Origin of the sequence: Micromonospora sp. NPDC049801, assembly GCF_040656575.1 — a bacterium.
Taxonomy (GTDB): Bacteria; Actinomycetota; Actinomycetes; order Mycobacteriales; family Micromonosporaceae; genus Micromonospora.
This window is the reverse complement of sequence record NZ_JBFAMS010000006.1, coordinates 353,278-408,797: the sequence shown is the minus strand read 5'-3', so window position 1 is coordinate 408,797 and position 55,520 is coordinate 353,278. Positions and strand designations below refer to the sequence as shown.

38 protein-coding genes (1 of these 38 running past the window's edge) are annotated in these 55,520 nt (G+C 72.7%); 20 read left to right on the top strand and 18 right to left on the bottom strand.

Annotated features, from left to right (window positions below):
* Positions 1-178: 178 nt before the first annotated feature.
* The gene (locus tag AB0I89_RS14505) at positions 179-712 is read right to left on the bottom strand and encodes a pyridoxamine 5'-phosphate oxidase family protein (protein ID WP_357125690.1); all 534 of its coding nucleotides are present in this window, start codon (positions 710-712) and stop codon (positions 179-181) included.
* Positions 713-782: 70 nt separating this feature from the next.
* On the opposite strand from AB0I89_RS14505, the gene AB0I89_RS14500 reads away from it, so the two are divergent.
* Positions 783-2,693 carry an ABC transporter ATP-binding protein gene (locus tag AB0I89_RS14500; RefSeq protein ID WP_357125687.1) on the top strand — a complete coding sequence of 637 codons (1,911 nt, stop codon included), beginning with the start codon at positions 783-785 and terminating at the stop codon, positions 2,691-2,693.
* Between the two features lie 80 nt (positions 2,694-2,773).
* On the opposite strand, the gene AB0I89_RS14495 is transcribed toward AB0I89_RS14500, so the two are convergent.
* Entirely contained in the window at positions 2,774-3,313 is a 540-nt protein-coding gene (locus AB0I89_RS14495; protein ID WP_357125684.1) for a PepSY domain-containing protein, read from the bottom strand.
* Between the two features lie 97 nt (positions 3,314-3,410).
* Positions 3,411-3,890, bottom strand: a complete 480-nt coding sequence (locus AB0I89_RS14490) for a GNAT family N-acetyltransferase (RefSeq protein ID WP_357125681.1) — start codon at positions 3,888-3,890, stop codon at positions 3,411-3,413.
* Between the two features lie 71 nt (positions 3,891-3,961).
* Here AB0I89_RS14490 and AB0I89_RS14485 point away from each other — a divergent pair, with 71 nt between their 5' ends.
* A complete protein-coding gene (locus AB0I89_RS14485; RefSeq protein WP_357125678.1) occupies positions 3,962-4,870 on the top strand; it encodes a LysR substrate-binding domain-containing protein in 909 nt (302 codons plus the stop codon).
* Here the strand turns inward: AB0I89_RS14485 and AB0I89_RS14480 are convergent.
* The 3 genes from AB0I89_RS14480 to AB0I89_RS14470 are packed head-to-tail and all read right to left on the bottom strand — an operon-like array spanning position 4,854 to position 7,415.
* Positions 4,854-5,408 (bottom strand): DUF5872 domain-containing protein, encoded by a 555-nt coding sequence (locus AB0I89_RS14480; RefSeq protein ID WP_357125675.1) that lies wholly within the window; start codon positions 5,406-5,408, stop codon positions 4,854-4,856. The two genes, AB0I89_RS14485 and AB0I89_RS14480, sit on opposite strands and share 17 nt — an antisense overlap.
* Before the next feature lie 28 nt (positions 5,409-5,436).
* The gene (locus tag AB0I89_RS14475) at positions 5,437-6,723 is read right to left on the bottom strand and encodes a HAMP domain-containing sensor histidine kinase (RefSeq protein WP_357125672.1); all 1,287 of its coding nucleotides are present in this window, start codon (positions 6,721-6,723) and stop codon (positions 5,437-5,439) included.
* Complete coding sequence (locus tag AB0I89_RS14470) at positions 6,720-7,415, bottom strand: response regulator transcription factor (RefSeq protein ID WP_357125669.1); 696 nt, start codon at positions 7,413-7,415, stop codon at positions 6,720-6,722. Before AB0I89_RS14470 ends, AB0I89_RS14475 begins: the two co-directional genes overlap by 4 nt.
* 103 nt (positions 7,416-7,518) lie before the next feature.
* On the opposite strand from AB0I89_RS14470, the gene AB0I89_RS14465 reads away from it, so the two are divergent.
* Positions 7,519-7,983, top strand: coding sequence for a septum formation initiator (locus AB0I89_RS14465; RefSeq protein WP_357125666.1), 465 nt, complete (start codon positions 7,519-7,521; stop codon positions 7,981-7,983).
* A gap of 57 nt (positions 7,984-8,040) precedes the next feature.
* On the opposite strand, the gene AB0I89_RS14460 is transcribed toward AB0I89_RS14465, so the two are convergent.
* Together AB0I89_RS14460 and AB0I89_RS14455 are read right to left on the bottom strand one after the other, a co-directional pair.
* Positions 8,041-11,976: a ThuA domain-containing protein gene (locus AB0I89_RS14460; RefSeq protein WP_357125663.1), complete on the bottom strand. Its 3,936-nt coding sequence runs from the start codon at positions 11,974-11,976 to the stop codon at positions 8,041-8,043.
* A 150-nt stretch (positions 11,977-12,126) separates the two neighbouring features.
* Complete coding sequence (locus AB0I89_RS14455; RefSeq protein ID WP_357125660.1) at positions 12,127-12,720, bottom strand: hypothetical protein; 594 nt, start codon at positions 12,718-12,720, stop codon at positions 12,127-12,129.
* A gap of 123 nt (positions 12,721-12,843) precedes the next feature.
* Between AB0I89_RS14455 and AB0I89_RS14450 the strand changes: the two genes are divergently transcribed.
* Positions 12,844-13,452 (top strand): class I SAM-dependent methyltransferase, encoded by a 609-nt coding sequence (locus AB0I89_RS14450; RefSeq protein WP_357125657.1) that lies wholly within the window; start codon positions 12,844-12,846, stop codon positions 13,450-13,452.
* A 113-nt stretch (positions 13,453-13,565) separates the two neighbouring features.
* On the opposite strand, the gene AB0I89_RS14445 is transcribed toward AB0I89_RS14450, so the two are convergent.
* A complete protein-coding gene (locus AB0I89_RS14445; protein WP_357125721.1) occupies positions 13,566-14,177 on the bottom strand; it encodes a TetR family transcriptional regulator in 612 nt (203 codons plus the stop codon).
* 66 nt (positions 14,178-14,243) lie between these two features.
* Between AB0I89_RS14445 and AB0I89_RS14440 the strand changes: the two genes are divergently transcribed.
* The 12 genes from AB0I89_RS14440 (at position 14,244) to AB0I89_RS14385 (ending at position 32,898) form a co-directional block, all read left to right on the top strand.
* On the top strand, positions 14,244-15,185 hold the full coding sequence (locus tag AB0I89_RS14440) for an NmrA family NAD(P)-binding protein (protein ID WP_357125654.1): 942 nt from the start codon (positions 14,244-14,246) through the stop codon (positions 15,183-15,185).
* Between the two features lie 616 nt (positions 15,186-15,801).
* The gene (locus tag AB0I89_RS14435) at positions 15,802-16,617 is read left to right on the top strand and encodes an alpha/beta fold hydrolase (protein ID WP_357125651.1); all 816 of its coding nucleotides are present in this window, start codon (positions 15,802-15,804) and stop codon (positions 16,615-16,617) included.
* Entirely contained in the window at positions 16,614-23,246 is a 6,633-nt protein-coding gene (locus tag AB0I89_RS14430) for a condensation domain-containing protein (RefSeq protein ID WP_357125648.1), read from the top strand. The genes AB0I89_RS14435 and AB0I89_RS14430 overlap by 4 nt, the downstream gene beginning before the upstream one ends.
* A 12-nt stretch (positions 23,247-23,258) precedes the next feature.
* Positions 23,259-24,647, top strand: coding sequence for an MFS transporter (locus AB0I89_RS14425; protein ID WP_357125645.1), 1,389 nt, complete (start codon positions 23,259-23,261; stop codon positions 24,645-24,647).
* Positions 24,644-24,874, top strand: a complete 231-nt coding sequence (locus AB0I89_RS14420) for an acyl carrier protein (protein WP_355048096.1) — start codon at positions 24,644-24,646, stop codon at positions 24,872-24,874. Before AB0I89_RS14425 ends, AB0I89_RS14420 begins: the two co-directional genes overlap by 4 nt.
* On the top strand, positions 24,871-26,574 hold the full coding sequence (locus tag AB0I89_RS14415; protein ID WP_357125641.1) for a hypothetical protein: 1,704 nt from the start codon (positions 24,871-24,873) through the stop codon (positions 26,572-26,574). The genes AB0I89_RS14420 and AB0I89_RS14415 overlap by 4 nt, the downstream gene beginning before the upstream one ends.
* Positions 26,571-27,599: a 3-oxoacyl-[acyl-carrier-protein] synthase III C-terminal domain-containing protein gene (locus AB0I89_RS14410; RefSeq protein ID WP_357125637.1), complete on the top strand. Its 1,029-nt coding sequence runs from the start codon at positions 26,571-26,573 to the stop codon at positions 27,597-27,599. The genes AB0I89_RS14415 and AB0I89_RS14410 overlap by 4 nt, the downstream gene beginning before the upstream one ends.
* A 38-nt stretch (positions 27,600-27,637) precedes the next feature.
* A complete protein-coding gene (locus AB0I89_RS14405) occupies positions 27,638-29,521 on the top strand; it encodes an HAD-IIIC family phosphatase (RefSeq protein WP_357125634.1) in 1,884 nt (627 codons plus the stop codon).
* Positions 29,514-29,762: an acyl carrier protein gene (locus AB0I89_RS14400; protein ID WP_357125631.1), complete on the top strand. Its 249-nt coding sequence runs from the start codon at positions 29,514-29,516 to the stop codon at positions 29,760-29,762. Before AB0I89_RS14405 ends, AB0I89_RS14400 begins: the two co-directional genes overlap by 8 nt.
* The gene (locus AB0I89_RS14395) at positions 29,759-30,697 is read left to right on the top strand and encodes a thiamine pyrophosphate-dependent dehydrogenase E1 component subunit alpha (protein WP_357125628.1); all 939 of its coding nucleotides are present in this window, start codon (positions 29,759-29,761) and stop codon (positions 30,695-30,697) included. The genes AB0I89_RS14400 and AB0I89_RS14395 overlap by 4 nt, the downstream gene beginning before the upstream one ends.
* Positions 30,690-31,703 (top strand): transketolase C-terminal domain-containing protein, encoded by a 1,014-nt coding sequence (locus AB0I89_RS14390; RefSeq protein ID WP_357125625.1) that lies wholly within the window; start codon positions 30,690-30,692, stop codon positions 31,701-31,703. The genes AB0I89_RS14395 and AB0I89_RS14390 overlap by 8 nt, the downstream gene beginning before the upstream one ends.
* Positions 31,696-32,898 carry a 2-oxo acid dehydrogenase subunit E2 gene (locus tag AB0I89_RS14385; RefSeq protein ID WP_357125622.1) on the top strand — a complete coding sequence of 401 codons (1,203 nt, stop codon included), beginning with the start codon at positions 31,696-31,698 and terminating at the stop codon, positions 32,896-32,898. The genes AB0I89_RS14390 and AB0I89_RS14385 overlap by 8 nt, the downstream gene beginning before the upstream one ends.
* Before the next feature lie 8 nt (positions 32,899-32,906).
* On the opposite strand, the gene AB0I89_RS14380 is transcribed toward AB0I89_RS14385, so the two are convergent.
* The 3 genes from AB0I89_RS14380 to AB0I89_RS14370 form a co-directional block, all read right to left on the bottom strand.
* On the bottom strand, positions 32,907-33,377 hold the full coding sequence (locus AB0I89_RS14380) for a hypothetical protein (protein ID WP_357125619.1): 471 nt from the start codon (positions 33,375-33,377) through the stop codon (positions 32,907-32,909).
* A gap of 81 nt (positions 33,378-33,458) precedes the next feature.
* The gene (locus AB0I89_RS14375) at positions 33,459-34,685 is read right to left on the bottom strand and encodes an MFS transporter (RefSeq protein WP_357125616.1); all 1,227 of its coding nucleotides are present in this window, start codon (positions 34,683-34,685) and stop codon (positions 33,459-33,461) included.
* Positions 34,686-34,763: 78 nt separating this feature from the next.
* Positions 34,764-35,243 carry a hypothetical protein gene (locus AB0I89_RS14370; RefSeq protein WP_357125613.1) on the bottom strand — a complete coding sequence of 160 codons (480 nt, stop codon included), beginning with the start codon at positions 35,241-35,243 and terminating at the stop codon, positions 34,764-34,766.
* A gap of 400 nt (positions 35,244-35,643) precedes the next feature.
* Here AB0I89_RS14370 and AB0I89_RS14365 point away from each other — a divergent pair, with 400 nt between their 5' ends.
* Positions 35,644-36,405, top strand: a complete 762-nt coding sequence (locus AB0I89_RS14365; protein WP_357125610.1) for a hypothetical protein — start codon at positions 35,644-35,646, stop codon at positions 36,403-36,405.
* A gap of 339 nt (positions 36,406-36,744) precedes the next feature.
* On the opposite strand, the gene AB0I89_RS14360 is transcribed toward AB0I89_RS14365, so the two are convergent.
* From AB0I89_RS14360 to AB0I89_RS14345, 4 genes are read right to left on the bottom strand one after another with little or no spacing between them, the layout of a single operon-like run.
* On the bottom strand, positions 36,745-36,936 hold the full coding sequence (locus AB0I89_RS14360; protein ID WP_355048249.1) for an MbtH family protein: 192 nt from the start codon (positions 36,934-36,936) through the stop codon (positions 36,745-36,747).
* Positions 36,929-40,018, bottom strand: a complete 3,090-nt coding sequence (locus AB0I89_RS14355) for a type I polyketide synthase (protein ID WP_357125607.1) — start codon at positions 40,016-40,018, stop codon at positions 36,929-36,931. The genes AB0I89_RS14360 and AB0I89_RS14355 overlap by 8 nt, the downstream gene beginning before the upstream one ends.
* Entirely contained in the window at positions 40,015-43,302 is a 3,288-nt protein-coding gene (locus tag AB0I89_RS14350; RefSeq protein WP_357125604.1) for an amino acid adenylation domain-containing protein, read from the bottom strand. The genes AB0I89_RS14355 and AB0I89_RS14350 overlap by 4 nt, the downstream gene beginning before the upstream one ends.
* The gene (locus AB0I89_RS14345) at positions 43,299-45,791 is read right to left on the bottom strand and encodes an amino acid adenylation domain-containing protein (protein ID WP_357125601.1); all 2,493 of its coding nucleotides are present in this window, start codon (positions 45,789-45,791) and stop codon (positions 43,299-43,301) included. Before AB0I89_RS14345 ends, AB0I89_RS14350 begins: the two co-directional genes overlap by 4 nt.
* Positions 45,792-46,089: 298 nt before the next feature.
* Between AB0I89_RS14345 and AB0I89_RS14340 the strand changes: the two genes are divergently transcribed.
* Positions 46,090-48,387, top strand: a complete 2,298-nt coding sequence (locus AB0I89_RS14340; RefSeq protein ID WP_357125598.1) for a BTAD domain-containing putative transcriptional regulator — start codon at positions 46,090-46,092, stop codon at positions 48,385-48,387.
* Between the two features lie 153 nt (positions 48,388-48,540).
* Here the strand turns inward: AB0I89_RS14340 and AB0I89_RS14335 are convergent, their stop codons facing one another.
* Together AB0I89_RS14335 and AB0I89_RS14330 are read right to left on the bottom strand one after the other, a co-directional pair.
* Positions 48,541-49,614, bottom strand: a complete 1,074-nt coding sequence (locus AB0I89_RS14335; RefSeq protein WP_357125595.1) for a glycerophosphodiester phosphodiesterase family protein — start codon at positions 49,612-49,614, stop codon at positions 48,541-48,543.
* Positions 49,615-49,790: 176 nt separating this feature from the next.
* The gene (locus AB0I89_RS14330) at positions 49,791-51,857 is read right to left on the bottom strand and encodes a PQQ-dependent sugar dehydrogenase (RefSeq protein ID WP_357125592.1); all 2,067 of its coding nucleotides are present in this window, start codon (positions 51,855-51,857) and stop codon (positions 49,791-49,793) included.
* A 1,065-nt stretch (positions 51,858-52,922) separates the two neighbouring features.
* On the opposite strand from AB0I89_RS14330, the gene AB0I89_RS14325 reads away from it, so the two are divergent.
* Entirely contained in the window at positions 52,923-53,966 is a 1,044-nt protein-coding gene (locus AB0I89_RS14325) for a polysaccharide deacetylase family protein (RefSeq protein ID WP_357125589.1), read from the top strand.
* 141 nt (positions 53,967-54,107) lie between these two features.
* Positions 54,108-55,520: the 5' portion of a PepSY domain-containing protein gene (locus AB0I89_RS14320; protein ID WP_357125586.1), read on the top strand. It continues 51 nt past the right edge of the window; the window shows 1,413 of its 1,464 coding nt (coding positions 1-1,413); its start codon is at positions 54,108-54,110; the stop codon falls past the right edge of the window.

Here is a 55,520-nt window from a genome sequence, read left to right as displayed (position 1 = left end):
ATCCGGGCGGTCGGCCTGCGGCGGAGTCCGGGCGGCGATCCGGCAAGGCGCGGTTTCGTCCGGATACCGGTGTTGTATCCGGACGCCACCGCAACGCCGCCGGTCGTCGTCCGGGCCCGCCGCAGGCCGGCCAGCTCTTATGAAACAGGCCCTAGTGCGCTGGGCCATTTGTCAGGGCCTAGGTGCACTGCCGCGCGGGTGGCGTGCGGCGCCAGACCTGGCGGGGTGCGAACCCTTCACGTCGCAGCCAGTGCTCGGTATAGACAATCCGCTCGGGCTCAACGACCACAAGGGTGTCTTCGGGCGGCTCGGACACCGAGCGTCCCCGCTCGGCGTGCTCGTTCTCCCATCGGAACGCCTCCCAGTAGTGCGTACGGTCCGGATGCGCCGGATCGAGCACCCGGGCGGTACCGAACACCTGCGCCCCACGGCTGCTGGCCAGCCCGACCAGCGGCGCGAAGATCCCGACGGACACTCGCGGATCGGCGGCGATGTTGCGCATCTTGGGCGAGCGCGGCGAGGCCGTGAACAGCACCGTGAAGCCGAGCGGGTAGTACCGCACCGGGGTGGCCAGCGGGCCGTCCGGACCCGTGGTCGCGAGTACGCACATGTTCTGCGACGACAGCAGGTTGAGAATGCGCTCGTCGAGCCGTTCACGATCGAGCCGCCCAACCGGCGTGGGCCCGGCCAGCCATGGATTGGTCAATGGCACGCGGGAACCTTATCGCGCGGCTTGACCTGAAGCTTGGATGAGGTCCTAGCCTCCGGTATCGGAGGTACGCATGAGCATGGAAGTTACCGCGTGGACGTCTCTGCGCCACGCGATGAACGCGCGGGACGAGCGACCGCTGTCCCGCGCCACCCTGAAGCGGATCGCGCGGTTCGCCCGGCCGCACCGCGCACTGATCGTCAGATTCCTGCTGTTGAGTGTGGTGACGGCAGTCCTCACGGTGGCGTCGCCGATTCTCGCCGGTCGGGTGGTCGAGGCGATCGTCGACGGCGCCGACGGCGGCGTCGTGGTCCGGTTGGCCGTACTGATCGCGGTGATCGCCCTCGCCGAGGCCGGCCTCGGGCTGGTGACCCGATTCCTCTCCGCCAGCATCGGTGAGGGGCTGATCGTTCAACTGCGGACGGCTGTCTTCGACCACGTCCAACAGATGCCGGTGGCGTTCTTCACGCGGACCCGCACAGGTGCGCTGGTCAGCCGCCTGAACAACGACGTGATCGGCGCGCAGCGCGCGTTCAGCGACACTCTGTCCAGTGTGGTCGGCAACGCGGTCACGCTGATGCTGACGTTGGCCGTGATGCTCAGCTTCTCGTGGCAGATCACGCTGTTGGCGCTCGTCCTGCTGCCGATCTTCGTGCTACCGGCCCGCCGCATGGGCTCACGGCTCGCCCGCTTGCAGCGTGAGGCCGCCGAGCACAACGCGGCCATGAGCACCCGCATGACGGAACGGTTCTCCGCGCCCGGCGCCACCCTGGTCAAGCTGTACGGGCGACCGGCCGAGGAGTCCGCCGAGTTCGCCGCCCGGGCACGGCGGGTACGGGACATCGGCGTCCGTACGGCGATGCTGCAGTGGGTCTTCATCACCGCGCTCACCGTGGTCGGCTCGCTGGCGCTGGCCCTGGTCTACGGGCTGGGCGGCCTGTACGCCCTGCGCGGCAGCCTCGACGCCGGGACCGTGGTCGCCCTCGCGCTGCTGCTGTCACGCCTCTACGCGCCGCTGACGTCGCTGGCCAGCGCCCGGGTCGAGGTGATGAGCGCGCTGGTGAGCTTCGAGCGGGTCTTCGAGGTCCTCGACCTCAGGCCGCTGATCCTCGACAAGCCCGACGCCCGCCCCCTCCCCGACGGACCGGTCGCGGTCGAGTTCGACGGGGTACGGTTCGGCTATCCGTCCGCGGACCGGGTGTCCCTCGCCTCCCTCGAGGACGTGGTGAAGCTCGACACGCGCGGCGGCGAGGACGTGCTGCACGAGGTGTCGTTCCGCGCCGAGGCGGGTCAGATGGTCGCGCTGGTGGGCTCCTCCGGGGCGGGTAAGTCGACGATCGCGCAGTTGGTGCCCCGCCTGTACGACGTCGATGACGGGACCGTGAAGCTCGGCGACGTCGACGTACGCGACCTGTCCGCCGAGTCGATCCGGACGGCGCTGGGCGTGGTCACCCAGGACGGGCACCTCTTCCACGAGAGCATCCGCGCCAACCTGGCGTTCGCCCGGCCCGACGCCAGCGAGGACGAGATGTGGGACGTGCTGCGGCGGGCCCGACTCGACGACCTGATCCGTACGCTTCCCGACGGTCTCGACACCATCGTCGGCGAACGCGGATACCGCCTGTCCGGCGGCGAGCGGCAACGGTTGACCATCGCGCGACTGTTGCTGGCCCGGCCGCGCGTGGTCATCCTCGACGAGGCCACCGCGCACCTCGACTCCACGTCGGAGGCCGCGGTCCAGGACGCCCTCGCCGAGGCCCTGACCGGTCGCACGAGCGTTGTCATCGCGCACCGACTGTCCACCATCCGGGCGGCCGACCAGATCCTCGTCGTGGAGGCCGGCCGGATCGTCGAACGCGGACGACACGGCGACCTGCTCGCGGCGGGCGGTCGCTACCACGAGCTGTACCGCACCCAGTTCGCCCAGGAGCAACCGACGGCCCAGGAGCAACCGACGGTCCAGGAACAACGCGTGCCGATCTAGACCACCGCGCCGGGGCAACTGCTCCACGACGTCGCCGCCCGCCTCGGGTCGACCCCGGGGCGGGCGGCGAGATTCGACGATCAGTCGTCGTCGCCGTCGCCGCTGTCGTCGCCGTCGTCGTCCGCGTCGTCGTTCTTGTCATCGGCGTCGTCATCGACATCGACCGGCTCCTGCTCGGCCTTGACCACCGAACCGTCCGCACGGTCAACGTCCACCTCGTGCTCGGTGTCGCCGACGACGACCTCGACGCTCCAGACCGCACGGCCGTGCTCCTGCTCGGCCTCGATCTCGACGATCTGACCGCCGCCAGCCTTGGCGAGCGCGATCTCCCCGGCCCGCTTCTCGTCGACGGCGGCGCCGGCCGGCGCCCCGCCCGCAGACGGGGCTCCACTGGACGACGGGGCACCGCTCGTCGGCGTACCCGACGGTGTGCCGGTCGACGACGGACCGCCGGTCGCCGGCGCGGCGGTCGTGCTCTCGGCCGTCGGCGCGACGGTCGCGGCGGCGAGCGTCGTGTCGGTGCGCGAGTCCTTCGCGGCGGTGACGCCGAACGCGGCCCCGGCCACCGCCAGCACCGCCACCCCGCCGGCCGACGCCAGGAGCAGATTGGTCCGCTTCATCGTGGTGTCCACCTTTCCTCGGTTGTCGACTACGAGGATCGGCGGAACCGGGATAGCAGCGCGCTGTCCCAACGCTAAGGCCGGGTTAAGCCGGCGGTCAGAGCGCCATCCGCATGAAGACGTCGGCACGGTCGTACGGCGCCAACGGGATCTGTTCCGCGTCGACGTGCTGGAAGCCGGCCGTTTCGTAGAGGTGTACGGCGTTCGGGAGCTTGGTGCTGCTGCCGAGGAACAGGGTGGCCGCGCCGAGCTCGCGGGCGCGCCCGATCGCCGCCTCGATGAGTTGCCGGCCCAGGCCCCTGCCGCGCAGCGCCGGGGTCACCGCCATCTTCGACAACTCGAAGACGTCCGCCGAGCTGCGTACCAGGGCGACACAACCGACGATCTCCCCGCCGTCGCGCAGGACGAGCACGTCGCCGCCCGGCGCGACGATGGCAGCGAACGGGTCACCGAGCGTCTTACGGTCCGACTCCTCGATGGTGAAGCGGTGGGAGATCCACTCTTCGTTCAGCGTCCGGAAGGCATCGGCCTCCTCGGGGGTCGTCATGGACGTGACGGTCAGCGTGCTCGGATTCATGACCCCGATTCTCCGGCCGCCCTCATTCGAACGTCCAATATCTTGTTTGGACTGATTCGTATCCTCGACGTATGGATCCCGAGTTGCGCCACCTGCGGTACTTCGTCGCGGTCGCCGAGGAGCTGCACTTCGGTCGGGCCGCGGTGCGACTGCGGATGGCCCAGCCGCCGCTGTCGCAGCAGATCCGACAGCTCGAGGCGATGATCGGTACGCCGCTGTTCGTCCGCACCTCCCGGTCGGTGGCGCTGACGCCCGCCGGTGAGGCGTATCTCGTCCGGTGCCGGCGGGTGCTGGCCGCCGTGTCCGACGACGTGCACGAGGCGAGCCGCATCGGGCGCGGGGAGCAGGGACGCTTCGACATCGGCTTCGTCAGTTCGGCCATCCAGCTCGGGCTGGCCGGGCCGATCCGTCGTTTCCGTGAGCGCCATCCGGCCGTCCACCTACGCCTGCACGAGGCGTACACGGCGCAGATCGTCGACCGGCTGTTGAGCGGCGAGGTCGATCTCGGCGTGGTTCGGGACGCGGACGACCACGACGACCTGGTCGGCGTCACCTTCGCCACCGAGTCCTTCGTCGCCGTCCTGCCGGCCGACCACCCGCACGCCCGAAGCCGCGCGATCAACGCGGCGGTGCTGCGGGACGACCCGTTCGTCTTCATCCCGCGAATGGCCGGCGAGCGGGCCTACCAGCGCAATCTCCGGCCGTGCCTGGAAGCCGGCTACACGCCGAGCATCGTCCAGGACGCCGGCAATTGGACCACGGTGGTGCACCTGGTCGCGGCCGGCCTCGGGGTGACGATCGCACCGGCGAGCATCACCGCCGTGACGCCTCCTCCGGTGGCGGTGCTGCCGTTGACCGGCACCGGGGCCACCACCGAGGTGCGGATCCTGCGTCGCCGGGATGACGAGCGGGTCACCGCGACCGGCTTCGGGACCGCAGGGCGATCTCCGGGCCTGCTGGCGGCTAGCCACGCCGGTTGAGTTCCGCCTCCAGCCGCTGGACGAGGGTCTTGCGGTCCTTGCCGGCGTGCTCGTTGCGCAGGGCGGTCCGGAGCTGTCGCGTGTCGAGGCCACGGACGAGTTTGCTGGCCTCGGCCACCGACATCTCCGACATCCGGCCGGAGGTGGTGGCGTCGCGTCGTGCCTTCTTGGCCGGGCCGGTGTTGGCGACGTACTGCCGGCCGGTCCGGGACGCCTCCCGCTTCTTGGTGTCGGTCGCGCGTTTCTGGCTCTCGGACATCTCGTCCCAGGCCTTCTTGGGCAGGTAACGGCTCGTCGTGCCGTCCTTGCGGGCCCGGGCGTCGCCCTCCTTCGTCTGCCACTTCTCGTTGCCCCAGCGCTGCAACGCCTTCTGCCGATCGTCCTTTTCGCCCAGGAACGCACCGCCGCGCCGCTTGTACTCCTGCGTCACCAGCTGTGACTTGCGCGCCGACCACTGACCGGGCTTTCCGCCCTTGTCGGACGCCTTGATCTCTTCCTTGATCTGCTCTCTGAGCTCGGGTTTCGTATACCGCGCCATGGGTGGCAGCTACCCGGCAGCGCAGCGGCTATGCCTGGCGCCGCGGTGGCGGGCCGAGCCGCAGCAGCACCTGCGCCCCACCATGCGGGCCGGAGTGCAACTCCAGCCGGCCGCCGCCGGCCTGGGCGGCCCGCCGGGCGATGTCCAGGCCGAGCCCGGTCGAGCCGGCCGCGCTGGCCCCTCGCTTCACGGCGCCCGGCGGCATTCCGGGGCCCTCGTCGGCGACGGTGAGCAGCACCTCGCCGGCGTCGGACACGAGGCGGACCGTGAACGGCGTGCCGTCGGGGGTGTGCGCGAAGACATTGCCGAGCAGGGCGTCCACGGCGGCCGTCAGGTCGTCGGCGGCCACCCCGACGGTCAGCGGGCCGGGGGCCAGGTCGAGGTGGACGGCCCGGCCGGTGTCCTCGGCGAGCACCGACCAGAACGCGACCCGGTCGGCGACGATCGCCGCGGCATCGGAGGCGACCGCGCCCGGCACCGGAGCGCGACGCCAGCGGGCCTGCTCGATCAGCCCGGTGACCGCCCGTTCGAGCCCGTCGGCGGCGGCCGCGATCCGGACCGCGTCGTCCGGGTCGCGCAGTGACTCCGCCTCCAACCGCAGCGCCGTCAGGGGTGTCCGCAGCCGGTGGGACAGGTCCGCGACCTGCTCGCGCTCCTGGAGCAGGAGGACCTGGATCCGGCTGGCCAGGTGGTTGAGCGCCCCGGCGACCTCCCGCAGCTCGGCCGGGCCGGCGGGTACGACCCGGGCGTCCAGCTCGGCGTTCGCCAGGCGGTGCGACACGGCGGACAGGTCGCTGATCGGCCGGACCAGCGTGCGCGCCAGCCGGTCGGCGACCGCCAACCCGATCAGCACCAGCACCACACCGAGCAGCGCCAGCACCAGCCAGGCCCGGGTCACCCCGGCGGTCAACTCCTGGCGGGGCACCACGATCCGGATGACGCCCGTGCCGTCCGCCCGGCCCTGCACGGCGATGACCACCTCCCGTCCGGCCGCCGACTCGCCGGTGAGGCTCTGCCCTCGTGCGGCCAGGGCCACCGCGGGCGTACGGGGCGCCTGGGCGCCGAGCACCGTGCCGTCGGGCAGAAACACACTCACCGGACGGCCGGACTCCGCCGCCAACTGCTCGACGGTGAGCCGGATGGTGGGCGCGTCGGCGGTACCGACCACCGGCACGAGGCTCTGCGCGTCGGCGGTGGCCCGTACGGTCGCCCGGTCCTGCGCGACGGTGCGCACCAGCAACGCCAGCGGCACCAGGAACGCGACGAGCGTGAGGACGCTGACCGCGGCTACCAGCAGCGCCAGACGCGCCCTCACGGGCGGGCCGAGGGCGCTTCGAGACGTACGCCGACGCCGCGCACGGTGTGCAGGTAGCGGGGTTGCTGGGCGGTCTCCCCCAGCTTGCGGCGCAACCAGGACAGGTGCACGTCGACGGTCTTGTCGGCCCCGCCGTACGGGATCTGCCAGACCTCGGTGAGCAGCTCGCGTTTGGTGACCACCTGACCGGGTCGCCCGGCCAGGTGGTGCAGCAGGTCGAACTCGCGCGGCGTCAGCTCCACCGGCGTGTCGTCCAGGGTGACCTGCCGGGACCGGGGATCGACCCGCAGACCGCCGACGACGAGGGCCGGGTCCGGCGCGTCGACACCGGCGGGGCCCCGCCGCAGCACCGCGCGGGCGCGGGCGTCGAGCTGCGCGGCGGTGAACGGCTTGACCACGTAGTCGTCGGCGCCCGCGTCGAGGACCCGGACGATCTCGGTCTCGTCGTCACGCGCCGTGGCCACGATGACCGGCACCGAGCTGACCGCGCGCAGCATCCGCAGCAGCTCACGTCCGTCCAGGTCGGGCAGGCCCAGGTCGAGCACCACCAGGTCGGGCCGGTCGTCGAGGGCGTCGCGCAGGCCCGCCATCGCGGTCGAGGCCGCGGCGACCGCGTGGCCGCGTTCCCGCAGGGCACGGATCAGCGGGGTACGGATCGTCAGGTCGTCCTCGATGAGCAGCAGGCGGGCCACAGCAGGCAGGCTAGCCGCTGTCACTGCCGGCGGGGCCCACGTTAACCGTGCCTTAGCCTCCGGATGTGCCGGCGACAACCGTGGATCGGGGATAGTCGGTGGCATGAGCCGTCGTTCGGTCCTCGTCGCCGCCGGGTGGGTGGCCACCGTCGCCGTGGCGACCCTGATCGGGTTGGGCGCGATCCGGCTGGTGGGTGAGAGCATCACCGGCACACCGGGCGGGGTGCGCAGCGAGGCGGAGATCGAGCGGGCGCTCGCCGCGCCGGAGCCGGGCCCGAGTGGCACCGTGGGCGCCGCGCCGGGCGGGCCGTCCACGGCGAGCGCCGCACCGAGCGCCAGCGCCGGGGTCCGCCGGAGTTTCGCCACCGGCGGCGGCACGGCCGTGGCCGAGTGCGGCCCCGACGGGGTACGCCTGGTGTCGTGGGCGCCCGCGCAGGGTTACCGGGTGCACGAGGTGGACCGGGGCCCGGACGACGACGTCGAGGTCACGTTCGAGGGTTCGGCCGGACGGCACGAGTTGAAGGTCCGCTGCATCGGCACCGAACCGGTGGCCGTCGCCGACGACTGACGGAGCCAGCGGCGTGGCCGGCACGGAGAACCGTGCCGGCCACGTCGTGGTGGTGGTTCAGCTCGTGTACGCCTCCACCTCCCAGAGGGAATGGCCGTAGCCGGTCCCCCGGGCCGTGCCGTAGATGCGCAGGTAGCGGCCGTTCGCGCCGAGGCCGCTGTGCTCGTCCACGCCACCGTCGGCGCCGGTCACCGTCTTCACGGTGGTCCAGGTGGTGCCGTCGTTGGAGGTCTGGATCTGGTACGCGCTGCTGTAGGCCGCCTCCCAGGCCAGCTTGACCCGTCCGATCGCGGTCGGGCTGCCCAGGTCGACGCGGATCCACTGCGGGTCGGAGAACGCGCTCGACCAGCGGGTGGCGAGGTTGCCGTCGACGGCCTGCGCGCCGGTCACGTCGGCCCCCTCGCTGCTGGACGTCGTCGTCGGCTTGTTCAGCAGCAGGTTGCCGCCGGTCGGGGTGCCGGTGCCGCCGTACACCTCGAACTCGTAGAGCGAGTAGCCCCACGCCGTGCCGCGGCCGGTGCCGAGGAGCCGGACGTACCGGCCGGAGCCGGTGAGCCCGGTCAGGTCGTCCACCCCGCCGTCGCCGCCGGTCACCGTGCGGATCGTGGTGAAGGTGACGCCGTCGGTCGAGGTCTGGATCTGGTACGCGCTGCCGTACGCGGCCTCCCAGGTCAGCTTGACCCGGCTGAGGGCGTACGTCGCGCCCAGGTCCACGTCGATCCACTGTGGGTCACCGAAGGCGCTGCCCCAGCGGGTGCCGGCCACACCGTCGAACGCGTTGGCCGCGACGAAGGCGCCCTCGAAGCTGGAGGCCCGCGCCGGCTTGCCCCTGGCCAGGTTGGTGCCCGTGCCGGGATCCGGGTCCGGGTCCGGGCCGGGACCGCCGGGGCTGGTGGAGAGGGTGAACTCGTCGATGTCGAACCACGGCCCGGCACCCTTGAAGACCAGGTACAGGGTGCGGGTGCCGGTCGGCGCGGTGACCCCGCCGGTGACCGTGGCGAAGTTGGCGTACCCGCCGGTGGAGGTGACGGTCGCCGAGCCGACCAACTGCCCGGTGGGTGAGTCGACGCGCAGCTCCAGCGTCCCGCCGCCGCCGGCCGGCGCGCCGACCCGGGCGCTGAACGACTGGATGCCGGTCAGGTTGTACGGACGGAACGAGATCCAGTCGTTGTTGTCGATGTAGCCGACGGCGGCACCGCCGTGCCCGGCCGCCCCGGCGACGATCTGGACGCCGGACGAGTCACCGAAGTGCTCGGCCTGGCGGATGCGGGGTTGCAACACCGCCTGGGTGTGCGTGGTCAGCGCCGGCTGGCCGCCTCCGCCCAGGTCGGTGTACTCGGCGTCGATGATGCCGAAGATGTTCGCCGCGGTGTCGTGCTCGCCGTCGGCCGAGGTCTGGATGACCCCGGTGCAACCCTGCGCGCTGGCGAGCTGGTGGCCGTGCGAGTCGTGCCCGAGGACGTAGTTCACCTTCACCCGGGCGCAGTTGATGGTGCCGTCCTGGGCGTCGGTGACCGTGACGGAGAACGGGATCGCGTCTCCGAAGGTGAAGGTCTGCCCGTTCAACGGGGTGTTCACGGTGACCACCGGGGCGCTGTTGCCGACGGTGACGACCACGCTCGCGGTGGCGGTCTTGCCGGTGGTGTCCCGCACGGTCAGCGTCGGGCTGCGGGTGCCGTTGGTGGTGTACGTGAAGCTGGGGTTCGCGGCGGTCGAGTCGGTGGTGCCGTTGTTGTCGAAGTCCCAGGCGTAGGTGAACGGGTCACCGTCCGGGTCGAGGGTGCCGGCCGAGGAGAAGGCCACGGTCAGCGGCGCGGTGCCGCTGGTGGGGGTGGCGGTGACTTTCGGTACGGGCGCGCGGCCGCCGCGGGCGTACTCGATGCGGTAGAGCGCCGAGTTGGCGTCGCCGTTGAACCAGCCGGTGCCGTAGTCGAGCACGTAGAGCGCGCCGTCCGGGCCGAACTCCATGTCCATGACCTGGGTGCCGGTCCACGGGAACGGGTGGATCTTCAGTGGCTGACCGCTGGAGTCGAGCTTGACGTTCTTGATCCAGCGGCGGCCGAACTCGCCCGCGAAGAAGGTGCCGTCGTAGTACTGGGGGAACGCCACGGGCGAGGTGTTGTTCGGGTCGTACCGGTAGACCGGGCCAGCCATCGGCGACAGGCCACCGCCGGTGAACTCGGGCGGCGAGCCGGAACCGCCGTACGGCAGCCAGGCCGGGATCGCCGGCGGGAGCTGGGTGATGCCGGTGTTGTTGGGCGAGTTGTTGACGGGCCCGCCGGCGCAGTTGAACTTCGCCCCGGACGGCCCGGACGGGAAGGTGTAGTCGTTGTAGGCGTCGTTGCGGGCGGTGCAGTACGGCCAGCCGTAGAAGCCGGGCCGGTCGATCCGGGCGAACTCGACGTTGCCCGCCGGACCCCGGTTCGGGTCGGCGGTGCCCGCGTCGGGTCCGTAGTCACCGAGGTAGACGATGCCGGTGGCCTTGTCCACGCTCATCCGGAACGGGTTGCGGAAGCCCATGGCGTAGATCTCCGGGCGGGTCCGGGCCGTGCCGGGCGCGAACATGTTCCCGGCCGGGATGGTGTAGCCGCCCGCCGCGCTCGGCTTGATGCGCAGCACCTTGCCGCGCAGGTCGTTGCTGTTCGCCGAGGTGCGCTGCGCGTCGAAGGCCGGGTTGCGGCCGGACCGCTCGTCGATCGGGGTGAAGCCGGCCGAGTCGAACGGGTTGGTGTCGTCCCCGGTGGACAGGTAGAGGTTGCCGGCCGCGTCGAAGTCCATGTCGCCGCCGACGTGGCAGCACATGCCCCGGCTGGTGGGCACGTTGAGAATCAGGGTCTCGCTGGCCAGGTTGATGGTGTTGTCGGCGTTCACGGTGAAGCGGGACAACCGGTTGACCCCGTCCCAGACGGCGAAGTCGGCCGGCGTGCCGGTGGCCGGCGCCCCGCCCCCGGGGGTGCTCAACGGGGGCGCGTAGTACGCGTATACCCAGCGGTTGGTGGCGAAGTTGGGGTCGGCCTTGATGCCCTGGAGCCCTTCCTCGTCGCCGCTGTAGACGGCGAGGGTGCCGGCGACCTTGGTGTTGCCGGCGGCGTCGGTGTGCCGGATCACGCCATCGCGGGAGGTGTGCAGCACACCCCGGTCGGGCAGGACGGTCAGGCTCATCGGCTCGCCGGTCTCGGCCGCGCCCTTGGCCAGCGCCACCTGCTGGAATCCCGTGGTGACCGTCGCGCCGCAGTCGGCGGTGACCGCCCCGGCGGCGGTCTGGATGCCGCCGAGCAGGTGCTGCCGGAAGGCCGCGTCGGTGTACGAGGCGTCGGTGTGGCCGAGGCCGGTGTACCAGGCCCGGCCGCCGGAGTAGTTCTGGCACCAGGAGATCGGGTGGTCGTACCCCATGCTGCCGCCGGTGTAGGTGCTCTCGTCGAGGGTGGCCAGCACGTGCACGGTGCCCCGGGGGTTGGCGCGGTAGTTGTACAGCTCGTCGAAGCGGCTCCACCGCTGCGGCAGCCCCTTGGTGGACGGGTGCACCTGGTCGGCGACCGTCACGGTGGCGGTCTGCTCGGCCGGGTGCGAGGCGAAGTACGCGCCGACGAGCCCGCCGTACCAGGGCCAGTCGTACTCGGTGTCGGAGGCGGAGTGCACGCCCACGTACCCGCCGCCGGCCGTGATGTAGCGCTCGAAGGCCGCCTGCTGGGTGGCGTTGAGCACGTCACCGGTGGTGGACAGCCAGATCACCGCCGCGAACCGGGCCAGGTTGGCGTCGGTGAACTGGCCGGCGTCCTCGGTGGCCTCGACGGTGAAGCCGTTGGCCGCGCCGAGTTGCTGGATCGCCGTGATGCCGGGGGTGATCGAGCCGTGCCGGAATCCGGCGGTCTTGCTGAAGACCAGGACGGTGAACGGAGCGGCGCTGGCCGCGGGTGGCGTGGCGACGACGCCGCCCAAGACGAGGATCGCGCTCAACACAGCGCCGAGCCATGCTCTCGGGGATCTGCGCACGGATTGGTCCTTTCGCGGGACGACGTGCGCCGATCACGCCGGTGGGGGTGTGCATGCATCGTTACGGGTCGATTACCACCTCGTCAAGGACTTCCGCACTATCCGAGAGAGCGTTATCTCGGCAGCTCAGGGCGACTGCGGCAAGAAAGATCAGATTACGGTTTCCGCGCGGTCCCGCGCGGCGTCCCGGCGCAGCGCCGGCAGCGTCGGCGCGAGCGCCACCGCCATACACAGGCCGCCGAGCGGCAGCAGGTCGAGCGTGACGGCCGGTAGGACGATGCCGACGAGCAGCAGGGCCACGCTCCACCAGGGCAGCCGCCGGTGCGCCGCGAGCATGCCCGCGAGGACGAGCAGACCGAGGAAGAACAACTGCGGTACGACGTCGTAGAACAGCACCTCGACGCCGGGCACGTCCTTGAAGTCCGCGCCGAGCGCCGACATCTCCGCCCGGTCGGCGGCCAGCAGACCCTCGACGATGTCGGCGCCGAACTGCACCATCGTGGCGGCGAGCCCGACCAGCGTGACGGCCACGACCGACGTACGCCACGGACCGGGGCGTAGCAGGCCGGCCAGCGCCAGCACCACCGGCACGAACAACACCATGCCGGCGAGGCCGACCAGGTGCGCGGCCTGCCAGTCGAACCCGGGACCATACGTCCCGTCGGACCTACCCCACAGGCGGACGAGCCCGTAGCCCACGATGCAGGCCGGACCGGTGATCACGAAGAATGCGGCGCGTCTCATGATCACCATCATCTGGCCGTCCACACCCGTCCAGCCTCCGGGCGCAGCCCCGGTACGGCCCCGGTTTCCGCCTCAGGTCTTCCACCGAGCAACCCTGATCCCGGTGGTCTCTATAGTCGCGCGGTGAGCATGGAACGGGTACGGCAGGCGTACGCCTCGGTCGCGGATCTCTACATCGAACTGTTCGGCACGCGTGAGCAGGTCGACCCCGACGACCTCGCCCTCATCGGCCGGCACCTGGCGGGTCGACCCGGGAAGGTGCTCGACCTGGGTTGCGGCCCCGGCCACCTCACCGACTACCTGCGGTCGTCGGGCGTCGACGCCACGGGCATCGACGTGGTCCCCGAGTTCGTCGCCCACGCCCGTGCGACGTATCCGAGCGGCAACTACCGCCTCGGGTCGTTGGGCGACCTCGACGTGGCCGACCACTCCGTCGCCGGCATCCTGGCCTGGTACTCACTGATCCACCTGCCGCCGGAGCGCCTCGACGGCGTGCTGACCACGTTCCGGCGTGCCCTGGCCCCGTCCGGGAGGTTGGTGCTGGGCCTCTTCTCCGGCGACGAGGTCGACGCCTTCGACCACAAGGTCATGACCGCCTACCGTTGGCCGGTCGACGAGATCGCCGCGCGGCTGGCGCGCGCCGGCTTCACCGAGGTCGAGCGTTTGGAGCGCCCCGACGGTGGCGCCCATCGGCCGCACTTCGCCATCGCGGCGGTCACCATCGACGGGTGAGCGTACGGCGCCTCCTCAGCCGTGTCGGGAAATGCGGCGAGGCGACCGGATCGCCGGTCGGCCAGCCGCCTGGACGCATTGCGGGGCTGTTCTGTGTGCCGCTGCGCGGCGGGCTAGGAGACGCCCGTTCCATGGCGCAGTTGGGCGAAGGCTCGGTCTGCGTCGGCGATCGCCTCGGGTTGCACGTCGTGTGCGGTTCGCCCATCGGCGATCCTCTGCCAGTTGGTCCGGGCCAGGACGCGGTGAACCGCGATCACCTGGGCGGCCTGCAGTAGGGCGTCGATGCCCGGGCCGAGGGCCGCAGCCAGCGCCTCCTCATCGTCGAGCAGGTACTGCGTGAGCCGTCCCGCCAGGCTCGGGGTGGTGAACACCAGCCGATGAAACGCCACCACCTCGGGATGATCATTGAGGCCGGTGACCGGCTCGAAGCGATCGAGACCGGCTCGGAAATGCCGGTGCAGGGCTGTCATCGGCGCGATGTCGGGCCGACGGTCGCGCACCACACGTGCGGCCTCGCCGTTGTGGTCCGCGAAACGGTGCAGGACCAGGTCTTCCTTGGTGGCGAAGTAGCGGAAGAGGGTCGGTTTCGACACCTCGGCCGCGACGGCGATGTCGGAGACCGATACCTGCTCGAACCCGCGCGCCAGGAACAGCGAGATCGCCGCGTCGGCGATCGCGTCCCGCGTACGCAGCTTCTTGCGGGCGCGTAGCCCGACAGGCTCCATCACCGTGTCAGACTAACATTCGTTACCGAGTTGCTTTTTTAACTCGGTAACGGTTTCATGGAAGCCATGGAACAGGTAGACACCCCGAAGCACTCCGTCAACCAGGGCGAGGTCGCCGCGACACCACTAGGAGGACCTCCGGTACTTGTCACTGGGGCGACCGGCCGCATCGGGCGCAGCGTCGTCGATCTGCTGACCGATGCGGGTGTGCCGGTCCGTGCCCTCGTGCGCCGCTCCGAGACGGCGGCGACACTGCCCGCCAACGTCGAGATCGTCACCGGCGATCTCACCGTGCCCGAATCGCTCGACGACGCACTGCACGCCGTCAGCACGGTCTTCCTGGTCTGGACCGCTCCGGCGCAGACCGCGGCGGCGGTCGTGGACCGGCTGGCCGCCCAGGCGCAGCGGGTCGTCTACCTGTCCGCACCACACCAGACCCCGCACCCGTTCTTCCAGCAACCGAACCCGATGGCGGCGTTGCACGCGGAGATCGAGCGGCTCATCTCGGCCGCCGGGCTCGACTCGACGATCATCCGACCAGGGATGTTCGCGTCGAACGCCCTCCTCTGGTGGGCCGCCGCCATCCGTGGCAACGGCGTGGTCCGGTGGCCGTACGGCGCGGCCGAGACAGCCCCCGTTGACGACCGAGATGTGGCCGAGGTCGTCGCGCGCACCCTGTACGAGGACGGGCACGCTGGCGGTGACTACGTCCTGACCGGCCCCGAATCACTCAGTCAAGCTCAACAGGTAAGCATCATCGGTGACACGCTGGGGCGCCCGATCGCGTTCGAGGAACTGTCGCCCGACGACTTCCGGCGCGAGACTCCGGAAGCCGCGCGCGCGGCAGTGGACATGCTCCTCGCCGCGTGGGACGCCACGACGGGACACCCGGCATACATCACGTCCACGATATTCGACATCCTCGGAACACCACCGCGAACGTTCCGCCAGTGGGTCACGGACCACGCCACCGCCTTCACCGAGCATCCCCACCCACGGAACCCCTGACCACCCTCGACGTCAGCTGACCAGTACCGAACGGCGGATTTCTCGTTCCACTGGCGGCTCGGCGCAGGGGGCGAAGCGGCTCGACCATCCCTCGTCCGGCATCCCGTCGAGGGCCAACAGCTCGAACACGTTGCCATCGTGGCTGACCGGAAGCGGGCCGGCGGCCGTCGAAGTAGGTGCGCCAGATGTATTCGTCGGTCCACGTCACCCGGAGGCCCTGACGACGTGAAAGAGGTAGGCGTCCGAGATCGCGTCCAGCCGCGCCGACCCGTCCTCGCGCAGATCGATCCGGTCGCCGGAGGATCCGCACCAGGTACCCGTCAGGTCAGCCTTCGTAGGCTGTGGCGGAGGGTCGAGGGCGCACAGCCGACCAGATTGGACGCTGAGTCGTAGTCGCTCGGCTGTTCTTGCCGCCTCTTGGATCGGGGTGGTTGTTGCGGTCGGCGCAGTTGACGGCCAGGCCGCGAGCGAGGTTCTGAAGCCCTGCCCGCTTCTCGTTGCCGCCGTATTCGTTGACGTTCAAATCCACCTCACGCGTCGCGCGCAGCGGACACCGCCAGGAACCCTCAGCCGACGCTAAGACCGCTCTCACGGCCCGTTCCTAACGTGTGCGGGCATGGCGACACCACCCGTATCCCCGCCGACGACCGCCGCCCGCGCGGCCGACGTCACCGCCTGGCTGACCTGCGTCGCGCCCCGCCCGGCCGCCCGGCTGCGGCTCGTGTGCCTCCCGTACGCCGGTGCCGGCGGCGGCGCGTACCGGCCGTGGGCCGCGCTGCTGGGCGACGACGTGGAGGTGTGGGCCGCGCAGTTGCCCGGCCGTGAGCGTCGGCTGGCCGACCCGCCGCTGAGCACGATGGACGAGGTGGCGACGCCGCTGGTCGACGCGATCGTCGCGCGGGTGCCGACGCCGTTCGCGATCTTCGGGCACAGCATGGGTGGCCTGATCGGGTACGAGGTGGCGGCCCGCCTGGTCGCCCGGGGCGGCCCGGTACCACAGCGGCTGGTGGTCTCGGCGGCCCGTCCGCCGCGCGACGCCGCGCCGCTCGGCACGGCACACCGCCTCGACGACGCGGCGCTGACCCGCTGGCTGCACGACCTCGGCGGGATACCCGACGAGGTGCTCACCGACCCCGGTCTGCTGGAACTGATCCTGCCGACCGTGCGGGCCGACCTGAGCGTGGTCGCGTCCTACCGCCCGACGACCGTGCCGCCGCTGCCGCTGCCCGTGGACGCGGTGGCGGCCGCCGACGATCCCCTGGTCGCCCCGGACGAGGTGGCCGGCTGGGCGGCCTGCACCGCGGCCGGTTTCTCGCTGACCGTCGTCCCCGGAGGCCACCTCTACCTCCACGACACGCCTCCCCCGCTGTCCCGCCTGCTCGACGGCGGGCCGGCCGCCGACCGCGCGTACGTCGAAGGGGCCACCCGATGACCCAGGACCTGCACCCGGACCTCGCCGACCTCACCCCCGAGCAGCGGGAGCTGCTGGCCCTGCGGCTGCGCCAGAGCCGCGCCGGCCAGAGCCAAGCCGGCCAGGCCCGCGCCGGTCGCGCCGATCCGACACCGACTCCCGCGACGGCGGCCTACCCGCTCTCCTTCACCCAGGAGCAGCTCTGGTTCCTGGACCGGTTGGAGCCCGGCACGCCGGTCTACAACGTGCCCTTCGCCGAGCGGATCACCGGTCCGCTCGACGTCGCGGCGCTGCACCGGGCGGTCAACGCGGTGGTGGCCCGGCACGACGCGCTGCGGGTCGTCTTCGCGACCGTCGACGGCGTCGTCACCCAGCGGGTGTCGGACGCGCTGGAGCTGCCGTTGCCGCTGCTCGACCTGACCGGGCTCCCCGCGTCGGAGCGGGAGGCAACGGCCGAGCGGGAGATCGCGGCGCACGCGGCGGTCCGCTTCGACCTGACCAGCGGGCCCCTGCTCGCGGCCCGGCTGGTCGCCCTCGCGGACCACGAGCACCTGTTGCTGGTGACCGCGCACCACATCGTCTTCGACGCCTGGTCGGCGGGTGTGTTCGTCGAGGAGCTGGTGCGCTGGTACGGCGAGTTCGCCGGGGACGCCCCGGCCGGGTTGCCCACGCTGCCCACCCGGTTCGTCGCGCACGTCGCCGCCCGCCGCCGGCCGGAGGCCGAGCGGGAGCTGGCGGGTCACCTGGCGCACTGGCGGGAACGACTCGCCTCGGCGCCGACCCGGTCCACGCTGCCGCCGGACCGGCCCCGGCCGCCGGTGCAGACCCACCGGGGCCGGAGCCTGCCGTTCACCGTCGACGCCGAGCTGACCGACGCCCTCGGCGGGTTGGCCCGCCGCGCCGGAGCCACCGTCAACGCGGTGGTCCTCGCCGGGCTGACCGCCCTGCTGCGCCAGGCCACCGGCCAGGACGACCTGCTGCTCGGGATGCCCGCCGCCGGCCGGGCGAGCACCGATCTGGAGCCGCTGATCGGCTGCTTCGCCACCATGCTGGTGCTGCGCGTGGACACCACCGGTGACCCGAGCGTCCGCGACCTCGTCCGCCGGGTGCACCGGACGGTGAGCGAGGCGTACGCCCACCAGGAGGCCCCGTACGCGCGGGTGGTGGAGGAGGTCCGCCCGGTCCGCGATCCCAGCGTGAACCCGCTCTTCCAGGTGCTGGCGACCATGACCGACGGCGGCGTACGGCAGCGGCAGGCGGCCGGTGCGACGTTCCGTCCGGTGCCGGCGGAGAGCGGGCTCACCGACTTCGACCTTTTCGTCAGCCTGACCGTCGAGGGTGACCGGATCGACGGCGCGGTCGACTTCAACGCCGACCTGTACCTCGACGAGACGATCGCCGCGACCGTGGGCCGGCTGCCGGAGCTGCTCCGCGCCATGGCGGACGACCCGGACCGCCCGTTGTCGCAGGTGCCCGGCCTGCGCCGGCACCGGATCGCCCTGGCGGCCACCTTCACCGTGGACCCGCTGCGCGACCCGGTGGAGTTCTGGCTGCGCTTCCTGCGCGTACCCGCGTCGGTGGAGCTGGTCGGGTACGGCCAGCAGGTGGCCCACCTGCTGGCCGGGCCGACGGCCGACGCCACGGTCTGCCTGCTGCGCTTCGAGGACTGGTTGCGCCGCCAGGACCACACGGCCGGGGACGCGGCCCTCGACGCGGCGATGGACGACCTCGACGCGGCGGTGGCGGCGTACCGACGGCGGACCGACGCACCACTGCTGCTTGTGGTGTGCCCCGCGTCGCCGCGCGCCGCCGACCGGCTCGGCGAGCGGTCCGGCCGCCTCGACGACCGGCTGGCCGCGTTGGCCGCCCGTACGCCGGGGGTCCACGCGGCCTGGGCCGCCGACCACGTCAGCGCCTACCCGGTGAGCGAGATCAGCGACGAGCGCGCGGACGAGTTGGGCCATGTGCCGTACACGGGCGAGTACTTCGCGGCGCTGGGCACGATCGTGCTGCGTGAGCTGCGGCGGCTCGCCGGCCAGCCACGCCGCCTCGTGCTCGTCGACGACGAGCGGTTGCCGCTCGACCGGCTCGCCGACGCGCTGCCCGGTCACGAGGTGCGGGCGTACACGGCGGAGGCGCTGGCCGCCGCCGATCCGGCCACCACGATGGTCCTGGACACCGACCCGCAGGCCGTGGCGGCGCTGCGCGGCGCATACCCGGGCGTGCTGGCGTTGGCCGTGCCCACCGGCGCAGCGGACCTGCGCCGGCAGCTCGCCCACGTCTGGGCGCTGGACCCGCCGCTGGCGAGCGCCGGCCCGAATGAGCTGTGCACGACGATCGGATCGGAGCGGGCCGCGTACGTCGTCGAGGAGCTGAGCACCGCCGCGGCGGTCGCCGAGCGGAGCCGTCCGGCGCGCGCCGCCACGACGGACGACGGCGAGGTGGTCGCGCCGCGCACCGCCACCGAGGAGCGGCTCGCCGGCCTCTGGGCCGCCGCGCTCGGCGTCGAACAGGTCGGCGTGACGAGCGACTTCTTCGGCCTCGGTGGACACTCGCTGCTCGCCACCGGGCTGCTGTCGCAGGTACAGGCCGAGTTCGGCCGGGAGGTGTCGCTCTACACCCTGTTCACCAACCCGACGGTGGCCGGGCTCGCCGCCGTGCTGGACGCCGATGAGGACGCCACCGCGCTCGCCCCGCTCACCCCCGCCCCGGCGGGTACGCCGGCCGTGGCGTCGTCGGCGCAGGAACGGCTCTGGGCGCTCGACCAGCTCGGCGACGACGTGGTACGGCACAACACCACGGCCGCCGTCGAGCTGCGCGGCGACCTCGACACGACCTCGCTGCGCCGGGCGTTCGAGGACGTGCTGGCCCGACACGAGGTGCTGCGGACCACCTTCCGGGGCCGTGACGGCGAACCCGAACCCGTCGTGCACCCGCACGTCGACCCGTGGCTGGAGACGCTGGATCTGACCGCGCTGCCGGCGGCGAAGCACGCCCGTGCGCTGCGCCGGGCGGCCGCCGAGCTGGCCGCGCACCGGTACGACCTGGGGACCGGCCCGCTGGTGCGGGCCCGCCTGCTGCGGCTGCCCGACCAGCGCTGGCACCTGCTGCTCGGCATGCACCACATCGTCTGTGACAACACCTCGTGGAGCATCCTGCTCGACGAGCTCGCCGCCCGGTACGCCCACCACGCCACCGGCGTCGACCGGCCACTGCCGCCGCTGCCCGTGCAGTTCACCGACCACGCCCGACACCAGCGCGACTGGCTGGCGTCGGCCGCCGTCGAGCCGCACCTGACGTACTGGCGCAAGCGGCTGGCCGACGCGCCGCCGCTGCTGGACCTGCCCACCGACCAGCCCCGCCCCGACGAGCGCTCGGACGTCGCCGGGTACCAGGCCCAGCGGCTGGGCGTCGGGCTCGGCGCGGCCGTGCGGGAGCTGGCCCGGGCCGAGGGGGTCACCCCGTTCGCCGTCCTGCTGGCCGGTTTCGCGGCCCTGCTGCACACCGAGAGCGGGCAACCGGACCTGGTGCTCGGCACGCCCACCGCCGGCCGGGAACGCGCCGAACTCGCACCGCTGATCGGGTGCTTCGCCGACCTGCTGCCGTTGCGGATGGACGTGGCGGGACGGCCCACGTTCCGGCAGCTCGTGACCCGGGCCCACCGCACGGCCCGGGAGGCGTACCGGCACCAGGGGCTGCCGTTCGCGACCATCGTGGAGGCGCTGCGGCTACCCCGGCAGGCCGCGTACCACCCGCTGTTCCAGTGCGTGCTCAACGTCCTCGACGGCGCCGACGAGCTGCCGGAGTTCGCCGGGCTGACCGCCACGCCGGTCGAGGTGCCGAGCGTCGGTGTCGACTTCGACCTCTTCCTCAGCGTCACCTGGCAGGGCGACGACCTGCACGCCGACCTGGCGTACCGGGCCGACCTGTTCACCCCGGAGCGGATGGTCCGGCTGTTGACCGGGCTGGCGAAGGTGCTCGACGACGGGGTGCGTCGACCGGACACGCCGATCGGCGCGGGTCGACGTGCGCCCGTCTCGCGGCGGTCGACACCGCCCGCGCCCCGGCTGGTGGTCGGCGGCACCGTCGAGGTTCCGCGGCTTGCCCAGGCCGTCCGCTTCTGGGCCGGGCTGCTCAACCTGCCGCACACCCTCGAACAGCTCGCGCCCGGCGCGCTGCTGCGGCTGCTGCGCGACCCGGCCGCCGGCCTGGCGACCGGCCGGCGCGACCGCAACGCGCTGGTCCTGCGCTGGGAGGACCGGCTCACACCCGGCCCGCTCGCGGCGGGCATCGTCGGGCTGCGCGACTTCCTCGCCGAGCTGCTGGCGGCGCTGGACGTGCACCGGGCGCACAGCGTGGCGGCGCTGACGATCGCCATCTGCCCGCCGTCGCCGCCGTACCGGACGTCGCCGTACACCGCCGTCTTCGCGGAGCTGACCGCGCGGCTGGCCCAGGCCCGGCCGGACGTCGACGTCGTCTCCGTGGCGGCGTGGGCGCGGCGCTACCGGGTGCCCGAGCTGCCCGGCGACGCCTGGTCGCCGGAGCTGGCGGCGGTCACCGCGACGCTGCTGGTGCGGCGGGCGGTGCGGCATCCCGCGCTGCGCCGGCTGGTCGTGCCGGCCGGCCCGGCGCACCGGCAGGCGGAGCTGGCACGGCTGCTCGCCGCCCAGGCCCACGCCGGGCGCGAGGTGCTGCTCACCACGACGCCGCAGCGCGCCGAGCTGTCCGCGCTGGTCACCGCCGGGATCATCGGGTACGCCCCGACGCCTCCCACCGACGCGGCCACCCTGCTCCTGCATCCGGCCAGCACACCCGCGCCGCCGGACGTCCCGGCGCTGCCCGTCGACGAGCGGGTCGGGCCGGTGGAGCTGCTACGGGGTCTCTGGTCGCTCGACGCCGGGACCACCGTGGACGGGAACGCGCCCGTCGACCGGATCCCCGCCGGCCTGCTGGCCGAGGTCGCCACCGAGTTGGCCGATGCGGCGGCGGTGCGCGGCGCGGTCACCGACGGGTACCGGCGCTCGGCCGACCGGGCCGCCGCCGCGCCGCGCACCGACCGGGAACGCCAGCTCGTGGCGATCTGGTCGGAGCTGCTGCGGACCAACCAGCTCGGCATCACCGACGACTTCTTCGCCTCCGGCGGCGACTCGCTGCTCGCGATGCAGCTCGTGGCCCGCTGCGCGGCCGCCGACATCCACCTCACCCCGCGACAGCTCGTCCGCCACCCCACGGTGGCCGAGCTGGCCGCCAGCCTCGGGGAGGCCACCGCGACGCCGAACGCCGAGCAGGGCGAGGTGCACGGCGACGCCCCGCTGACCGGCGCGCAGCGCTGGTTCACCGACGTCATCGCCCCCTCCATGGGTCGGCCCGCCCTGTTCAACCACCCCTACTACCTCGAGCTGGCCCGGCCGCTCCCGGTCGGCCTGGTCCGCGAGGCGGTACGTCGGCTGGTGGCCCAGCACGACGCGCTGCGGCTGCGCCTGGCCCGGCAGGCGGACGGGAGCTGGCGTCAGCACCACGGCGACCCGGCCGACGCCGTGCCGTTCGTCAGCCACGACCTGACCGGGCTCGCCGTCGACGAGCGGAAGGCGGCGGTCGAGGCCCACTGCGCCGAGGCGCAGACCGCGTTGGACCTCGAATCCGGCCCGCTGGCCCGGGTGGCGCACTTCCGGCTCGGCCCGGAACTGCCCGACCGGCTGCTGCTCGTCAACCACCATCTCGTCGTCGACGCGGTCTCCCGGGGGGTCCTGCTGGCTGATCTGGAGACGCTCTGCGACCAGCTCGAACGTGGTGTCGAGCCGACGCTGCCGGCCAAGACCACGTCGTACCGGGACTGGGCGCGGCGACTGGCCGGGTACGCGGATTCGCCGGAACTGCGCGAGCAGGTGCCGTTCTGGCTGGCCCAGGCCGACGAGGGGGTGCTGTCCCGGTTGGCCGACGAGCCGTCCGCCACGCCGTTCCGCCTCGGTGACCTGGGCCTGGCCACCGTGACCCTGGACGAGGCCGCGACCCGGGGACTGCACGCCGCCGCCCGTCGACTGCGCGCCAGCGTGCGGGACCTGCTCGTGTGGGCGGTGGTGGACACCGTCGCGGGGCGTACCGGCGGCGCGGTCACCGTCGCCACGACCGGCCACGGCCGGGAACCGCTCTTCGACGACGTCGACGTGAGCCGTACGACGGGCTGGTTCCAGGTGCTCTACCCGTTGCGCCTGGAGCTGCCCGCGACCGCCGACGCGACCCGCTCGGTCCGCTCGGTGATCCGCCAGCTCGGCCGGGTTCCGGACAACGGCATCGGCTACGCGCTGCTGCGTCACCTCTGCCCGGACGACGAGGTGCGCGCCCGGCTGGCCGCCACCGCCGCGCCGATGGTGGCGGTCAACTACATGGGCGGGTACGGCTTCGACGACGTCGCCCCGGCCAACCAGCTCCTCGACGTCTGCGCGGCGCCGTTCGGACCGACCGAGGACCCCGACGGGCACTGGCCCTTCCCCTTCGACGTGACGGGGTCGATCACCGGCCCCACGCTGCGCGTCGATCTGAGCTATGCCACTCCGGCCTTCCGGCCGGAGACCGCCCAGAACCTGCTCGACGGCATCCGACAAGGCCTGTTGCGCCTGGCCGGACGCCCCGGGCAACCGCCACGGCAGTAGGAGGAGACCCCCATGGCGTTCCGACGCCCGTCCCGGTTCGCCGGGTTCACCACGATCTGGTTCGGCCAGCTGCTGTCGGCGCTCGGCACCCGGATGACGAACTTCGCCCTGAGCATCTGGGTGTGGGACGCCACCGGCCGGGCCTTCGACCTGACCATGCTGATGGCGTTCGCGTTCGGCGCGACAGTCATCTTCAGCCCGATCGCCGGCGCGCTGGTCGACCGGTGGGGCCGACGACTGACCATCGTGCTCAGTGACATCGGCTCGGCGCTCACCACCGCCGTCGTGCTGCTGTTGTTCCTCAGCGGCTCGGTCGAGGTGTGGCACCTCTACCTGGTCAACCTGGTGACCGGGGCGTTCCTCGCGTTCCAGCTCCCCGCGTACCAGGCGACCATCACGGTGATGATGGAGAAGGGCCAGTACCCGAGGGCCAACGCGATGATGTTCGCGGTCCGGACCATTCCGGTGATCTTCGCTCCCGGCTTCGCCGCCGCCCTGCTGGGCTTCATGGACATCAAGGTCATCCTGCTCGTCGACGCGCTCTCCTACGTGGTGGCGATCGGGGCGGTGCTGCTGGTGCAGCTCCCACCCCGGCCCCGCTCGACCCAGCCGGACGAGGGCGGCTTCTGGTACGACACGATCTACGGCTTCCGCTACATCCTGGCCAGCCGGGCGTTCACCGGGCTGGAGGCGATCATGTTCGCCATCAACGTGCTCGCGGCCGTCGGCTTCGCCCTGCTGGTGCCGCAGATCCTGGCCCGCACCGACAGCAGCACCAACGCGGTCGGTCTGGTGCAGACCATCGGCGCGGTGGGCGGCGTGGCCGGCGCGCTCCTGCTCGGGCTTTTGCCCAACACCCGCCACAAGATCCGCCGGATGCTCGTCGCCATCCTGGTCTTCAGCGTCCTCGGCCGGATCGTCTACGGCGTCGGGGACAGCATCATCGTCTGGTCCGTCGCCCTGCTCTTCCTGCACCTGTCCATCCCCTTCATCGACGGGTACGCCCAGTCGGTGTGGCAGGAGAAGGTCGAGCCGTCCCACCAGGGCCGGGTCTTCGCCGCCCGCCAGTTCATCGAGGACCTGGCGTACCCCGGCGGCACCGCCCTGGCCGGTATCGCCGCGGACCGCTGGTTTGAGCCGATGATGCGCGAGGGTGGCCCCGGCGTGCCGTACTTCGGGTGGCTGGTCGGCAGCGGACCGGGCGCCGGAATGGGCCTGATCTTCGTGATCGTCGGCCTGTTCGGCATCGGTGTGGCAGCCGCCGGGTTCGCCTCGCCGAGCATCCGCCGGATGGAGACCGACCTGCCCGACTACGACGAGCCGACCGACCCGCCGGCCCCGCTGCCCTCGCCGACCGGCACCGACGAGCTGACCGACGACCGCGCGGTGGTGGCGAAGTGACGCTGACCGAGGTGGTGGCCGGGGTCCTGGAGGTCGACCCGGCCGAGGTGACCGACGAGTCCGGGCCGGAGACCATCGGCACCTGGACCAGCCTGCGCCACCTGCAACTGGTGGTGACCCTGGAGGAGGTCTACGGGCTCTCCTTCGCCTTCGACGAGATCCGCGACGTGCGCAGCGTCGGCGAACTGCGGACGGTGCTGCGCGCCAAGGGCACGGAGACGCGATGAGCACCGTCCTGTTCACCCGACGCGCCCGCTGGCAGGCGCTCAGCCGCCGGCGGCCGGCCCCGACGCTGCGCGTCGCCCTGCTGGCCAGCTACACGGCGGACCCGCTGGTGCCGTACCTGGGCCTGGACCTGCACGAGCGCGGCCTTTCCGCCACGCTCACCGTCGGCCCGTTCCAGCAGGTCGTGCAGCAGTGCCTGGCCACCGACGGCTTCCTCGCCGAGGTCCGGCCGGACGTGCTGGTGGTGGCGCAACGCCTTGAGGAAGCGGGCGAACCCGGCGCGGGCGGCGACGCCTGGGCGACGGAGCTGCTGGCCGGGGCCGAGGCGGCCGTCACCGCCGCACGTCGGCACGGCGCCCTGCTGGTGTACGTGCTGCCGGCGATCCCCGCGGCCCGCCCGTCCGGGCCGGCCGACGCGATGCACGCCGACGGGGTGGCCGCCAGCGCCACCGTCGTACGGCAACGCCTGCGCGACCGGCTGGCCGGCGACCCGTGGGTGCTGCTCGTCGACGCCGACGAGGCGGTACGCGCCGTCGGCGACGAGCGGGCGCACCACCCGGTGCTGTTCCGCCTCGCCAAGGTGCCGTACACCGAGGAGGTCTTCGCCCGGCTCGGGGCGACCGCCGCCACGCTGGTGGCGTCCTGGTTCGGCACGGGCTGCCGGGCGCTGGTCGTCGACGGCGACGGGCTGACCGGCGCGGCGCACCTGCTGCCGGCGCTGCGCGAACTGCGCGCCGCCGGCGTACGGGTGGCGCTGCGGGCCACCGGCGACGGGTGCTGGTCGGACGGCGATGCCGTCGACCTGCTGGGCGTGCTCGACGGCTGGGTCACCGACGACCGGCCGATCGGCGCACAGCTCGCCGAGATCGCCGAGGCGCTGGACGTGGCACCGGCGCAGCTCGTCCTGGCCGGCGTCGACGCGGCCCAGCTCAAGCCGCCCAGTGCTGGGCCGCCCAGTGCAGGGCCGCCCAGCGAAGGGCCGACCAGCGAGCGGTCGACCAGCGAAAGGCCGACCAGCGAAAGGCCGACCGGCGATGAGCCGACCGGCGACGGGCCGGCGGTCGAGGGGCCGCCGCGGCGCGTGCTGCTCGGGGCCGACCCGACGGCGTGGCCGGACGAGCTGCGGGCGGCGCGGTTGACCGACCGGCTGCCGGAGCGACGGTGGATGGGCGGCGGGACCGGACCCCTCGCCGCGCCCGCCGAACTGTCCCTGGACGACTTCGTGGCCGGCCTGGACGTTCAGGTCGACTACCGGCCCGTCGTCGCGGACGGCGTCGGCGAGGTCGCCGAGGTGGTGGCCCGCGCGCACGACTTCGCCCTCGCCCCGGCCCCACCGGCCGCCGCGTTGGCCCAGCGGGCCGCCGATCTCGTGGCCATCCGGGTCCGCGACCGGCTGGGCGACTACGGCACCTCGGGCCTCGTCGCGCTGGACCGCGGCGCCGACCGCTGGACCGTCGACGTCTTCTCGCTCTCCTGTCCCGTGCTGGGCAAGGGCGTCGAGGCGGCCGTGCTGCGGGAGGTGACCCGCCGGGCCGGCGCGGCCGGCGCGGACGAGGTGGTCGTCCGGTGGACCGACACGGGCCGCAACGGCACCGCCCGGCGCTTCCTGTCCGAGGTGGACAGTCTCGTGCCCGCCGATCCTCGGGTCCGGCTACGCGCCATCCACGCGAGCGACGACCGGACCACGGGGGTACGGCCATGAGCGCGCCGCCGGTCGGCGTCGGGGTGGCCGCCCTGGCCCACGTCCTCGGCGAGCCGGTCGACGTGGCGGCGGCCGCGGCCGCGTACACCAAGGATCTTGATCGTCTGCGGTCCTGGGAGTACCGGACCTTCCACCGGGCCGGTCCCACCGTCGGGGTGACCGACCTGGCGGTGGTGGCCGGCGGCACGGCCCTGGACCGGGCCGGGCTGTCCGCCGCCGACGTGGACCTCGTGGTGCTGGCCATCCCCGACCTGGCCGAATACCTCTACTGGGACCCGGCCGCGCACACCCAGGCCCGCCTCGGCGCGCACCGGGCCGAGGCGGTGCTGCTCAACCAGGCGTGCGGCGGCGGGGTGGCCGCGTTCGACACGGTGGCCGGGCGGTTCGCCACCCATCCCGACTACCGGACGGCGCTGGTGATCGGCGCGAACCGGGTGTGCGAGCCCTACTGGAACCGGATGGAGGTGAACACCAGCGTCTTCTCCGACGGCGCGGCGGCGGCCGTGCTGGTCCGTGACCACGACCGGTGCCGCTGGCTGGCCACCGAGACCATCACCGACGGCCGGTACGCGGGCTTCATGCGGATGCCCGTCGGCGGCGCCGCCCAGCCGTTCACCCCGGACGCCGGCACCCCCCGCGTCGGTGACCCGGCGGACCGGCTCAACGAGTTCTTCGCCGGGGACGTACGGCGGATGTTCCGGTTCGTCGCGACCATCCGGGAGCGCAACCGGCAGGTGGTCCAGGCGGCCTGCGACCGGGCCGGCGTCACGCTCGCCGACGTCCGCCGCTTCGTGCACTTCCACGACAACGCCCGGCAGTTCGCCGAGCTGGCCAAGGACCTCGGCGTGGAGCTGGAACGCACGAACGTCGAGCTGGCCCTCGCGCACGGTCACATCGGCTGCGCCGACCAACTCATCAGCCTGGAGCGCCACCTCGACAGCGGCGAGGTGGCCACCGGCGACCTGGTCGCCCTGACCAGCACCGGCAGCGGCATGCACTGGGTCTGCACCCTGCTGCGGGTCTGACCGGCCGCCGCACCCACCCACGGGAAGGAACACCGAACATGAGAGTCGAGGAGGTCCTGCACCGGATCCGCCGGCTGCGCCGACCAGGCGCGGCCGCCGACCCGGAGCTGGCGCCCGGCCTGGTCCACCTGGACGACGCGGCGGTCACCGCCGTCGCGTCCGCCGGTCGGCTGCTCGCCGACGTACCCGTCGAGAAGCTGGCCAGCCCCGACTTCCCGCTGCGCCCGCTGCGGGTCGCGGTCACCGGCACGTTCACGCCCGGCACGCTGGAACCGCTGCTGCGGGTGGCGCTGCTGCGGATCGGCATCGCCGCCGAGATCCACGTCTCCGGCTTCGACCAGCTCGTGCTCGACCTCAGCGACCCCGGCTCGGCACTCGCCGAGTTCCGGCCGGACGTCACGCTCTGCCTGCTGCACGACGGCTGGTTCCTGCCCGCCGAGTGGGACCCCGGCGACCTGGCCGGCCTCGCCGACGTGCTGCGCGAACGGGCCGGCGTGCTCACCGCCGCGCTGCGCGGGTACGCCACCCGCACCGACGGCGCGGTGCTGCTGCACACCGTGCCGCTGTCGCCGTTGGAACACCGCAGTCTGGTCAGCTTCCGGGGGCGGGCCGAGCTGGGCCTCCTCTGGCGGGAGCTGAACGCCCAGCTCCTGGAGCTGGGTGGACGGGACACGACGTACACCCTGGACCTGGAAGCGCTGCTGGTGGACCACGACGGTCCGGTGCGCGACGAGCGCCTGTACCGGTTCGCCAGCATGGCGTGGACGCCCACCGTGGAACGCCGGTACGCCCACGAGGCGGCCACCTTCTGCCGGGCGGTCCTCGGCCGGACGGCCAAGGTGCTCGCACTGGACCTGGACAACACGCTCTGGGCGGGCGTGCTCGGCGACGACGGGCTCACCGGCATCCGACTCGGCGCCGACTACCCGGGCAACTGCCACCGGGACGTGCAACGTCGCGCCCTGGCGCTGCGCCGGCAGGGCGTGCTGCTCGCGGTGTGCAGCAAGAACGACCCGGACCTGGTGACCGAGGCGTTCGCGCAGCATCCGGACCTGCTGCTGCGCGCCGACGACTTCGTCGCGCAGGCGGTCAACTGGGGGCGCAAGGACGAGAACCTGCGCCAGCTCGCCACCAGCCTCAACCTGGGCCTGGACGCCGTCGTGTTCGCCGACGACAGCCCGTTCGAGTGCGAGCTGGTACGCCACGAGCTGCCGAGCGTACGGGTGGTGGAGCTGGCCGGCGACCCGGCCGGCTTCTCCACGCGGCTGCTCACCGAGGGGCACTTCACCGTACTGTCCACCGGCGCAACCGACCGGGAACGCACCGAGCTGTACCGGGCCCGCGCCGGGCGGGAGCGGTTCGCCGCCACGTTCGACTCCGCGGCCGACTACCTGCACGAGCTGAAGTTGCGGGTCAGCGTCCGGGACGTCGACGCGCACAGCCTGCCCCGGGTCGCGCAGCTCGGGCTACGCACCAACCAGTTCACGATGGCCGAACGGGCGCACACCGAGGCGCAGACCCGGGCCCGCGCCGACTCCCCCGACCACCTGGTGCTCACCGTCGAGGTGGCCGACCGGTTCGGCGCGGAGGGGCTGGTCGGCGGCCTGTGGCTGGACCGGACCGATCCGGACGCCTGGGTGATCGAGAACTTCGTGCTGAGCTGCCGGGTGTTCTCCCGGGGCGTTGAGCAGGCGGCCCTGCACCGGGTGACGGAGCTGGCCCGCTCGGCCGGCGCGACCCGGCTGGAGGCGCTGTTCCGGCCCACCGCCCGCAACAAGCCCGGCGGGGCCGTCTGGCCGTCCGCCGGCTTCACCGTGGCCTCCGTCGAGGACGGCACCACCCGGCACGTGCTGCCACTGCACCCCCCGCCCCGGCTGCTGCCGGCGTGGATCGCCCTGGAGGAGGGAGACATCCGTGCCTGACCTGTTCACCACCGTCGCGGGCCTCATCGAGCAGGTCGCGGACGTACCGGCCGAGGAGATCACGCCCGACGTCCGGTTCGCGTCGTTGGCCCACTGGACCAGCCTGGAGGCGCTGCGGCTGCTCTCGGCGCTGGAGGACGACCTCGGCGTACGCCTGGACCTGCGGGCGTACCTGGCGGTGACCGCCGTCGGCGAGCTGGTCGACCTGGTCGCCGCCGAGCGGGACGGGGTCGTCCGGTGACCGCCACCCGCACCGAGGTGGCGCCCACCGCGCCGACCCGGCTCACCGACGCCGACCTGGACCTGCTGCTGCTCATCCGGCACTTCGAGCTGGCGCTGCTGGACATGTTCGGCCGGGGCGAGCTGCACGGCACCACGCACACCTGCCTGGGCCAGGAGTACGTGCCGGTGGCGCTGCGCCCGCTGCTCGACGACGACGACTTCGTGTTCAGCAACCACCGGGGCCACGGCCACTACCTGGCCCGGTTCGACGACCCGCACGGCCTGCTCGCCGAGGTGATGGGCCGCGACGGCGCGGTGTGCCACGGTGTCGGCGGCAGCCAGCACATCCTGCGCGAGCGCTACCTGTCGACCGGGGTGCAGGGCGAGAGCGCGCCGGTGGCCGCCGGGGTCGCGCTGCACCTCAAGCGCACCGAACCCGGCCGCCTGGCGCTGGTCTACCTGGGCGACGGCACGTGGGGCGAGGGCGCCGTCTACGAGGCGCTGAACATGGCCGCGCTGTGGGGCCTGCCGCTGGTGCTGGTCGTGGAGAACAACGGCATCGCCCAGTCCACGCCGACGACCGCGCAGCTCGCCGGCAGCATCGGCGGCCGGGCGCGGGCCTTCGGGGTGGACCACCTCCGGATCACCTCCACCGACACCGAGGTCGTCCGCGCCGCGCTGACACCGGCGCTGCGCCGGGTCCGCGAGCGGTCCACGCCGTACGTGGTGGAGCTGCTCACCCACCGGGTGGGGCCGCACAGCAAGGGGGACGACAGCCGTCGCCCCGAGGAGATCGCGCACGCGCGGGCGCACGACTGGTACGCGCGTTACGCGCGGGCGTACCCGGAGCAGTTCGACGCGCGCGACGAACGCCAACGGGCGTACGTGGCCCAGGTCGTCGCCGACGTCGCCGGCCGCCCGGCGAGCCGCTGGACGGAGGAGAACCGTGGCTGAGCGGGTGGTGGAGAACCTCAACCAGGCCCTGCACGCGCTGCTGGCCGACGACCCCACGCTGAGCGTGCTCGGCGAGGACCTCGTCGACCCGTACGGCGGGGCGTTCAAGGTGACCCGGGGACTGTCGGCGCGCTGGCCGGATCGGGTGCTGTCCACCCCGCTGAGCGAGGGCGGGATCGTCGGCGTGGCCGGTGGGCTGGCCCTGGCCGGGCAGAGCGCGATCGTCGAGATCATGTTCAGTGACTTCGTGGCGCTGGCGTTCGACCAGATCCTCAACTTCGCCAGCAAGTCCACCGCCATGTACGGCCGGCGGGTGCCGATGCGGCTCGTGGTGCGCTGCCCCAGCGGTGGCAACCGCGGGTACGGCCCGACGCACAGCCAGAGCCCGCTGAAGCACTTCATCGGCATCCCCGGCCTGAGCGTGCACGAGGTGTCGCCCTTCCACGACAACCGGGCGGTGCTCGCCGGGATGCTCGCCTCCGGCCGGCCGGGACTGCTCTTCGAGGACAAGGTCCTCTACACCACCCGCATGTACGCCGACGGCGTCGTGGACGAGCTGTTCCGCTACGACCTGATCGGCCCGGACGCCGACGTCGCCCGGGTTCGGGTGGACGAGGAGGAGCAGGCCGACTGCGTGCTTGTCGTACCCGGCGGGTTGGCCGCCCGGGCCGTGTCGGTGGCCCGGGAGCTGCTGCTGCGCGACGACGTCGTCTGCCAGGTGCTGGTGCCCTCGCGGCTCTGGCCGCTGGACACCGACGCCCTGCTGCCGCCGATCGCGCGGGCCGGACGGGTCGTGGTGGCCGAGGAGAGCACCGCCGGCGGCACCTGGGGCGCGGAACTGGCGCAGGTCGTGCACCGGCGGCTCTGGGGATCGCTGCGCGCGCCCGTACGTCTCGTGCACTCCGCGGACAGCGTCATCCCGACCGCCGCGCACCTCGAACGCACCGTGCTGGTGCAGGACGCCGACATCCACCAGGCCGTGAAGGAGGTCGTCAGTGGTGACTGACCTGGTCGTCCCCAAGCTCAACAACAACGACACGACGTACGTCCTGCTCGACTGGCTGGCCGAGGACGGCGAGCGGATCCGCGCCGGCGAGCCGGTCGCCGAGGTGGAGACGTCCAAGGCGGCCGAGGAGCTGCTCAGCGACGGCGACGGCGTGCTGCACCGGCTCGTCGAGGTCAACCAGGAGTGCGCCCCGGGCGACGTCATCGGGCACGTCTTCGACGACGAGGAGGCGCGGCAGCGGTTCCTCGCCGCAGCGGTCACCGCGGCCGCCCCGACGCCCGACACCCGACCGGGTGGGCCCGTACTCACCGACTCGGCCCGGGAACTCGCCACCGCGCACGGCCTGGGCGACGACGAGTTGCGCGGGCTCGGCAAGGCGGTCGTGCGGCGTACCGACGTGGAACGCCTGCTGGCCGACCGGTCGGCGGCGCCCACGGCCGCGACCGAGCCGGTGGTGGTGGCCGCGGCCGCCGCGCTGGCGGCCGGCGACGGCCCGGAGCCGGACGACCCGCGCCCGGTGCACACGCTCTCCCGCGCCCAGCGCGCGGTGGCCGCCGTGGTCACCGAGTCGCACCGCGAGGTGCCGGCGGCGCTCGCGGTGATCAAGGTACGGGCCGACGCCGCCCTCGCGGTCGCCCGGCAGCTCACCCGCGCCACCCGCACCCTGGTCGGCCTGCCGGAACTGCTGGTCAAGGTGATCGGCGGGCTGCGCGAGGACCACCCGTTGCTGTTCGCCTCCCCCGGCGACGGCAGCAGCGTACGGCTGGCCGAGGCGGCCCACGTCGGCGTCACCATCGACGTCGGGACGGGCCTGTTCATCCCGGTGGTCCGCGACGTCGAGGAGCTGACCTGCGCGGAGATCGCCGAGACGCTGATGGACTTCCGCAGCCGGGCCGGCGGCGAGGGCTTCCGGGCCGGCGAGCTGGCCGGCGGGACCATCGTCGTGTCCCTGCACACCGATCCCGACGTGGTGCTCGCCGGGCCGATCGTCTTTCCCGGTCAGACCTGCGTGGTGGCGATCGGCGGGACCCAGGACGAGCTGGCGCTGGACGCGGACGGTCAGGTGGTGACCCGCCGGTTCGTCAACCTGAGCGCCGTCTACGACCACCGGGTCGTCAACGGACGGGAGGCGGTCGCCTTCCTGCAGGCGGTGAAGGCCGCCCTGGAGTCCCCCGACCACCTCGCCGAGGAGTGACGCGCCGGTCAGCCGAAGAGCTTCTCGTCGCACACCTGCCAGCCGACCTCCGACTCCAGCCGCAGGTCGAGCCGCAAGGTCTGACCGTTCCGGCCGGTCAGTTCGACGGTCACCGAGGCGCTGTTGCCGGCCTCGTTGGTGAAGGCGGCCCGGCCCATGGTGTGCGACACGGGCCGGCCGAGGCGCTGCACCGCCGAGGTGAACGCCGCCAGGTCGGTCCGCTCCCTGATCTCCTGGCACAGGGATTCGTGGGCGGCGGCGTCGTCGTTGCGCTCCAGCCGATGGACGAACTGGTCGGCCGCCGCGCGCGGCTCGTCCACGTCCGGTCCGGCGTACATCCACAGGAGAAAGCCGCCGACCGGCACGGCGAGCGCCGCCAGGCACCCGAAGATGATGGCGCCCGCGACGATCCATCCCGTACGCGAGGCCCTGGGCGGTGGGTCAACCGACGGGGGGTGCGGTGACAGGGCTGGGCGCATGGCGAAAGGCTAATTCCGGCGGGTACCTGACCGACGATGGTACGGCCACGAATCGATCTCGCTGTCCGTGGAGCCCGCCGGTCAGCCGGTCACGCAGGTCTGCCGGTCGTGATCGTTGGCCGCCGAGCAGCGGCGTGGACGGCGTGTCGTGATGCTGAGCCGCCAACGATTACGAGCGGCGGCGGTGGTGGCAAGCACGCACAGCGCGGCGGCGCCGAGCAGGGGTGGACGTCCGCCCAGGTGGACGGCCGCCGAGCCGAGCGGGATCGTCAAAACGAGCGGCCCGAACATCGCGGTGTTGGCCGTCGCGGCGACCCGGCCGAGCAGTGCCGCAGGGGTGTGCGTCTGCACGGCGGTGACCGCCGCGACCACGGTCCACGGCAGTCCGACGCCGACGGTCACCGCGCCCGCCACCGTGACCGGCCACCAGGGCAGACACCGGGCCAGACAACCCGTCGCGAACAGCACCGTTCCAGCGACCCCGACGGCCACGGGACCCCGTCGGGTGAGGAGCCGACCGACGACGAGTCCGCCCAGGATGGAGCCGGCGCCCTGGGCGCTGGCGAGCACCCCCAGAAAGCTCGTTGGCAGGCGCAGTTCCGTGACGACGATCGCGTAGAGAGCGGCGGTCACGAAGCCGGACATGGCGATCGACACTCCGGCGAGCAGGACCGGAACGCGGATGGTCCGCTGTCCGGCCAGGACTGCCAGTCCGGTACGGAGGCTGTGAGCCCGCCTCGTCGGTCGCCCGGATGGCGGCCGGTTCAGGCGGACCACCAGGTAGAGGAGGGCGACCAGAATCGGCATCACCGCGCTCAGCGCGGCCACCGCGTGCCCGCCCTGCCAGGCGTAGAGGCCCGCGCCGACCAGCGGCGCGACGAGCTTCATGCCCTCCTGGGCGCTGGAGCGCCACCCGTTGACGTCGCCGAGTTCCGCTGCCGACAGCGCGGACGGCAGCAGCGCCGTCTCGCCCGCGTCGATGAGTACGTAGCTGACACCGTAGGCGCACGAGACGGCGAAGACGAGCCAGGTCTGCCCCGGCCCACGGACGGCGAGGAGCGAGAACAGGGCGGCGGCCAGCGCGAGGTTGACGGCGATCACCAGTGGTCGCCGGGACGCCCGGTCGAGTAGGCCGCCGAGCCACGGGCCGGCGAGGACCGGGGCGTACACGCAGAGCCCGGTGAGCGCGGCGACGGCGGTCGAGCCGGTGAGGTCGAGGACCCAGAGGCCGGCCACCAGCGACATGGCGCTGCTGCCGAAGCCGGACAGCATGGAGATCGCCACGAACAGGTAGGCGTTGCGCCGCATTCAACCCTCCAGGTTGAGCCGAGTTCACTCACATCCTGTTGGGTTGAGCCTCGATCAGGCAATGCTGGCAGTGCGGTGTCAATGCAACATTGACAAGGCGGTGTCGAGGGCGTCCGCCACCGTGTGCACCGGCTGCGGCAGTCGGTCGCCCGCCTGGTCGAGGTCGGCGCGCAGATGCAGGGCCAGCGCGTAGAGCGACCCCGGGTCGGCGTCCAGAGCCGCGTCGACCGTGCTCCGCACCAGTGTCGCCCGACGGAAGCGGGAGTCCCACCGCCGGTCCGTCGCGATCCACCGCCCCAACTCGGCCACCGCGGCCCGCAACGCCACAATCCGCGGCGAGTAGCCCCGGTCCAGGTCCTGCCGCCGCGCACGCCGTGCCACGGCCAGGCGCTGCCGGCGCTGCTCGGCCGCATGCCGGCTGCCGAGGCCCAGGGCCGTCGCGATCTGCGCCCAGGTGACGCCATCGTGGCGGGCCCGGTCGATCAGCTCGGCCTCGCGCTCATCCAGACGGGTACGAGCGGCACGGACCTCAGCCAGACCGGCCAGCGGCGTCGTCACCGTGTCAACATTACATTGACAGCTCGACGTCGCGAGGGTGCGGCAGTGCAGGGCTCAGGCGAGTCGCGGTCTGCGATCTGCGGTCCCGGCCGGACAGCTGCCTGTTGCCACGGTTTCCCGACGGGCGGGGTGGCCCCCACTATCCGACGACGCTGTCGAGCTGCCCCATCTCTGGGACGGCCGAACGCTGGCGAGCTGACCCCTCTTGCGGGACGACCAGCCGCCGTCGAGCCGCACCGCTTCCGGGACGACCCAACGCTGGCGAGCTGCCCTGAGGAAAATTCACCCGTCGTGTTGAACCGTTGTCATGGACACGCCGTTGAGAGCCAGACAGCAATCACCCACACGGGAGGACCACAAGCATGCCCCCCGCGAACGACGCGACCGCGGTTATACGCCAATGGCCTACGAGGAAATCATCGCAGACCCGAGCCTCGCCGATCCCCAGATCGCACTCGCCTGGGGACATGCCACAGGCCGACTTCCACCTAGCGTCAGAAGATTCAGCGCGTTGAGCGAGGAAGTCTTGGATGACCTTGCTGACGCGCACGGAATCCGCCACCGCTACTACACGCTTGCGCGGGAGGGCAGGAATTTTGTCCTCAGGAAGAATACCGATTTTGCCCCCCACGGCGCCAATCGGAATCGTGCGGCAAATGTGCGGATTGCCCCGCCCGCTGGCTGGTCGCCGCAGACATCGGCTCGGGCGACCTATCAGGACATCACGGACTGGGCTCGACCCTCCGGCCAACTCGCCGAAAGCAGCCGCTCAGCAGACCTGCCCAGGATGCTGAATGATTTTATTACTGCCAGCGAATCCAGACAAAATCCATACACCGTGACCCGAGACGGCAACACCGCTGGTCTAGCCATCACCGGATCGAGCACGATGTATCAGGATCCCAATCCCTATTCGGTCGCGGCTCAGTGGGCCTCCCACGGCCAGTACGCCAACAGCGCGGGCCCCGCCTCCTCCCCCTCCATCAGCGACATGACTTCACGCTTCGAGTCCATGAGCATCGGCGACCCCTCGTCGCGAGCCGAAGTGGCAGGCATTCCCTCATCAGGAGCCCCAACACACCAGTACCAGGACAACGACAACGTCACCGGAAGGAGGGCACCGGCTCCTGACCAGGGCACCCCCAGACTCCGACGCCGCTAGGTGGCAGTGGGCAACGATTCGGACGGCGGCTCGAAACGCTCCACCGAGGTCGGGGTCTGTCAAGTAAGCGGCTCTGTCTCAGGACGACCCAACGCTGGCGAGCTGCCCCACCCTCAGGACGACCGAACGCTGGCCGGCTGCCCTACTTCTGGTACCACATGGGGCTGTGGGGCTGCCCCACTTCTGGGGCAGCTCGACAGGCAGCACGGACACTTACCTCCGTCGACCGGGCTCACCGCCCAGGCCGGGCCCAGACCAACGCCGAGACTGAGCCAGCGCTGAGGCCGGGCCAGCGTCGGGCTGGCGGACGGCTTCGCGCGGCGAGGCGGTGACCGGCCGTCAGCTCGCGGCGAGGTGTTCGCGGACGCTGCGGGGGCGCATGTCGGTCCAGGTGCGCGTGACGAAGTCCAGGCACTCCTGGCGGCTGCCGGCGCAGCCCGCGTCGCGCCATCCGTCCGGCGCCTCCCGGTGCCGGGGCCACAGGGCGTACTGCTCCTCGTCGTTGACCACCACGCGGTGTTCGTCAGCCATCAGGGTTGCCTTCCTCGTGTCGGGCCAGGTGCAGCTCACGGGCGAGACTCTCGGGCGAGAGCGCCCGGATCTCCGCGAGCAGGTCGGTGAGGTCCCCGTCCGGTACGGCGGGAGCCGGCCGGGCCAGGTCGGCGACGGTACGCGCCAGCGCGGCGGGGGTGGGTGACTCGAAGATCGCGGCGGGCGGCAGGTCGACGCCGAACGCGTCGCGCAGCCGCGCCACCACCCGGGTGCCGAGCAGCGAGTGGCCGCCCAGCTCGAAGAAGTCGTCGTCGGGACCGACCTCGTCCACCCCGAGCAGGTCCACCCAGATCCGCCGCACCACCTCGTACGGATCGTCGGTTGGCGCGACGGCAGTGTCCGGGGTGGTCGGTGGTGGGGCGGCGGTGACCGGCGCGCTCTCGCCGAGAGTGACCGGACCGGGTCGGTACGCGTCGACCCAGTGCCGCTCGCGGGCGAACGGGTACGTGGGCAGGGGCACCCGCCGTCGTCCGGTGGGCCAGTCGACGGGCGCCCCGGCGAGCCAGAGCCGACCGACGGCCAGCGCGACCGTCTCGTCCTCGCCGGCCGGGGTGCGGTCGGCGGGCAGGCTGGTCAGCACCGTCGTACCGCGGGCCGCCCCGTGCTGACGGACGAGGGTGGCCAGGGTGCGGCCCGGTCCGGCCTCCAGCAGCGCGTACCGCTCGCCCAGCAGCAGTTCGGCGGTGGCGGCGAAGTTGACCGGGTGGCGGAGCTGCCGCACCCAGTAGGCGGGGTCGGTGGCCTCGTCGTCGGTGAGCCAGCGTCCGGTCACGTTCGACACGATCGGCACGGCGGGCGGGCTGAGCGGAACCTCGCGCAGGTGCGCGGCGAAGCCGGCCAGGGCGGGCTCCATCATGGCCGAGTGGAACGCGTGCGAGGTACGCACCTCGCGGCAGGCCACTCCGCGCCCCCGCAGGTCGGCGGCGAACGCGGCGACGGCGGCCGTCGCGCCGGAGACGGTGACGAGGCGCGGCGCGTTGGCGGCGGCCACCTCCACGCCGTCGGGCAGCAGCGCCGTCACCTCGTCGACGCCGAGCGCCACCGACAGCATCGAGCCGGGGCTCTGCGCCTGCATGAGCCGACCGCGTACGGCGACGGTGGCGAGCGCGTCGGGCAGCGTGAAAACGCCGGCCAGGCAGGCGGCCACGTACTCGCCGAGGCTGTGTCCCGCCATCGCGACCGGACGTACGCCACGGTGCCGCAGCAACTCGGCGAGGGCGTACTCGACGGCGAACAGGGCCGGCTGGGTGAGTCGGGTCTCGTCCAGCTCCGGTACGGGCGGGACCGGTTCGCCGGGTGGGCAGAGCAGCGTGCGCAGGTCCACGTCGAGGTGCGGGCGCAGCAGTTCGGCGCAGCGGTCGAAGGCCGCCCGGTAGACCGGCTCGGCGCGGTACAGGGTGCGGCCCATCCCCGCGTACTGCGCGCCCTGGCCGGGGAAGAGCAGCGCCACACCGGCCGGCGTACCGGTGGCGACGCCGGTGCGGACCAGCGGCGAGCCGCGGTCGGCGAGCCGGGCGGCGGCGGTGCGGGCGTCCGGGGCGACGGCGACCAGGCGGTGACCGAACGCCCGTCGCGTGTGGGCCAGGGTGTACGCGGCGTCGGCCAGCGGCACGTCCGGGTTCGCCTCCAGGTGGGTGGCGAGCTGGCTACGGGCCTCAGCGAGCCCGTCGGCGTCCCGGGCGGAGAGCACCAGCACGTGCGCGGACCGCTCGTCGTCGGGGAGTTGCCGCGCCGGTTCGGCGGCCTGGAGCACGACGTGGGCGTTGGTGCCCCCGATGCCGAAGGAGCTGACCGCCGCGCGGGGCGGTCCGCCCAGGTCGGGCCAGGGCTGCGGCGCGGTGGGCACCCGGAACGGGCCGCCGGCCAGCTCGGGGTGCGGCTCGGTGCAGTACGGGCTGGGTGGTACCACCCGGTGGTGCAGCGCCAACGCGGCCTTGATCAGCCCGGTGACGCCGGCGGCGACGTCGAGGTGACCGACGATCGACTTGACCGAGCCGAGCGCACACCGACCCCCGCCAGCGCCCCGACCCTCAGCGCCCCGACCCCCGACCGCGTGCTGGAACGCCTCGGTCAGGGCGCGTAGCTCGATCTGGTCGCCCAGCTCGGTGCCGGTGCCGTGCGCCTCGACGTAGCCGATGGTGGCGGGGTCGACCTCGGCCACCTCCTGGGCGGCCCGGATCGCGGCCACCTGACCGTCCACCCCGGGCGCGGTGAACCCGACCTTCACCCGGCCGTCGTTGTTGATGGCGGAGCCCCGGATGACGGCGTACACCGTGTCGCCGTCGTCGCGGGCGTCCGCCAGCCGGCGCAGGACGACCACGGCGGCGCCGTCGCCTCCCACCGTTCCGGTGGCGCGTACGTCGAAGGGCCGGCAGTGCCCGTCGCGGGACATGATGCCGCCGACCTCGTGGCGGTAGCCGGTGCCGGTGGGCAGCAGGATGTGCGCCGCGCCGGCGAGCGCGACGTCGCATTCGCGGGCGAGCAGCGCCTGCGCGGCGAGGTGTACGGCGACGAGCGACGACGAGCAGGCCGTCTGCACGGCCACGGCGGGTCCCCGCAGGTCCAGGTGGTACGCCACCCGGGTGGGCAGCGAGTCCTTGTCGTTGGCGAGCATCAGCTCGTACTCGGAGACCGAGTCGAGCCGTGGATTGCGGAACAGGTGGTGCAGGAGGTAGCCGCTGGCCGCCGCGGCGGCGTACACGCCGACCAGCCGGTCGGGGTCCCCGGCGAGGTGACCGGCGCGTTCCAGGGCGGTCCAGGCCGTTTGGAGGAAGAGCCGCTGTTGCGGGTCGAGCAGCCGTGCGTCGCGGGGCGAGTAGCCGAAGAAGCCGGCGTCGAAGCGGTCGACGTCCGGCAGCGCGCCGTGCGCCGGCACGTGGTCGGGGTGCCGCCGCTCCTGTTCGCTCAGCCCGTTGGCGGCCAACTCCGCGTCCGTGAACCGGGTGATGGTCTCCTGTCCGGCGAGGACCCGACGCCACAGTTCGTCGACGTCGGCCGCGCCCGGAAAGCGGCCGGCCATCCCGACGATGGCGATCTCCAGTCCGGTCTCCTGGTCGCTCACGCTCGTCCCTCCCCCGCCGGCACCGGGCGGGCCCGGCGGGCCCGGTCGGCCAGCGCCTGCTTGCGTTCGTCTCGTCGGCGGCCGCCGGTCGGCGTCGCCGTGGGCGCGGACCCGCCGTCGAGGAAGCGGGCCAGCTGCGCGACGGTCGGGTAGCGGAACAGCTCCACCGCCGGAACCGGTCGGCCCAGCCGGTCGGCGAGTCGGGTCTGCACCCGTGCAAGCAGCAGGGACGTGCCCCCGAGGTCGAAGAAGTTGTCGTCCGCACCGACGTCGTCCAGCCCGAGCACCTGTCGCCAGGTGTCGGCGATGGTCCGTTCGACGGCCCCGTCGGGCGCCACGTACCTGGCGCCGAGATCGGCGCGGGCCACGGCGGGGGCCGGCAGACGCGACGCGTCGAGTTTGCCGCTGGACGTGAACGGCAGGTCGGGCACCACCACGAACGCGCTCGGCACGAGGTAGCGGGGCAGCCGCCGGAGCAGGCTCTGGCGTAGCTCGTCCACCGCCAACCCGTCGCCCACGAGGTAGCCGACGAGTCGTCGGCCACCGGGCGAGTCGGTCCGCACCACGGCGGCGGCGCGGCGTACGCCCGGGTGCTGCCGCAGGTGCGCTTCCACCTCACCCAGCTCGATCCGGAAACCGTTGATCTTGACTTGGTTGTCCGCCCGGCCGAGGAAGACGAGTTGTCCGTCGGCACGCCAGCGGACCAGGTCACCGGTGGCGTACATGCGCGCCCCCGGCGTCGGCGCGTACGGGTCGGGCAGGAAGCGTCCGGCCGTGAGCGCGGCGTCGCCGTGGTAGCCGCGGGCCACGCCGAGGCCGCCGAGATGCAGCTCGCCGGGCACCCCGGGCGGTACCGGCCGCAGCTCGGTGTCGAGGACGTAGGCGCGTACCCCGGTCAGCGGGCGACCGATCGGCAGCTCGCTGTCGGTGGGCGCGCAGTGGGCGGCCGTGGCGGTGACGGTGGCCTCGGTGGGGCCGTACCCGTTGATCAAGAGCCGGCCGCGCGACCAGGCGGCGGCGACGTCCGGCGCGCAGGGTTCCCCACCCACGGTGAGTACCCGCAGGTCGGGCAGGGCGGTGGGGTCCAACGCGTCGAGGACCACCGGCGGCAGGTCGGCGACCGTGACGCGGTGCCGGACGAGCGCGGCGGCCAGGTCGGGGCCGGGTGTGCGCTCGTCCGGGCCGAGCAGGCGCAGGGTCGCGCCGACGGTGAGCGTGGTGACCACGTCGGACAGCGCGACGTCGAACCCGATCGAGTGGAACTGCAGGACCCGGTCGCCGGCCTGGACGCCGACCAGCCGGGCCTGCGCCTCGGCGAGGTTGGCCAGCCCCCGGTGGGTGCCGATGACGCCCTTCGGCAGCCCGGTCGAGCCGGACGTGTAGATCAGGTAGGCGGCGGCGTCGGGGTGGACGGGCGCCGGGAGCGTGGCGTCGACGGCCGGCGGTTGCTCGTCGAGGCGCAGCAGCGGCACGTCGGTGGTCGGCAGCGCCAACTGCGCGTCGGCGGTGGTGACCACCAGCGCGGCGGCCGAGTCGGCGAGCAGGTGCGCCAGCCGGGCCGCCGGTAGCTGCGGGTCCAGGGGCAGGTACATCCCACCCGATCGGAGTACGGCCAAGAAGGTGACCACCCAGTCGGGGCCGGCGGGCAGGCAGACGCCGACGGTCGTCTCGTCCCGCACACCCCGGGCGGCGAAGGTCCGGGCCAGGCGGTCGGCCCGGGCGTCCAGGTCCCGGTAGGTGACAGCCTGATCGCGGTACGCCACCGCCACCGCGTCCGGGTTGGTCCTCGCCTGGCGGGCGACCAGTTCGCCCAGGCTCGGCTGCTCGGGTGACGCGGGCGCGGCGGCGGCCCAGCGGTCGACCAGGTCCCGACCGGCGGCCGGGTCGAGCAGCGGCAGCCGGTCGACCGGGGTGTCCGGGGCGGCGAGCGCGGCCATGAGCAGGGTGTCGAGCTGGTCGGCGAGCGCGCGGGCGGTGGACTCGTCGAAGAGTCTCATCCGGTACTCGATCCGCCCGTCGATTCGCCCCTCGTGTGCGACGACGGTCAACGTCAGGTCGAACATGGACGTACCGGTGTGCGTCTCGCCGCTGGTCAGCACGGTCACCCCGGGCAACGTCAGCCGCTGTTCCCAGCCGTCCTCGACGGCGAACATGACCTGAGCGAGGGGATGACGGCCGGGATCGCGGACCGGGCGCAGCTCCTGCACCAGGGCGTCGAAGGGCACCGGATCGGTCAGCGCGGTCAGCGCCGAGTCGCGGAGCCGGTCCAGCAGCGCGGCGAACGTCAGTCCACCGTCGACCCGACTGCGCAGCACCAGCGTGTTGACGAAGAAACCGACGGCGGTCTCGCTGTCGATCGTCTGACGGTTGGCCACCGGCGTGGCGATGAGCAGGTCCGACTGCTGGCTGCGCCGGTGCAGCAACGCCGCCCAGGCCGCCGCGAAGATCATGTACGGGGTCGCGCCGGTGCGTCGTTGCGCCTCGGCCACCCGGTCGGCCAACGCGGGAGGCCAGGAGAATTCGATCTCGTGGCCGGCGTCCTCCAGCTCCACCGGACGGGGCCGGTCGGTGGGCAGGTCGAGGCCGGGCGGCGCGCCGGCCAGCGCGTCACGCCACCAGTCGAGCCGCCGGGCCAGCTCGGTCGGGCCGAGCAGCCGGTCCTGGGCCAGCGCCGCCGGCACGTCCCGGGGGACCGTCGGCAACGCCACGGCACGGCCGTCCCGCAGGGCCGCGTACGCCGCCGACAACTCCTCGAAGAGCAGACCCATGCTCCAGCCGTCGCAGACCACGTGGTGCAGGCTGAGCAGCAGCGAGAAGTCATCCGGGCCGGTGCGGCACAGGGTGGCGCGCACCAGTGGCCCCCGGGACAGGTCGAACGGGCGTACCGCCTCGGCGGCGGCGTACCCGTCGATCCGCTCCGGCGCGACGTCCACCACCGTGAGCGGCAGACCGGTCGCCGGCAGGACCAGCTGGTACGACTGGCCGTCCAGCGGCACGAAGACCGTGCGCAGCGCCTCGTGCCGCGCCACGATCTCGTCGAGCGCGCCGCGTAACGCGGCCACGTCCAGGTCACCGCGCAGGTCCACCCGGTACGGCACGTGGTAGGCGGGGCTGTCCGGTCGGAGCTGGGCCAGCAGGAGCATCCACTCCTGGGCGGCGGTGAGCGGGTGGATGCCGTACCGGTCGCCGTCCGCGCGGATCGCCGCGAGGAACGTCCGCCGCCGCTCGGGTGGCAGGGCCTCCACGCGCTGGCGCAACTGGGCGGGGGTGAGCGCGCCGATCATCGGGCGGCGTCCTGTTCGAGCTGGTCGAGCAGGCCCGCGAGATCGGCGGGGGGCGGCCCGTCCAGCACGACCGGCGCGACCGGATCGGCGGACTCGGCGGGCGTGCCACCGATCTCGTCCAACGCGGCGGCCAGCCCGGCAACCGTCGGGTGGTCGAAGATCAGCCGCAACGGCACCTCCGCGCCGATCGCGGCGGCGAGCCGGGAGCGGACCCGGGTCGCCTTGAGGGACCGTCCACCCAGGTCGAAGAAGTCGTCGGCGCGGCGGCGCACCGGCACGCCGAGGACGTCCTGCCAGATCTCGGTCACCGCCCGCTCGGTGGGCGTACGGGGAGCGTCGTCGTCGGCTGCCGGGGTGGCGTCGGGGGCGGGCAGCGCCGCGACGTCCACCTTGCCGTTGCGGTTGAGCGGCAGCCGGGGCAGCACCACGAACACGGCCGGCACCAGGTGGTCGGGCAGTTGCTCGCGGGCCCGTTCCCGGATCGCCTCGACGCCCACTTCCTCGTCGGGCACGACGTACGCGACCAGCCGGGCGTCACCGGCGGCGTCGCGATCGGCGCGCACGATCGCGTCGCGAACCAGCCCGCCGCGGCGCAGCGCCTCGGTCACCTCCCCCGGCTCGACCCGGTACCCACGAATCTTCACCTGGTGGTCGGACCGGCCGACGAACTCGATCAACCCGTCCGGGCGCTGCCGGACCACGTCCCCGGTGCGGTAGAGCCGGCCCCCGGCGCGGGGGCCGAACGGGTCGGGCACGAACGTCTCGGCCGTCGCGTCGGGGCGGCCGAGGTAACCACGGGCCACGCCGTCGCCGCCGATGAACAGCTCGCCCAGCACGCCGGGCGGTACCGGTCGCAGGAGACGGTCCAGCACGTACACCCGGGTGTTGGCGATCGGACCGCCGATCGGCACGACCGGGTCCGCGGCGGTGAGCCGGGCGCAGTCGTACGTGGTGCTGTAGGTGGTCGCCTCGGTCGGGCCGTACCCGTTGACGAGCGTCGTGTCCGGGCACGCCGCCCGCAGCCGCTCCACGGCGGTCCGGTCGGCCTGTTCGCCACCGAAGGTCAGGTAGCGCAGCGCGGCCAGGGCGTCCGGCGCCTCGGTCGCCACCTGCCGGGCCACGGAGGTGGCCAGGAACATCATCGTCACGCCGGTGTCGCGCAGCCGGGCGCGGAGCCGGTCCGGCACGATCACGTCGTTGATGTCCAGGTCCGCGAGGCAGGCGCCGTTGAGCAGCGCGCCCCAGACCTCCAGCGTGGCCGCGTCGAACGACATCGTGGCGGCCTGCCCCATCACGTCGTCGGGGCGCACGTCGATGAAGGTGGTGTCGCGGACCAGCCGGACGATGTTGCGGTGGCTGACGCCGGTGCCCTTGGGGCGGCCGGTGGATCCCGACGTGTACATGACGTACGCGAGTTGGTCGGGGTGAACCGTCACCGCCGGGGGCTGGGCCGGGCCGTCGTCGGTCGGCAGGCGGTCCACAGCGATCCGGGGCGTGCCGTCGTCGGGAAGCCGGTCGGCCAGCGCGGCGGCGTGCAGGATGACGCCCGGCGCGGCGTCCTGGCACATCAGCGCCAGCCGCTCCGGCGGGTAACCCGGGTCCAGCGGCAGGTACGCGGCGCCCACCTTGAGCGTCGCCAGGGCGGCGACCACCCAGGTCGTGGTGTCGGCGAGGCAGATCCCGACGATCGTCTCGGCGCCGATGCCGCGCCGGAGCAGACGCCCGGCCAGGTGGTTGGCGCGCCGGTCCACCTCGCGGTAGTCGAGCCTCTGGTCGTCGTCGCGCAGCGCGGGCGCGTCCGGGGTTCGCCGGGCCCACTCGGCGAACAGCGCGGGCACCGACGACTCGCGCGGATAGGCGGTGTCGGTGGCGTTCCAGTCACGCACCACCCGCCGTTCGGTCGCCGGGTCGAGCAGCGGCAGGTCAGACAGCCGCGCCCCGGGGCGTTCCCGCGCCCGGTCGAGCAGGACGGCAAGGGCCGCCGCGATCGACGCGACGTGCGGGTGTCCGGCCACCGTGGCCGTCGGCCGTTCGTCGGCGTCGTCGATCAGCAGCCGCAACACACCACGATTACCGGGCGGCGGTTGATCGGAGCCAATCGATACCACCGGCCGATAGCCGAGAGGAGTTTCGGGCAATTCCCTGTCATGCGCCCGGGCTTCACGTAGCGCCGTTCGGACCAGGTCCCGCAGCTCGGTCCAGGTGGGATCCTCGGGCAGCCGAACCCGGACCGGCAGCCAGCGTCCACCGTCGGTCGGGGCGGCCGGCGTCGCGGCGAGCAGATCCCGACCACCGACCCAGCGGTGCAGCAGCGCGAACAGGCCGGCCAACACGCTGACCTGCGGCTCGACCTCCTCGCCCAGGTCAACTCGGGCGTCGCCGGGCGGGTCTGCCGTCGGCGGGAAGGGCAGGTCCGGCGGGTCCGGGAGGGCGGCGAGCTGCCGCTCCCAGAAGGCGGAAAGGACAGGAAGAATTGTCTGTTCGGTCATCGGATCTCAGCTCCGATCGGCGGGTGACACGCAATGACCGAGAGTCTGGCCCGCGCCCGTGCCAGTTGCTTGTACGGACAGTTCGGGTGCCGTTGCGGCGACCTGAGGGAAACCTGAGCGCGGCTTTATGCCGATAGCGCATTGCAGTCAGTAAGTACACCGACTCTTTTGGTTATGGCGATGCCGCTCGATGAAGGCAATGATCGTGCCGGGGGGAAGCCACGCCGGGTGACGACTCGCAGGGCCCGGTTGTCTCTTCGCTCGCCTGAGCCTCCACGAGAGAACACAGGAGCGGTGCATGTCCGGAGACCTTGTCAACCATGCCTGGCGCGCGTCGCCGCCGGCTCGCAGCGAAGGTGGAGGCGACGCGTCGACAGCAGAACGACAACCCACGAGTGGTGATCCGGGGCGGACGCTGCGCCACCTCGCCGCCGCCGGTGACCGCAGGGCGGCGCACCTGTGGCTCGCCACCCAGACCGACCTGCTCGCCGTACGCCCTGGAGACGCCGACGTCCCGGTCGCCCAGATCTGGCGCACGGCGCTGCGGCACCACCTCGCCGGGGAACCACACCTGGCGACAGCCCTCCTGGCGACCGCGCCGATCGGCGCGACCGGGCCGCACGCCGTGCAGATGTACTGCCACGCCGCGGTGCACCACCTGCTCGACGACGACATCGAGCGGGCCAGCGCCGACGTCGAGGAGGCGGCCCGCGCCGCCCACGCGTGCGGCGTACCGACCGCCCACCAGGCGTACGCCCGGGTGGTCGTGCTGCTCGCCGCCGCCACCGGCGACCCGACGGCGACCCTCGGGCGGGCGGAGGCGACAGACGGGCTGCGCCGTGCCGACGCCAACCTGTTCCGGCTGATGGTCCACCTGGACCTGGCCGGCCACCTGCTGCGGGCCGGCGACGCCGCTGACGCGCTGCGGCAGGCCGAGGCCGCCGTACGACTGACCGAGGTGGCGGGTGACTCCGGCTACGAGCCGTACGCGCTGACCCTGGCCGCCGTGGCGAAGTGCCAGCTCGGACGGTTGGAGGAGGCGCTCGCCGACGGCGCCGCCGGGCTTCGCCTGCGGGAGCTGGCGGGCGTCACCGCCGACGAGGCGTTCTCGCTGGCCGCCCTCGGCATGGTGCACCGCCGACGGCGCGAGCCACGCCAGGCCCGGCAGGCGTTGGAGGGCGCCCTGAGCGCCATGGCCACGTCTCCGTCACGCCCCACCTCGCCGGCCTGGGTGCTCGCCGAGCTGGCGCGGATCCGCGCCGCCGACGACCTGGCCGCCGCGCAGGACCTCGCCGACCGGGCGGTCACCCTGGCCCGGGAGCTCGAACGGCCGTACGCCCTGCTGGCGCGCGGCTGGGTGGCGCTGCTGCGGGGCGACACCGCCGCCGCCCACTTCGACGCCGCCGAAGCCCGTACCGGGGCCACCGTCGGGCGGCGACGCGCCACCCTCATCGAGGCGCTTCAGCTCACCGTGCTCGCGGCGGACGACCCACGCGCGTCCGCCGGGCTGCTCGACGACGCGGCGGCGCTCTGCCGAGAGCTGGGCGACCCGGCCGAGGAGGCCACCGTCCGGCTGATCGCCGCACGCCTGCAGGGTCGGCAGGCCCGTCGCGGCGCCGAGGGCGCCGAACAGAAACTGCGCCGCTGCGGGGTACGCCTCGACCCGGGCGTCGCCGACGGGCTCAGCGCGATCACACTGCGCGTACCGGCGGTGGTCATCCACACCCTCGGCGACTTCCGGGTGTTCCGGGCCGGCGCCGTCGTCCCGTACGGCGAGTGGCAGTCCAAGAAGGCCCGGGACCTGCTGAAGATCCTCGTCGCGCACCGGGGCCGCGCCGTGCCCCGGGCCCGGCTGATGGAGCTGCTCTGGCCGGACGAGTCACCGTCGCGCACCGCGAACCGACTGTCGGTGCTGCTGTCCACGCTGCGTCGGGTGCTCAGCACCGGGCATCGCACCAGCGGTCGGGGGGCAGTCCTGGCCGACCGGGGTTCGGTGGCGATCGACCTCGACGTGATCGACGTGGACGTCGAGACGTTCCTCACCGCGGCCGAGGAGGCACAGGCCGCCCTACGGGCCGGGCACCCCGACACGTCCCGCGCGCTGATGCGCGCCGACGAGTTGTACGGCGGGGACTTCCTCTCCGACGACCCGTACGAGGACTGGGCCCAGCCGCTGCGGGAGGAGGCGCAGGCCGCCCACACCAGTGTGCTGCGGGCCCTGGCCCAGCACACCCCGGACACCGACCAGAAGCTCGTCTACCTGATGCGGCTGGTGCACCGCGACCCGTACGACGAGGACGCCCACCTGGAGTTGGTGCAGGTACTGCGCTCGGCCGGGCGGCACGGCGAGGCGCAACGCCGCTACCGCACGTACGTCGAGCGGATGCGGGAGCTGGGCATCGCCCCGGCGGGCTGCCCGGGGACGGGCGCCGACACCGGGCAGCACGCGGACTCGGCGGCTGCGCCGGAGGCGCGGGTCGCCCGGTGGCGGACTCCCGACGCGCAGCCCCCGTGGACGGCAGAGGTGGACGCGGGCCGTCCGGCCGGTGTCCCGGCGCAGCGGACGTCGAGGAGGCTCATCGAGCATCCAGCCTGACCGGCGCTCGTGGGTGACCCTGCGGGCTCACCGCGAGCAGGTCCAGGCGGGTTCCGGCGATGACACGTATGGGGGTCCCTTCTCCGTGATGTCACCTGTCACAGAGTGGGATGCCCCGACCCGGTGGCGGTTCGCGGATCGGGGCATACCCGATCAGTGGCGGGGCTGGTAGCTCTTGGGCAGGCGCATGCCGCGCTCGGCCATGATCGCCCGCACCCGGTTGGGATAGTTGGTGATGATCCCGTCGACACCCATGTCCATCAGCGCGGACACGGTGGCTGGGTCGTCGCAGGTCCACGGGATGACCTTCAGGCCACGGGCGTGCGCCTCCGCGATCATGGTGGCGTCGGGGTAGAAGCGGAAGTTCGGGTCGGCGATGGTGCCGTTCTGCGGGAAACCGTAGTTCGGCGACAGGGCGGTGACGCCGGGGATGGCGGCGGCCGCCTTGACGAAGTCACCGTCGTAGTCGTCGGCGTCGATCCCACCGAGCCAGGGGGACGCGCCGGGCTTGCCGACCTGGAGGAAGTCGTAGTTCGTCAGGGCCACCAGCGGCCACTTCGGCGCGAGCCGGTGCATTTCCTTCAACGCGCCCCAGTCGAACGACTGGATGGTGACCTGCTTCTCGAGGCCGGAGGCGTGGATCTCCTCGAAGACGCGCCGGACGAACAGCTCTCGGGGCGCGGTCTGCTCGGGTGCTCCCGCCTCGACCTTCGTCTCGATGTTGAGGGTGACCTGCTTCGCCCGGTAGCTCTTGACGAGGTCGAGGACGTCCCTCAACTCGACCATCCGGAAGCCCTTGACCTGCTCCTGCTCGGGAAAGCCCGGGAGCTGCTGGTAGCCGCAGTCCATGGTCTTGACCTGGGCGAGGGTGAGGTCCTTGAGGTACTTGCCGACGTACGGGTACATCGGGTCGCCGGCCGTGACCGGCGCGGTGTCGGCGCACTTCTGCGCGCTGACCTGGCGGTCGTGGTTGACCACGACCTTCTGGTCCTTGGTGATCTGGGTGTCCATCTCCAGGGTGGTGACACCGAGGCGCAGGGCCTTGGCGAAGCCCTCCAGCGACTCCTCGGTGGTCATGCCGATGCCACCGCGGTGCGCCTGGAGGTCGAAGTGGGTCTTCTGCGGGAGCAGCGCGTTGGCACTGTCGACGGTCGACGCGTGCGCGGCCACCGGAACGGCGAGCGCGGGCAGGACGACGAGGCCCGCCAGAATGTGACGCAGGGACATGGTACGAGAACCTCAGCTCTTCAGGTGCAGATGCGCTGGCCACGCTAGGTGGGAGACGGTCGGCCCCGATGACCTCGCCGCGTGCGGAGCGTGAACGCTCGCCGAACCTCAGAAGCACCTGCCGTTCGCCGACGGCCGCCCTGTCGATGCGGTGACCGTCGGCGAACGCCCCACGGCTAACCGCCGAGGGTGACGTGCAGGACGCGCTCGTTGCTGTTGTTCGGGGTGCTGTCCTTGTCACCGGTGTTGGTGGTGGTCAGCCACAGACCCCCGCCCGGGGCCGGCTCCACGGTGCGCAGCCGACCGTAGGTGCCGCTGAAGTACGTCTGCACATTCGTCAGGCTGCTGCCGCTGATCACGGCGCGGTACATCCGCGCGCCACGAGCGCAGGCGACGTAGAGGGCGTCGCGCACGATCGTGATGCCGGAGCAGGAGCCCTCGGCGGTCGGGTAGGTGCGCGCCGGCGCGAGGTAACCGGCGGTGCCGCAGGTGCCGCTGGTGCCCTCGCAGGCCGGCCAGCCGTAGTTCCCACCCTTGGTGATCAGGTTCGTCTCGTCCATGATCGAGTTACCGAACTCCTGCTCCCACAGGCGGCCCTGCGAGTCGAACGCGAGCCCCTGCGGATTGCGGTGCCCGTAGCTCCACACGTGGTTGCCGAACGGGTTGTCACTCGGGACGCTGCCGTCCGGGTTGAGGCGAAGGATCTTGCCCTCCAGAGCGGCACGATCCTGGGCGTACGCGCCGTTCTGCGCGTCGCCGGTGCTCGCGTAGAGCTTGCCGTCCGGGCCGAACCGCAGCCGGCCGCCGTTGTGGTACTTGTTACGCCGGATCCCGCTCAGCAGGACCTGTTCGCCGGAGGTGGTGAGCCTGCCGTTCTCCAGCTTGATCCGCACGATCCGGTTGTCGCTCGGCGAGGTGTGCATGATGTAGAGCCACCGGTCGCTGGCGAAGCTCGACGAGATCGCGAGGCCCATCAGTCCACCCTCGCCGTCGGTGCTCTGCACGTTCGGCACGGTGCCGACGGTGGTCTTCGCCCCCGTGGCCGGGTCGAGCTGGATGATGTCGTGCGCGTCGCGGCGGTTGTACAGGACGGTCCCGTCCGGCAGCGTCACCAGCCCCCACGGAACGTCGGTGTCGGTCGTGACCTGGCGCACCGTGCACACCGGGTTGGCGCAGGTGGCACCGGTGCTCACCGCGACGGAGGCGCTGCGCGAGGAGGCGTTGTCCTGCCCGTCGCGGGCCGCCACCTGGTACTGGTAGGTGGTGTTCGCCGCCAGGCCGCTGTCGGTGAAGGTGGTCACCGGCGGAGCGCCGGTCACGGCGCCGATCTTCACGCCACCGCGGTAGATGTCGTACGCCCGGACCCCGACGTTGTCGCTGGACGCGGTCCAGCGCAGGGTGACGGTGGTGCCCGAGGCGCTGCCCGTGAGCTGCGTCGGCGTGCTCGGCGGCACCGTGTCGGCCTGGCACTGCGGCGGGGTGATCGTCACGGTGGAGCTGGCCTGCGACACGTTGCCGGCGGCGTCCCGCGCGTTGACGTAGAGGCCCCAGGTCGCGCCGGGCACGACGGTGAGGTTGGCGGACAGGGTGCTTGCGCTCACCGACGTCATCAGCTGGCCGTCGTGGTAGATGTCGTAGTACGCCACCGCCACGTTGTCCGTCGAGGCGTTCCAGGCGAACGTCACCGAGTTGCAGGTCAGACCGCTGACCCGGGCGTTGCCGGGCGGCGTGGGTGGCTGGCTGTCGGCGCTGCCGAACGACGACGTCCAGCGCTGGTTGGCCTGCCCGTTACAGGTCCAGAGACCGACCGTCGTGCTGTTGGCGGTGCCGCCACCCGTCACGTCCAGGCAGAGTCCCGACTGGACGCCGACGATGGTCCCGTTGGTGTTGATCTGCCAGCGCTGGTTCGCCCCGCCGGTGCAGCCGTAGATCTGCACGGCGGCCGGCGCGGTGGTGTCCTGCCCGACGACGTCCAGGCACATCGTCGCGTCGTAGACCCGCAACTCGCCGGCCGCGGTGAGGGTCCACGCCTGGTTGGCCTGTCCGCCGCAGTCATAGATATTGATCCCGGTGCCGGCGGTCCGGCCGCCGCCCACCACGTCCAGGCATCGGCCGGACGCCGCGCCGACGATCGTCGACGGACCGGCCGCCGACGCCGGCACGCCGAGCGTCACGGCCACCAGCACCGCCACGGTCACCGGCGGCAGGAGCCGTCGTGGTCTGAGCCGCGCGAAAATGCTCATCCGTCCTCCAAGGTCGGGGCATCGACCGGCCCGACCCGACGCCGGGCGACCCAGCGCCCGACCAGACCGACGAGAAGGCAACATCGACCATCAAAGATGGATTCCCGACACATGTCAACGATCTCGTTCGATCGAGGACAAACCGCGTCAACAAAGCCGGCTCTCCACGGATCGGCCTTCATGCGGCGTAATGGTGCAGCGACACGGCGTGGCGGGGCCTGCGCGGGGTGCGGCGTGGTGGGGCCTGCTCGCGGCGGCGTGGTGTGGCGGGGCCCGCTCGCGGCGGCGTGGTGTGGTGGGCCGGCATGGCGGCGCGGCGTGGCGCGGCGGCCCAGCAACCGCCGCGCCACCAGCGCCTGTCGGCGCCGAGCCGGACCGCCCGGTCCGCCGCTCCGGGCGGCCCCGCAGCGCAGTCTCCACCCGACCGGGCGGGCCTCCCGGCGGATGGATCCCTGCGCGTACCGACGTCGTGCGCCGCGATGGCGTCGGCCGGCCCGCCCCGCCAACAGCGGCCGGCGCTCGGGTCGCCGTGGACGACCTTGATCGACGCTCATCGAGGTCCGTCGGTGGCGAAAGTATTGGTACGGCGGAACTGCGATGTCAACGTTTCTCGGAAAGTTTGCGAAAGGTCAGACGGCACGCGGGTGCCAACCAATAGCCGTCTTCGCTGGCCCTGACACTGGCCAGGAGATTGAACTCACAACCGACGTTGCAGAACCTCGTCAGGCGATCTGATTGACGCCGATAGTTCCGATGAATTTCCGGATCACCGTGATCGACGCTCGGCCTTCGGCAGCCGACGCGCCTGCGGTCCGCGCATCGCCGCAGGTGGATCGCCACTGCTCGGCACCAGGATGACCGCGCTGCGACGGCCCTGCGGCGCTATCGGAGGACTTCCGGAACTTATTGACGGCCTCGAATTTGCGCTGCGATACTCCGATCCACCGTGATCGATGCACCCGGTGTCCGTGGGGTAGCCGTCGATCTCCCACCCACCACCAACCACGTCCGGACCGTGCTCTCCTTCCACACCGGGACGGGACCGGGCCGGTAGAAGGGGCACAGATGAGCACTGTCTCCGCTGGCACGCTCGTACGGTCCAGGCCACTACGGGCGGCGCTGTCCATCCTCGTCACCGCCGCCGCGGCGTGCGCCGTCGTCGCGGCCACCGCCACCCCGTCGAACGCCGCCACCTGCAACGGCTACGTCGGCCTCACCTTCGATGACGGCCCGACCGGCAGCACCAGCGCTCTGCTGAACGTGCTGCGGGCCAACGGCGTACGGGCCACCATGTTCAACGTCGGGCAGAACGTGCAGAACAACCGGTCGGCGGCGCAGGCGCAGGTGTCCGCCGGCATGTGGGTCGGTAACCACAGCTGGAACCACGCCCACATGACGTCGATGAGTCAGTCCCAGATGCAGTCCGACCTGTCCCAGACGAGTTCGGCCATCCAGTCGGCGACCGGCGTCCGACCCCAGTTGTTCCGGCCTCCGTACGGGGAGACCAACTCCACCCTTCAGTCGGTCGCCTCCTCGCTCGGGATGCGGCAGGTGATCTGGGACGTCGACTCCCAGGACTGGAACGGCGCCAGCGTCAGCCAGATCGTGTCGAACGCCAGCCGCCTCCAGGCTGGTCAGGTCATCCTCATGCACGACGGCATCCAGAACACCCGGGACGCCATCGGGCAGATCATGGCCAACCTGACCAGCCGCAACCTCTGCCCGGGCATGATCTCGCCGTCCACCGGCCGGGCGGTCGCGCCCGACGGGGCCACCCCGCCGCCGAGCGGCACCACGCCGCCCCCCAGCGCGACGACCCCACCGCCCAGCGGCGGATCCTGCACCGCCACCGCGTCGACCCCCAACGTGTGGGGCGACCGGTACAACACCTCGGTGACGGTCAGCGGCAGCAACACCTGGACCGTGGTCATCGCCCTCACCTCGCCGCAGCGCGTCTCCACCGTCTGGAACGGCAACGCCAGCTGGGACAGCAGCGGCACGGTGATGACCGTGCGGTCCAACGGCAGCGGCAACACCTTCGGCTTCACCACGATGTTCAACGGCAACAGCAGCGCCCGACCACAGATCCGCTCCTGTAGCGCCGGCTGACACCCCGGACGCGTCCCGCGTGGCGGCCACGGCAGCGCCACGCGGGACACGTCCCCTGACCGCGGCCCACGCCGCCGCCGCGACCCCGGTCCGATCCGGAAGTGGCGGGAACCACACCGGCCGATGTCGCGACTACCAGACATGTCACTGACCGAGCTGTCCGGCACGCCGACGCCGGAGGAGTCCATCCCGGCGGAACCCCCGACCCAGCCGACCCGGCGCACCTCGCCGTTCGGTGCGCTGCTGGTCCGGCTGCACTTCTACGCCGGCATCCTCGTCGCGCCGTTCCTCGTGGTCGCCGCGCTGACCGGGCTCGCCTACACGGTCGCGCCGCAACTGGACGGCGCGCTCTACGGCGACCAGTTGACCGTGGCCGCGCGGGGTGACCGTCCACTCCCCCTCGCCGACCAGATCGCCGCCGCCCGCGCCGCGCACCCCACCGGCACCATCGCCACCGTCCAGCCCGGGGACGGCGACCGGACCACCCGGGTGGCGTTCTCCCTGCCCGAGCTCGGCGAGAAGGTGCACACCGTCTACGTCGACCCGTACACCGCCGAGGTCCGAGGTCAGCTCACCACCTGGTTCGGCTCCACGCCGGCCACCACCTGGCTGGACGACCTGCACCGCAACCTGCACCTCGGCGTGGTGGGCCGGCACTACTCGGAGCTGGCGGCGAGTTGGCTCTGGGTGCTGGCCCTCGGCGGCCTGCTCCTGTGGTGGCGACGACGCAGCGCCTCCCGGTCCGCCGCCCGGCACCTGTTCGTGCCGAACCTGTCCACCGGCAGGGGTGTCCGCCGTACCCGGGGATGGCACGCCACGACCGGCGTCTGGCTGGTCGTCGGCCTGCTGTTCCTCTCGGTGACCGGCCTGACCTGGTCCCGCTACGCCGGAGCCAACTTCGGCGCCGGCCTCGACGCCCTCGACGCCCGCTCCCCCGAGATCTCCACCAGCCTCACCGCCGTCCCCGCCGAGAGCGGCGGCGGCCACCACCATGGGGACGCCCCGGCGGAAGGGGTCGTCGACCCGGCGGCCTTCGACCGGGTCCTGACGGCTGCTCGTACGGCCGACCTCTCCGGCCCGGTCGAGATGACCCCGGCAGAGGCGGGCACCGCGTGGACCGTCACGCAGATCGACAACACCTGGCCGGTCGCGAAGGACCGGGTCGCCGTCGACCCCACCAGCGCGATGATCACCGCCCGCAGCGACTTCGCCGACTGGCCTCTCCTGGCGAAACTGAGCGGCCTCGGCACCCAGGCCCACATGGGTGTCCTCTTCGGCCCGGTCAACCAGATCCTGCTCGCCGCGCTGGCCCTCGGGCTGCTCTGCGTCGTCGTCTGGGGTTACCGCATGTGGTGGCAGCGCCGGCCGACCCGCGCCGACCGTCGCGCGCTCGTCGGCGCACCGCCGGCCCGTGGAGGCGTACGCCGGCTGCCCTGGTGGGCGGTGCTGCTCGGCGCGGCGGCGACCGTGGCGGTGGGTTGGGCCCTACCCCTGTTCGGCCTCAGCCTGCTCGCCTTCGGAGTCGTCGACGTCGTCGCGGGCGTGGTGTCCCGG

Bases quoted from the DNA above. Each gene is read 5' to 3' on its own strand.
- AB0I89_RS14410 (WP_357125637.1), top strand. From the start codon at position 26,571: ATGAGCGCGCCGCCGGTCGGCGTCGGGGTGGCCGCCCTGGCCCACGTC.
- AB0I89_RS14335 (WP_357125595.1), bottom strand. From the start codon at position 49,614: ATGTCCCTGCGTCACATTCTGGCGGGCCTCGTCGTCCTGCCCGCGCTC.
- AB0I89_RS14405 (WP_357125634.1), top strand. From the start codon at position 27,638: ATGAGAGTCGAGGAGGTCCTGCACCGGATCCGCCGGCTGCGCCGACCA.
- AB0I89_RS14445 (WP_357125721.1), bottom strand. From the start codon at position 14,177: ATGGAGCCTGTCGGGCTACGCGCCCGCAAGAAGCTGCGTACGCGGGAC.
- AB0I89_RS14350 (WP_357125604.1), bottom strand. From the start codon at position 43,302: ATGATCGGCGCGCTCACCCCCGCCCAGTTGCGCCAGCGCGTGGAGGCC.
- AB0I89_RS14485 (WP_357125678.1), top strand. From the start codon at position 3,962: ATGGATCCCGAGTTGCGCCACCTGCGGTACTTCGTCGCGGTCGCCGAG.
- AB0I89_RS14500 (WP_357125687.1), top strand. From the start codon at position 783: ATGAGCATGGAAGTTACCGCGTGGACGTCTCTGCGCCACGCGATGAAC.
- AB0I89_RS14325 (WP_357125589.1), top strand. From the start codon at position 52,923: ATGAGCACTGTCTCCGCTGGCACGCTCGTACGGTCCAGGCCACTACGG.
- AB0I89_RS14465 (WP_357125666.1), top strand. From the start codon at position 7,519: ATGAGCCGTCGTTCGGTCCTCGTCGCCGCCGGGTGGGTGGCCACCGTC.
- AB0I89_RS14375 (WP_357125616.1), bottom strand. From the start codon at position 34,685: ATGCGGCGCAACGCCTACCTGTTCGTGGCGATCTCCATGCTGTCCGGC.
- AB0I89_RS14360 (WP_355048249.1), bottom strand. From the start codon at position 36,936: ATGGCTGACGAACACCGCGTGGTGGTCAACGACGAGGAGCAGTACGCC.
- AB0I89_RS14380 (WP_357125619.1), bottom strand. From the start codon at position 33,377: ATGCGCCCAGCCCTGTCACCGCACCCCCCGTCGGTTGACCCACCGCCC.
- AB0I89_RS14415 (WP_357125641.1), top strand. From the start codon at position 24,871: ATGAGCACCGTCCTGTTCACCCGACGCGCCCGCTGGCAGGCGCTCAGC.
- AB0I89_RS14340 (WP_357125598.1), top strand. From the start codon at position 46,090: ATGTCCGGAGACCTTGTCAACCATGCCTGGCGCGCGTCGCCGCCGGCT.
- AB0I89_RS14455 (WP_357125660.1), bottom strand. From the start codon at position 12,720: ATGAGACGCGCCGCATTCTTCGTGATCACCGGTCCGGCCTGCATCGTG.
- AB0I89_RS14490 (WP_357125681.1), bottom strand. From the start codon at position 3,890: ATGAATCCGAGCACGCTGACCGTCACGTCCATGACGACCCCCGAGGAG.
- AB0I89_RS14480 (WP_357125675.1), bottom strand. From the start codon at position 5,408: ATGGCGCGGTATACGAAACCCGAGCTCAGAGAGCAGATCAAGGAAGAG.
- AB0I89_RS14435 (WP_357125651.1), top strand. From the start codon at position 15,802: ATGGCGACACCACCCGTATCCCCGCCGACGACCGCCGCCCGCGCGGCC.
- AB0I89_RS14425 (WP_357125645.1), top strand. From the start codon at position 23,259: ATGGCGTTCCGACGCCCGTCCCGGTTCGCCGGGTTCACCACGATCTGG.
- AB0I89_RS14345 (WP_357125601.1), bottom strand. From the start codon at position 45,791: ATGACCGAACAGACAATTCTTCCTGTCCTTTCCGCCTTCTGGGAGCGG.
- AB0I89_RS14330 (WP_357125592.1), bottom strand. From the start codon at position 51,857: ATGAGCATTTTCGCGCGGCTCAGACCACGACGGCTCCTGCCGCCGGTG.
- AB0I89_RS14495 (WP_357125684.1), bottom strand. From the start codon at position 3,313: ATGAAGCGGACCAATCTGCTCCTGGCGTCGGCCGGCGGGGTGGCGGTG.
- AB0I89_RS14430 (WP_357125648.1), top strand. From the start codon at position 16,614: ATGACCCAGGACCTGCACCCGGACCTCGCCGACCTCACCCCCGAGCAG.
- AB0I89_RS14365 (WP_357125610.1), top strand. From the start codon at position 35,644: ATGGCCTACGAGGAAATCATCGCAGACCCGAGCCTCGCCGATCCCCAG.
- AB0I89_RS14440 (WP_357125654.1), top strand. From the start codon at position 14,244: ATGGAACAGGTAGACACCCCGAAGCACTCCGTCAACCAGGGCGAGGTC.